Source organism: Pseudarthrobacter sp. L19, from assembly GCF_050859435.1.
Classification (GTDB): domain Bacteria; phylum Actinomycetota; class Actinomycetes; order Actinomycetales; family Micrococcaceae; genus Arthrobacter.
This window is the reverse complement of record NZ_CP193935.1, coordinates 346,029-403,699: the sequence shown is the minus strand read 5'-3', so window position 1 is coordinate 403,699 and position 57,671 is coordinate 346,029. Positions and strand designations below refer to the sequence as shown.

Here is a 57,671-nt window from a genome sequence, read left to right as displayed (position 1 = left end):
AGCGCAGCATGCCCACCCCGTTGTCCGCCAGCGCCTTGCACATCCGGGAGGCGGCCGGGCTGTCCTTGCCCAGGGTGAAGCCGTGCGAGAACACGCCCCATCCCTTCACCGGCCCTTCGGGCAGGTCGATGACCCCGGAGAGCAGTTCGCCGGTGGAACCTTCGAAGGTGACTTTTTCGGAGCGGGACACGGGGGCCTTTCGACGGAGACGGTTGAGGTGGGGGAGGGGGAGGGGGCGGGAAAACGACGACGGCGCCCCCACCCAAAGGTGGAAGGCGCCGTCGTTGTGGTGCTGCTGTGCCCGCGAGGGCTCAGCGGTGCTTAGACCTTGCGGGACAGGATGGCCTGCTTGACCTCAGCGATGGCCTGCGTGACCTGGATGCCGCGGGGGCATGCCTCGGTGCAGTTGAAGGTGGTGCGGCAGCGCCACACGCCTTCCTTGTCGTTGAGGATCTCCAGGCGCATGTCGCCGGCATCGTCGCGGGAGTCGAAGATGAAGCGGTGCGCGTTGACGATCGCGGCCGGGCCGAAGTACTGGCCGTCGGTCCAGAACACCGGGCAGGACGAGGTGCACGCGGCGCACAGGATGCACTTGGTGGTGTCGTCGAACCGCTCACGGTCCTCGGCGGACTGCAGGCGTTCCTTGGTGGGCTCATGGCCGCGGTTGATCAGGAACGGCATGACCTCGCGGAAGGACTGGAAGAACGGCTCCATGTCCACGATCAGGTCCTTTTCGACCGGCAGGCCCTTGATCGGCTCGACCGTGATGGGCTTGGAGGTGTCCAGGTCCTTGAGCAGGGTCTTGCAGGCCAGGCGGTTGCGGCCGTTGATGCGCATGGCATCGGAGCCGCAGACGCCGTGCGCGCAGGACCGGCGGAAGGAGACGCTGCCGTCCTGCTCCCACTTGATCTTGTGCAGGGCGTCCAGCACGCGGTCGGTGCCGTACATGGTGACCTGGAAGTCATCCCAGGTGGCCTCCTCGGAGACCTCGGGGTTGTAGCGGCGCACGCGCAGCGTCACGTCGAAGGACGGGATGTCCCCGCCGCCGCCGACGCCGGCGGGCAGTTCGATCTTGGAGGCTGGCTCAGCGAGTTCAGCGGTCATCTTAGTACTTCCTCACCATCGGCTCGTAGCGCGTGAAGACCACCGGTTTGGTAGCCAGCCGGATGCCGGCGATCGCCTCGGCGGAACCGTCCGCCGGGGCGTGCTCATCCTTGTACGCCATGGAGTGCTTCATGAATTTTTCGTCGTCGCGCTCGGGGAAGTCCTCGCGGAAGTGTCCGCCGCGGGATTCCTCGCGGTGCAGGGCCGCCACGGTCATGACCTTGGCCAGCTCCAGCAGGAAGCCCAGCTCCACGGCCTCGAGCAGGTCGAGGTTGAAGCGCTTGCCCTTGTCCTGGACGTTGATCCGCTGGTAGCGCTCCTCGAAGGACGCGATGTCCTTCAGGACCTGGTTCAGCGTGTCGGCGGTGCGGAACACCTGCATGTTGGCGTCCATGGTGTCCTGCAGTTCCTTGCGGATCTGGGCCACCTTTTCGGTGCCATTGGCGGTGCGGACGTGCTCCAGGAGGTTCAGCGTGTAGGCCTCCGGATCCGCGGGCAGTTCCACGAAGTCGGCGGTCTTGGCGTACTCGGCGGCGGCGACGCCAGCGCGCTTGCCGAAGACGTTGATGTCCAGCAGCGAGTTGGTGCCCAGGCGGTTGGAGCCGTGGACGGAGACGCAGGCGACCTCACCGGCGGCGTAGAGGCCCGGGATGATCGTGTCGTTGTCCTGCAGGACCTCGGCGCTGATGTTCGTGGGGATGCCGCCCATGGCGTAGTGCGCGGTCGGGAAGACCGGGACCGGCTCGGTGTACGGCTCGACGCCCAGGTAGGTGCGGGCGAACTCGGTGATGTCCGGGAGCTTGGCGTCGATGTGCGCCGGTTCCAGGTGCGTCAGGTCCAGGAGGACGTAGTCCTTGTTCGGGCCGCAGCCGCGGCCCTCGCGGACCTCGTTCGCCATCGACCGGGCCACGATGTCACGCGGTGCCAGGTCCTTGATGGTGGGGGCGTAGCGCTCCATGAAGCGCTCACCTTCGGAGTTGCGCAGAATCGCGCCCTCGCCGCGGGCGGCCTCGGAGAGCAGGATGCCCAGGCCGGCCAGGCCTGTCGGGTGGAACTGGAAGAACTCCATGTCCTCCAGGGGGATGCCGCGGCGGAACGCGATGCCCATGCCGTCACCGGTAAGGGTGTGGGCGTTGGAGGTGGTCTTGAAGACCTTGCCGGCGCCGCCGGAGGCGAACACGACCGACTTGGCCTGGAAGACGTGCAGTTCGCCGGAGGCCAGGTCGTAGGACACGACGCCGGCAACGCGCTTCTGCTTGTACGGGGTGCCGTCCTCGCGGACCGCATCTTCCTCGACCGTCAGCAGGTCCAGCACGTAGTACTCGTTGTAGAACTCAACGTTGTGCTTGACGCAGTTTTGGTAGAGGGTCTGGAGGATCATGTGGCCGGTGCGGTCGGCGGCGTAGCAGGCGCGGCGGACCGGGGCCTTGCCGTGGTCGCGGGTGTGGCCGCCGAAGCGGCGCTGGTCGATCCGGCCCTCGGGCGTGCGGTTGAACGGCAGGCCCATCTTCTCGAGGTCCAGGACGGCGTCAATAGCTTCCTTCGCCATGACCTCGGCGGCGTCCTGGTCAACCAGGTAGTCGCCACCCTTGATGGTGTCGAAGGTGTGCCATTCCCAGTTGTCTTCCTCGACGTTGGCCAGGGCGGCGCACATGCCGCCCTGTGCCGCGCCGGTGTGGGAGCGCGTGGGGTAAAGCTTGGTCAGTACCGCTGTTCGGGCGCGCTGACCGGATTCGATCGCTGCGCGCATGCCCGCGCCACCGGCGCCGACGATGACGACGTCGTACTTATGGACCTGCATACCAGATGCTCTTTCTCTCAAAATTCGCTGTGAACACCGCCGGCGAGACCAGGACGGTGGGGCGCACTGTTCCTGCCCGACGGGCAGGCAGGACTCAGCGGCCGGGGACCGGGGCGGCTACGGGGTGGGGCAGAACCCGCCGGGCAGCTGCACGCCGTCGACCACGGGGCAGGGGTTGAAGGTGAAGATCACCAGGGTGCCGAGGATGACGATCGCCGCGGCGGCCGCGTACAGCACGATCTTCAGCCACAGGCGCGTGGCGTCCTTCTCGGCGTAGTCGTTGATGATGGTGCGGACACCGTTGCTGCCGTGCAGCATAGCCAGCCACAGCATCGCCAGGTCCCAGACCTGCCAGAACGGGTCAGCCCACTTGCCGGCGACGAAGCCGAAGTCAATCGCGTGGATGCCTTCGCCGACCATCAGGTTCACGAACAGGTGGCCGAAGATGAGGACCACCAGGACGACGCCGGAGAGCCGCATGAACAGCCATGCCAGCATCTCGAAGTTGCCCTTCGAGGAACCGTTGCGGTTGTACTTCGGGGCGACGCGGCCCGCGCCGACCTTGCCGGAGCGCGGGCTCTGGATCTGCGTTGCACTCATGGCTAGTGACCTCCGAGGGCGAGGGACAGGTGGCGGATGGAGAAGCCGACCATGACGATGACCCAGAGGGCCAGAACCGTCCACAGCATCTGGCGCTGGTACTTGGCGCCCTTCTTCCAGAAGTCGACGGCGATGATCCGCAGGCCGTTGAAGGCGTGGAACACGATCGCCGCGACGAGGCCCGTTTCACCCAGGGCCATGAGGGGGTTCTTGTAAGCGCCGATCACGGCGGTGTACGCCTCCGGGGACACACGCACCAACGACGTGTCCAGCACGTGGACCAACAAGAAGAAAAAGATCACTACACCGGTAACGCGGTGTCCAACCCAGGACCACATGCCTTCACGGCCGCGGTACAAGGTGCCAGCTGGTTTTGTCGGCACTGAATAAACCTCCCTGCAACACAGCGGCGCTGGCATGGGATCCACGCGGGGGAACGCCTGCTGCGAGAGCACTCGTAAGCTCAAGCCTAAATCTAGGCTTCGCTGTCAGCTTATTCAATTCAGGGCGGCGGCACCGAGGGGACCTTCCGCTGTTTTTGCCCGGTTTTGAGACGAACGCCACATTCGCTGGCGTTGCGGGCCAATTTGAGGTCAGTGATCCGGGGCTGTGGAGCGGGTGTCGGTTAGAGTGGCCGTGATGAATACTGATAATGTGACCGGCCTCGAGCCGCATGATGCTGCCGCGGATTCGCCCCTGGACCGTTTCATCGCGGTGATCCCGGCCGGGGGTGTCGGGACGCGCCTCTGGCCGCTGTCCCGCGCCGCGGCCCCGAAGTTCCTGCACGACCTCACCGGGTCCGGCAGCACCTTGTTGCGCGCCACCTACGACCGCCTGGAGCCTCTGGCCGGCAGCCGGATGCTGGTCGTCACCGGCAACGCCCACCGCGAGGCCGTGTGCCGCCAGCTGCCCGAGATCCATGACGCCGACCTGGTGCTCGAGAGCGAGCCGAAGGACTCCGGCGCCGCGATCGGCCTGGCCGCCGCCATCCTTTACGAGCGCGACCCGGACACCATCATGGGCTCCTTCGCCGCGGACCAGGTCATCAGCCCCGACGAGCTGTTCCAGGACGCCGTCCGCGAGGCCATTTACACCGCCGCCTACGGCAAGATCGTCACCATCGGCATCAAGCCGACGCACCCCTCCACCGGCTTCGGCTACATCCGCGCCGGCGAGCAGCTGAGCGTCCCGAACGCCCCCAGCGCCCACACGGTGGTGGAGTTCGTCGAGAAGCCCAGCGAGGACGTCGCCCAGCAGTACGTGGACAGCGGCGAGTACGTCTGGAACGCCGGCATGTTCGTCGCCCCTGTGTCCCTGATGCTCAAGCACCTCGAGGCCAACCAGCCGGAGCTGTTCGCCGGCCTGCAGGAGATCGCCAAGGCCTGGGACACCCCGCTGCGTGACGAGGTCACCGCCCGCGTCTGGCCCACGCTGCCCAAGATCGCCATCGACTATGCCGTGGCCGAGCCCGCCGCCGAGGCCGGGGACGTCGCCGTCGTGCCCGGCACCTTCCGTTGGGACGACGTCGGGGACTTCGCCTCTGTGGGCCGGCTCAACAGTGCCAAGGAGGTCGACGAGGTCACCGTGATCGGCGCCGGCGCCCGGGTCTTCACCGAAAACGCCAGCGGCGTGGTGGTCACCGACACCAAGCGCGTCATCGCCCTGATCGGCATCAAGGACGTCGTGATCGTGGACACCCCGGACGCCCTGCTGGTCACCACCAAGGCCCACTCGCAGCGGGTCAAGGCCGCCGTCGACGCCCTCAAGGCCAGCGGCGACACGGACGTCCTCTAGCCAAGCCGCGCATTAGCGCCGCTGACCTGCGCATTCACTGCCGCCCGGGACCCGATGGGTACCCGGGCGGCGGTGCGTAATGCGCCGTCCGGGATGCCGCTATTTTTTGGACTGTGGCTACAGTGATTGAGTGCGCAATTACACTACCGAGGCCGAGCCCACCACCCGCGTGGAACCCTGGCTGGAGCCCCTCCTGCCGGAACTGATCGACTTCCGCCGTGACCTGCACGCGCACCCCGAGCTGTCCTTCAAGGAATTCCGCACCACGGACAAACTCGCCAGCCGGCTGGAGGCCGCCGGGCTGAAGCCGCGGCGCCTGGAAGGCACTGGCCTGACCGTGGACGTGGGGGAGGGACCCATCGCCACCGCCCTGCGCGGCGACATCGACGCGCTGCCGATCATCGAAGAAACCGGCCTGGAGTTCGCCTCCAAGAACCACGGGGTCACCCATGCCTGCGGCCACGACGTGCACACCACCACCATGCTCGGCATCGCCCTGGTCCTGCAGCGCATGCACGAAGCCTCCCGCTGGGCGGGACGGTCCGGATCATCTTCCAGCCGGCCGAGGAAACCATGCCCGGCGGCGCCCACGCCTGCATTGAACAGGGCGTCCTGGAGGGTGTGCCCCGGATCCTGGCGCTGCACTGTGACCCGCGGATCGAGGTGGGCAAGATCGGCACCCGCATCGGCGCCATCACCTCCGCCTCGGACACCATCAAGATCGAACTCTCCGGCCGCGGCGGCCACACCTCCCGCCCGCACCTGACCGAGGAGTTGGTCTTCGCCCTCGCCCAGATCGCCATCAACGTCCCCGCCGTCCTGTCCCGCCGAGTGGACGTCCGCAGCGGCGTCTCCGTCGTGTGGGGCCACATCTCCGCCGGCGCCGCCCCGAACGCCATCCCGGCCAGCGGCTACATGGCCGGCACCATGCGCTGCCTGGACCGGGACGCCTGGCACAGCGCCGGCCGGATCCTCGACGAGGTGGTCCAGCAGATCGCCGCACCCTACGGCGTAGACGTCCACCTCGAGCACACCCGCGGCGTCCCGCCGGTGGTCAACTCCGAGCACGAGACGGCCCTGATCGAGGCCTCCGCCCGCGCCGAGATCGGCGAGAGCTCCGTGGTGCTCACCCCGCAGTCCATGGGCGGGGAGGACTTCGCCTGGTTCCTGGCCGACCTGCCCGGGGCCATGATGCGGCTGGGCACCAAGGCGCCCGGCGGCGAGGAGTACGACCTGCATCGCGGCGACTACATCCTGGACGAGCGCGCCCTGGGCCTGGGCATCCGGGTCCTCACCGCAGCGGCCCTGCGCACCCTCCGGGACCTCGAGCAGCAGTAGCGCCTCCGCCTCACCGTCTGGCTTCCGCGCCGGAATTCCCCACCTTCGCCTCCCCGGCGCCGCGACGCGCCGTCGGATCCCAAGGACAGGCCGCAGGACGACGTCGAACCCGGGGAAATTTCGCGGGCGGCCCCGGTCGCGGCATTAGGTTGTGCACAACTGAGTTGCGCACAATTGAAAAGATGCGTACGGTGGAACCATGCCCGCTTCCGCAGAGACTTCCGACGCCGTGAACCGGCCCGAGGCGCCCCGCCTCGATGTGCCCCGCCTCGACAGGCAGGTGTGCTTCGCCATGTACTCGGCCTCCCGCGCCGCGACGGCGGCCTACCGGCCGATGCTGGAGGAGCTGGGCCTGACCTACCCGCAGTACCTGGCCATGATGGTGCTCTGGGAAGACCAGCCACGCAGCGTTCGTGACCTCGGCGAGGAGCTCGGCTTGGATTCGGGCACGCTGTCCCCGCTGCTGAAGCGGCTCGAGGCGCTGGGCTTCGTGGAACGGCGCCGGTCCGCCGAGGATGAGCGGCGGGTCGAGGTCTTCCTGACCGACGCCGGCGCAGCCTTGAGCGCCCGCGCCGCCGGTATTCCGCAGCGACTGGCCGACGCCGCCGGACTGTCCGCCGCGGAGCTGGACCAGCTCCGCGAAACCCTGACCCGGCTGGCCGCGGCCCTGCACCCCGGCCACTGACGGCATCCGGCCCGTTGCCAGGTCCACACCAAAGACTTTCCCCACCCCGACAGATTGGATCCCCATGAAAACCCTGTACACGGCGGAGGCCCTCGCCTCCGGTGAAGGACGCGACGGCAACGCCCAGACCAACGACGGCAAGCTCAACGTCACGCTCGCCAGCCCGGTGGAGCTGGGTGGCAGCGGCGAGGGCACCAACCCGGAGCAGCTCTTCGCCGCCGGCTACGCTGCCTGCTTCCACTCGGCCCTGCGCCTGGTGGGCCGCCAGCAGAAGGCGGACCTGACCGATTCCGCGGTCGCCGCGAAGATCCACCTCGGTGCCCTGGACGGCGGCGCCGGCTACGGCATCGCCGCCGAACTCGAGATCGCTCTGCCCGCCGTCGACCGCGAGACCGCCGAGGCGCTCGTGGCCAAGGCCCACGAGGTCTGCCCCTACTCCAACGCCACCCGTGGCAACATCACCGTAGACATCACCATCATGGAGGTCGCCGCATGAGCACCGAGAACACCACCATTCCCACCAGCACCCGCGAGATCCAGCTGGCCTCCCGCCCGCACGGCCGCCCCGTGCCGGAGAACTTCCGCCTGGCCGAGTCGGCCTTGCCGGAGCTGCAGGACGGCCAGGTCCTGGTCCGCAACCTCTTCATCTCCGTCGACCCGTACATGCGCGGCCGGATGAACGACGTGAAGTCCTATTCCGCGCCGTTCGCCCTGGACGCGGCCATGGAGGGCGGCGCCGTCGGCGAGATCATCGCCTCCCGCTCCGAGGACCGCAAGGTCGGCGACACCGTCGTGCACAGCCTCGGCTGGCGTGAATACGCCGTCCTGGATGCCGACGCCACCTCGCCGGCCCGCACGGACCTCGCCCCGGCGTCGGTCTTCCTCGGCGCTCTCGGCATGACCGGCCTGACCGCCTACGCCGGCCTGCTGAAGGTCGCCGACTTCAAGCCCGGCGACGCCGTGTTCGTCTCCGGTGCCGCCGGCGCCGTCGGCTCCCTGGTGGGCCAGCTCGCCAAGGCCATGGGCGCCTCCCGGGTCATCGGCAGCGCCGGCACCCCGGAGAAGGTTGCCCGCCTGCTCGAGCTCGGCTTCGACGCCGCGTTCAACTACCACGACGGCCCGGTCCGCGACCTGCTCAAGGACGCCGCGGGGGAGAAGGGCATCGACGTCTACTTCGACAACGTCGGCGGCGAGCACCTCGAGGCCGCGCTCTCGGTGATGAACGTCGGCGGCCGCGTCGCCATGTGCGGTGCCATCGCGCAGTACAACTCCACCGAGCCGACCCCGGCCCCGCGGAACCTGATGCTGGCCATCGGCAAGCAGCTGACCCTCAAGGGCTTCCTGGTGGGCGGCTACTGGCAGTACATGGGCGAGTTCGTCGAGAAGGTCTCCGGCTGGATTGCCGACGGCACCATCCGCTACGACGAGACGATCGTGGATGGCCTGGAGAACGCCCCGCAGGCCTTCATGGACCTGCTCGACGGTGCCAACACCGGCAAGATGCTCGTCCGCATCTAAGCGAACATCCTGCCCGCGCACCGCGTGCGGCTCCGAAAGGGCCCCGGACTCACTGTCTGGGGCCCTTTGCGCGCCCGGGGGCAAGGCAGGCAGGGGAGGAGCGGGGTAGGGAAGTGCGTTGGTAACAACTTCTCAACAATCTGGGAAACCGCTGTGAACTGTGTTACCCGACGTGGTGCAGGCCACTAAAGTAACTGGAATCAGTGCGCCTCGGCGCAGTGCTGCGAACGCCTCAGTGACAACAGTGTTTCGGGAGCAACACCGTAAGCGGACACTCATTGAACCCCCGTCGTAGCGCCCACCCCTTCCTGGAGGAACTTTGAAGAACTCACTGCGCGCAACTCTCAAGCGCGGTTCCATGGCCGGCGTCGCCACCGCGGGTGCGGCCGCCCTGCTGCTGACCGGCTGCGGTGCCGCCCCGTCCTCGTCCAACGCCTCGGGCTCCGCGACCAAGTCCGACTACACCGCCTGCATGGTGTCCGACTCCGGCGGGTTCGACGACAAGTCGTTCAACCAGTCCGGTTACGAGGGCCTGCAGAACGCCGCCAAGGACCTGGGCATCAACGAGAAGCACGTCCAGTCCAAGGCCGACACGGACTACGATCCGAACCTCCGCTCCATGGTCCAGCAGGGCTGCAAGCTCACCGTGACCGTCGGCTTCCTCCTCGGCGACGCCACCAAGTCCATCGCGACCGCCAACCCGAACAACCACTTCGCGATCATCGACTACAACGACCCGACCTTCCCGAAGAACGTCAAGCCGATCGTCTACGACACGGCCCAGGCCGCGTTCCTGGCCGGCTATTTGGCCGCCGGTACCTCCAAGACCGGCAAGGTCGCCACCTTCGGCGGCATCAACATCCCCACCGTCACCATCTTCATGGACGGCTTCGCCGACGGCGTGAAGTACTACAACCAGAAGAAAAGCAAGAACGTCCAGCTCCTCGGCTGGGACAAGGACAAGCAGGACGGCACCTTCGTCGGCGACTTCAAGCAGGTCGACAAGGGCAAGGTCCTGACCCAGGGCTTCCTGGACCAGGGCGCGGACATCGTCCTGCCCGTCGCCGGCCCGGTCGGCGGCGGCGCCGGCAGCGCCATCCTGGACGCCAAGTCCAAGGGCAAGGACGCCAAGCTCATCTGGGTTGACTCCGACGAGTTACCTGACCGCCGCCGAGTACAAGTCCGTGATCCTGTCCTCCGTGCAGAAGACCATGTCCACCGCCGTCGAATCCGTCATCAAGGACGACAAGGACGGCAAGTTCGACGCCGCCCCGTACATCGGCACCCTGGAAAACGGCGGCGTGGCCCTGGCCCCGTTCCACGACCTGGATTCCGCCGTTCCGGCCGACCTCAAGAGCGAGCTGGACCAGCTGAAGAAGGACATCATCTCCGGCACCGTCAAGGTCGAGTCGAAGTCCAGCCCGACCAAGTAAGCACCACACCGCGGGGCGCGCTGCCCTTCCGCCGTCACCCGGCCGAAGGGCAGCGCGTTCTGTTTTGCCGGGACCTCCCGGCACCCCGCCGGACCGCCTTTGGGGAAGCCCCGCCCGGCCACCACCCTGCCCAGTAACCACCCGTGACACTAGGCTGGGATCACCCGCTGCGCTGCCGCCCACCACGGCGCCGGAGCAGTCCATTTACACAGACAGATTGGTTGGGGTTTTGAAACTCGAACTGAAGGGGATCACGAAGCGCTTCGGATCCCTGGTAGCCAATGACCACATTGACCTGGTCGTCGAACCCGGGCAGGTGCACTGCCTGCTGGGAGAAAACGGCGCCGGCAAGTCCACCCTGATGAACGTCCTCTACGGTCTCTACGACCCGACCGAGGGCGAGATCCTGGTCGACGACAAGCCCGTGGTCTTCAAGGATCCGGGCGAGGCGATGGCCGCCGGCATCGGCATGGTCCACCAGCACTTCATGCTCATCCCGGTCTTCACCGTGGCCGAGAACGTGGCCCTCGGCAACGAGACCACCAAGGGCGCCGGGCTGCTGAACCTGGACGCCACGCGCGAGAAGATCCGGCAGATCTCGGACCAGTACGGCTTCGACGTCGACCCCGACGCGATGGTCGAGGACCTCCCCGTCGGTGTCCAGCAGCGCGTCGAGATCATCAAGGCCCTGGTCCGCGACGCCGAGGTCCTGATCCTGGACGAGCCCACCGCCGTGCTCACCCCGCAGGAAACGGACGAACTCCTGGACATCATTCGGCAGCTGAAGCGGGACGGGAAGTCGATCGTCTTCATCTCGCACAAGCTCCGCGAGGTCAAGGCAATCTCGGACACCATCACCGTCATCCGCCGCGGCAAGGTCGTCGGCCAGGCCGATCCCTCCGCCTCACCCACCGAACTGGCCTCCGCCATGGTGGGACGCGCCGTCAGCCTGAACCTGGACAAGGCTCCCGCCAGGACCGGCGACGTGACCTTCACGGTCCGGAACCTCACCGTGACCGACCACAACGGCCAGCACGTCGTCGACGGGCTGTCCTTCGATATCGCCAAGGGCGAGGTCCTCGCCATCGCCGGCGTGCAGGGCAACGGCCAGACCGAACTGACCGAGGCGATCCTCGGCGTCCAGCCGCACGTCACCGGATCGATCACGCTCGACGGCGAGGAACTGCTGGGCAAGAGCGTCAAGCACGTCCTCGGCGCCGGCGTCGGCTTCGTCCCCGAGGACCGCACCCTCGACGGCCTGGTCGGCACCTTCACCATCGCCGAGAACATGATCCTGGACCTCTACGACAAGGCCCCGTTCGCCCGCGGCGTCGGGATGAAACCCTCCGTGATCGCCGAGAACGCGGCCAAGAAGGTCGAGGAATTCGACGTCCGCACCCCCTCGGTCGCCGCCGCCGTCGGCACCCTCTCGGGCGGCAACCAGCAGAAGGTGGTGCTGGCCCGCGAGCTCTCCCGCCCGCTGCGGCTCTTCATCGCCTCCCAGCCCACCCGCGGCCTGGACGTCGGCTCGATCGAATTCGTGCACAAGCGCGTCATCGCCGAGCGCGACCACGGCACCCCGGTCATGATCGTCTCCACCGAACTCGACGAGGTCATGCAGCTGGCGGACCGAATCGCCGTGCTCTACCGCGGCAAGCTGGTCGGCATCGTGCCCGCCACCACCTCCCGCGACGTGCTGGGCCTGATGATGGCCGGCGTCCCGGCCGCCGAAGCCGAAGCCAGCGCCTCCGCCCACGCCCCCAGCGGCACGACGACGACGGCGCTCCCGGAGCCTGCCGGCCACGAAGGAGAAACCCATGTCTGAGAAGACAACCCCCGAGCCCCAGGCGCCGGGCGGCGCAAACCCCGAGCCCCAGGTGCCCGGCGGGACCACCCCCGAGGCCGTCGCCTCCGACGTCGCCCTCGACACCGCCGGCGGCCAGATGCAGCCCTCGGCCGTGCCGGCGGCCACCCAGCTGCACGGCGGTGACCGCGAGGGCACCGTGATGCACCGGATCTTCACCGGCAACGCCATGGTCTCCGTGCTCTCGGTCCTGCTCGCGATCGTGCTCGGCGGCATCCTGATGGCCGTCACCAACCCGAAGGTCGCCGCCGCGGCCGGGTATTTCTTCGCCCAGCCCGGCGACCTGCTCACCGAGGTCATCCGGCCCTACACCGCGCTGGTGCAGGGATCGATCTTCAATTGGGCCGGGGCGGACCTGTCCGCCCAGCTGTACCCGATCACGGAGACCTTCACGGTTGCCACGCCGCTGATCTGCGCCGGCCTCGGCGTCGCCCTCGCCTTCCGCGCCGGCCTGTTCAACATCGGCGCCCAGGGGCAGATCATCTTCGGTGCCCTGTTCGGCGCCTACGCCGGCTTCGCCTGGCACCTGCCCATCGGGCTGCACCTGCTCGTCGTCATCGTCGCCGGCCTGGTCGGCGGCGCGGTCTGGGGCGGCGTCGTCGGCCTGCTGAAGGCCCGCACCGGCGCCCACGAGGTGATCGTCACGATCATGCTCAACTACATCGCCAACTTCCTGCTGCTGTTCCTGCTGACCACACCGGCGTTCCAGCGCAAGGGCTCCACCAACCCGATCTCGCCGTTCCTGGACCCCAGCGCCCTGTTCCCGGAGCTGCTCGGACCGCAGTTCCGCCTGCACGCCGGATTCCTGGCCGCGATCCTGGCCACCGTGTTCGTCTGGTGGCTGCTGAACCGCTCCACCATCGGCTTTGAGTTCCGGGCCGTCGGCGCGAACCCGAGCGCCGCACGCACCGCCGGCATCAACGTCGCCCGCAGCACCATCCTGGTGATGGCGATCGCCGGCGCCTTGGCCGGCCTCGCCGGCATCGCCCAGGTCTCCGGCACCGAGAAGTACCTCTCCGGTGGCGTCGCCGCCTCGATCGGCTTCGACGCCATCACCGTCGCCCTGCTGGGCCGTTCGACGCCGTGGGGAACGTTATTCGCCGGCCTGCTCTTCGGCGCCTTCCGCGCCGGCGGCGTGGCCATGCAGGCCCAGACCCAGACCCCGATCGACATCGTCCTGGTCATCCAGTCCCTGATCGTGCTGTTCATCGCGGCGCCCCCGCTGGTGCGGGCGATCTTCGGACTGAACCCCCGTAAGAAAAAGACCACCACGAGTGGGACCGCCGGCACGCACGCCGGCGGCGTGAAGAGCGGAGCGGCAGCATGAGCGCCACCACACACTCCCCGGCCAGCACGCCGGGCACCGGGAAGGGCGGCGACACCGCCCCCGGCGGCAAGGCCGGAACCCCGGCCGCGGCCGAGCTGGTGAGCTGGAAGGCCGGCATCGGCCTGGGCCTGCTGGCCGTCCTCGGCACCGTCCTGTTCGGCTTCCTGGCCAACACCAAGTCCGCGGGCTTCCGGATCGCCGAGGCCCGCGACCCGAACGCCTCCTCCGCCGCGGCCTGGATCACCCTGGCCGTCGCCCTCGCCGCCGCGGCCTACGTCGGCTACCGCTGGATCAGCCAGCGGCGCGACGGCGGACCCGTGGACCGCTGGATCCCCGCCACCACCATCGCCGCCGTCGTCGTCCTGGGCCTGGCCGCCCTCGGCGTCGCGCAGGTGGAAAAGATCACCGTGCCCTCGATGGTGTTCGGCTGGATCTGCTCCGTGCTGCTGCTGGCCCTGGCCGGCTACACCATCTGGCTGACCCTGCAGCGCCGCCGCACCCCGCCTGGGTGGGCGGGCTCTTCGCCGTCGTCTTCCTGGTCGGCTTCATGATCTGGATCGTCGCCGGCGGACGCGACCCCGAACCCTCCATCTCCCTCGGCGGCCTGATGGCCGGCGCCGTCACCCTGGCCGTGCCGCTGGTCTTCGGCTCCCTCTCCGGCGTGCTCTGCGAGCGGGCCGGCGTGGTCAACATCGCCATCGAGGGCCAGCTGCTGCTGGGCGCCTTCTCCGCCGCCGTCGTCGCCACCATCACCGGCAACGTCTACATCGGCCTGGTGTCCGCCGCGATCGCCGGTGCGCTGGTCTCCCTGGTCCTGGCCGTCGTCAGCATCAAGTACCTGGTCAACCAGATCATCGTCGGCGTCGTGCTCAACGTCCTGATCAGCGGCCTCACCAGCTTCCTGTTCTCTACCCTGCTCACCGCGGACCCGGAGCACCTGAACAAGCCCGGCCGGCTGCAAGCGGTGGACATCCCGTTCCTGGCCGATATCCCGATCATCGGACCCATCCTGTTCCACCAGTCCCTGGTGGGCTACCTGATGTACATCGCCGTGATCGTGGTCTACGTCGGGCTGTTCCACACCAAGTGGGGCCTGCGCGTGCGCGCCGTCGGCGAACACCCGCAGGCGGCCGACACGGTGGGCATCAACGTCAACCGCACCCGGTTCATCAATGTCCTGATGGGCGGGGCGATCGCCGGCATCGGCGGCTCCTTCTTCACCCTTGTCTCCGTGGACGCGTTCAGCAAGGACATGTCCGGCGGCCGCGGCTACATCGCCCTCGCCGCCATGATCTTCGGCCGCTGGAACCCCATCGGGGCGTTCCTGGCCGCGCTGCTGTTCGGCTTCGCGGACAACCTGCAGAGCATCATCACCATCATCGGCTCGCCGGTGCCCAGCCAGTTCATGGCGATGCTGCCCTACGCCTTGACGGTGATCGCCGTCGCCGGGCTGGTCGGACGGTCCAGGCCGCCCGCGGCCGGCGGCATACCGTACGTGAAGGGGTGACGGGCGTGACCGGAAACCCCGCCGTCGAGCCCGTGGACCTCAGCGCTGCGGTGGACTGGCCGGCCCTCGAGGCCGCCGCCATCGCGGCGATGCGGAACGCCTACGCCCCCTATTCGTCCTTCCCGGTGGGGGCTGCCGCCCTTACCGCGGACGGGCGGATCGTCAGCGGCTGCAACGTCGAAAACGCCAGCTACGGCCTCACCCTCTGTGCCGAGTGCACCCTGGTGGGCAACCTGCAGATGACCGGCGGCGGGCAGTTGCGCGCCTTCTACTGCGTCGACGCGCACGGCACCGTCCTGATGCCGTGCGGCCGCTGCCGCCAGCTGCTCTACGAATTCCGCGCCCCGGACATGGAACTCATGACCACCCAGGGCATCAAGACGATGGACCAGGTGCTGCCCGACGCCTTTGGCCCCCAACATCTGGAGGAAACCCGATGACTCAGTCCAGCAACACAGCCAACAACACCGAATCCTTCGACGCCGTCGACATCATCCGCACCAAGCGGGACAAGGGCACGCTCAGCGCCGCCCAGATCGACTGGACGATCGACGCGTACACCCGCGGCGCCATCGCCGACGAGCAGATGGCCGCCCTGAACATGGCCATCCTGCTTAACGGCATGGACCGCGCGGAGATCTCCCGCTGGACCGCGGCGATGATCGCCTCCGGCGAGCGGATGGACTTCTCCAGCCTGCGCCGGCCCGACGGCGGCGTGAAGGCCACCTCGGACAAGCACTCCACCGGCGGAGTGGGGGACAAGATCACCCTCCCGCTGGCGCCCCTGGTGGCCGTCTTCGGCGTCGCCGTCCCGCAGCTCTCCGGCCGCGGCCTGGGACACACCGGCGGCACCCTGGACAAGCTCGAGGCGATCCCCGGCTGGCGCGCGGACCTCAGCAACGAGGAAATGCTCGCCCAGCTGCAGGACGTTGGCGCTGTCATCTGCGCCGCCGGCGCCGGCCTGGCCCCGGCGGACAAGAAGCTCTACGCCCTGCGCGATGTCACCGGAACGGTCGAGGCGATCCCGCTGATCGCGTCCTCGATCATGAGCAAGAAGATCGCCGAGGGCACCGGCTCCCTGGTGCTGGACGTCAAGGTGGGCAGCGGCGCGTTCATGAAGGACGAGGCGCGCGCCCGGGAGCTGGCCGAGACCATGGTGGCCCTGGGCAAGGACGCGGGCGTCAACACCGTGGCCCTGCTGACCAACATGAACACCCCGCTGGGCCTCACCGCGGGCAACGCGATCGAGGTCGAGGAATCCGTGGAGGTGCTCGCCGGGGGCGGCCCCGAGGACGTCGTCGAACTCACCGTCCGGCTGGCGGAGGAGATGCTGGCCTGCGCCGGCGTCCACGACGCCGACCCGCGGGCTGCGCTCAAGGACGGCCGCGCCATGGACGTCTGGAACCGGATGATCGAGGCCCAGGGCGGCGACCCGCGCGCGGCCCTGCCGGTGGCCAAGGAATCCGAAACCATCTACGCCCAGGCCGACGGTGTGCTGGTGGAACTCGACGCGATGGCCGTCGGCGTCGCGGCCTGGCGCCTGGGTGCAGGCCGGGCCCGCAAGGAGGACCAGGTCCAGGCCGGCGCCGGCGTGCGGATGCACGCCAAGCCCGGCGCCACCGTCCGCGCCGGCGAACCGCTGATGACGCTGCTGACCGACACCCCGGAAAAGTTCGAGCGGGCCAAGGAAGCGCTTGAGCACGCCGCCGTGATCGCCCCCGAAGGATCCCGTCCGGCCCAGCAGTTGATCATCGACCGCATCGCCTAAGACCACCGCGGGGACCCGGCAGTACACTGGCTGCACAGCAGTCCGGGAGAAACCGGGTCCCGCCGTGCGTTAGGAAATCGTGCAGGCAATCAACGACTTCATCCTGGCAGCCGCAGGCCAGCCGTGGGTTCTCATCCTGGTCTTCGCCTGCTGCCTCATCGACGGCTTCTTCCCACCGGTGCCGAGCGAGTCTGTGGTGGTGGGCCTGGCCGCCGTCACCGCCACCGCCGGCGTCCCCAACCCGGTTCTGCTGCTCGCCGTGGCCGCCGCCGGGGCCTTCGCCGGGGACAACATTGCGTACGCGATCGGCCGTTCCGCCGGGACCGACCGCTGGCGCTGGATGCGCGGCTACCGGACCCAGCGGGCGCTGGCCTGGGCCGGCCGGGAACTGCGGAAGCGGCCCGCGTCGCTGATCATGGTGGCCCGCTTCATCCCCATTGGCCGCGTTGCCGTCAACCTCACCGCCGGGGCGACCGGATACTCCCGGCCCCAATTCGTCGGCCTCACCGCGCTCTCCGCAGTCCTCTGGGGCGCGTACTCCGTGGGCATCGGATTGTTTTTCGGCCAGTGGTTCGATCACAACCACCTGCTCGCCGCCACTATCGCCATCATCTGTGCGGTCCTGCTCGGCATTGCCGTGGACCTGGTCCTGAACCGGCTCCGCCGGGGAACCCCGATGAAGGCGCCGTGACGATCCCGCGTAGCGCCGGGGGAGCCGGTCGTGGGACACTGGGATGCGATGCACATCACCCAGTCGACGACGGCGTGAGACGTCTCCCGTTCCGCACCCTTTCCGTTGTCCGCACCCGTTCAGTTTCCGAGGAGCACAGCCCGCGTGGAGTTCATTAATGAGGCCGTGCTCCATGCCGCCGGCCAATGGTGGATTTATCCCCTCCTGCTGGTCTTCTTCTTTGTCGACGGCTTCGCGATGGTGGTGCCCAGCGAGACCCTGATCGTGGCCCTGGCCGCGTACTCACGGCACAGCGGCGAGCCCAACCTCTGGATCCTCGGCCTGACGGCCCTGGTCGGAGCGATCGCCGGCGACAACATGGCCTACCTGCTGGGCAGCCGGATCGGGCTGGAACGCTTCCGCTGGATGCGGAAGCCCAAGGTGCAGCGGGTCTTCGCCTGGGCCCGGTACGAGCTCGAAAAGCGCGGCGCCGTGCTGATCTTCACCGCCCGTTACATCCCCTGGGGACGCGTCGCGGTCAACTACGTCGCCGGCACCACGGGCTTCCCGCACCGCCGCTTCTTCCTGCTCGACGCCTTCGCCTGCCTGACCTGGGTGGTGTACTCGCTGGGCATCGGCCTCCTGGCCAGCTCCTTCCCGTGGCTGCACCACAACCCGCTGCTCAGCGCCGGGATCGCCGTCGTCTTCGCGATCGTGCTCGGCGTCGGTGTGGACCACGCGCTGCGCTGGTGGCACAAGCGCCTGGGCCGTCGCGACGAGGCCGCCGGCGAGTCGGCACCGGAGGCCGCACACGATGGCGCACCGGAGGCCACCCACGAGGCCGCGGCCCCCGCCCGGCACGCGCCAAGCGACGCCTCGCGGAAGTAGCGCCGCGGCGCCGTCCGACCCTATGGTGGGAGCGTGACTGAGACTATTGCTGACGATGCCCCTGACCTCGAGTTCGACCTGAAGGTCCTGCCGAAGGTTTCCCTCCACGACCACCTGGACGGCGGACTGCGTCCGGCCACCATCATCGACCTGGCCGCCGAGGTCGGGCACACCCTGCCCTCCACCGATCCCGTGGCGCTGGGGGAGTGGTTCCGGGAATCCGCCGACTCCGGCTCGCTGGTCCGCTACCTCGAGACCTTCGACCACACCATCGCCGTGATGCAGACCAAGGAAGGCCTCTTTCGGGTCGCCAAGGAATTCGTTGAGGACCTCGCCGACGACGGCGTCGTCTACGGCGAAGTGCGCTGGGCACCCGAGCAGCACCTGCAGCGGGGCCTGACCCTGGACGAGGTCGTCGAGGCGGTCCAGGCCGGGCTCGACGCCGGCGTCGAGGCCGTCTCCGAGACCGGCCGCGAGATCCAGGTGGGCCAGCTGATCACCGCTATGCGTCACGCCGACCGCAGCCAGGAAATCGCCGAACTCGCCGTCCGCCACCGCCACCAGGGCGCCGTCGGCTTCGACATCGCCGGTGCCGAGGACGGCTTCCTGCCCTCCCGGTTCAAGGACGCCTTCACCTACCTGGCCCAGCACAACTTCCCGGCCACCGTGCACGCCGGCGAGGCGGCCGGCCTGGAAAGCATCCAGTCGGCCCTGGTGGACGGCCGCGCCCTGCGCCTGGGCCACGGCGTCCGGATCGCCGAGGACGTCACCATCGAATTCGAAGAAGCAGAGAGCGACGGGACCGAGGGCGACGAGGTTCCCGACACCATCGGCATGGTCACCCTCGGCGACCTCGCCGGCTGGGTACGGGACCGGGGCATCGCCCTGGAAATCTGCCCGTCCTCCAACCTGCAGACCGGCGCAATCTCCGGCTTCGGCGAGGGCATCGAGAGCCACCCCGTGGACATGCTCTACCAGCTGGGCTTCAACGTCACCATCAACACCGACAACCGGCTGATGAGCGGCGTGACCCTTACCGACGAGTTCGAACTGCTGGTGGAAACCTTCGACTACGACCTCGACGACCTGCTGGAACTCACCCTCAACGCCGCCGAGGCCGCCTTCCTCCCGCTGGAGGAGAAGGAAGCCCTGGTCGAATACATCAACGAGGCCTACGCCGACCTTGGCTAGCAACCCCGAGGCCGACCCTTCCGGGGCGGTGGTCGCGCTGGTAGGGGTAATTGCCAGCCTGCGCGACCACTGCCCCTGGATGGGCGCCCTTACCCACGACTCCCTGGTGGAGTACCTCCTCGAGGAGGCCTTCGAGACGGCGGAAACCATCGAGGGCGGGCACGGTGACGCCGAACTCCGCGCCGAGCTGGGCGACGTGCTGCTCCAAGTGGTGCTGCACGCCCGGCTGGCCGAGGAACGCGGGGCCTTCGACTTCGACGACGTCGCCCGCGGGCTGCGGGAGAAGATGATCCGCCGCAACCCGCACGTCTTCCGTCCCGACGGCACCCTGCAGGACACCTTCCCCGCGACGGTGGAGGAGATCGTGCAGACCTGGGATGCGGTGAAGCGGGCGGAGAGGTCCGGGATCGGCCACGCCTTCGACGGCGTCCCGGCCGGGCTGCCCGCCCTGGCCCGGACACAGAAGCTGCTCGACCGCGCGGACCGGGCCGGCCTGCCTGCCCGGCCGCCCGCCGTCGTGCCCGCACCAGGCGGAACCGCCACCGAACCCGCCACCGAGCCCGGTCCCCACACCGAGGAGGAACTGGGCGAGGCCCTGTTCGCCATGGTGGCCGCCGCCCGGGCCCGAGGGCTTGACGCCGAACGGGCGCTCCGGGCGGCCAACCGCCGCTTCCAGGCCGCCGCTACGGGCGGGACCGCACGGCCGGAACCCGCCGCCGGCGAGCCCCTGCCCGGGACGTAGCCGGGACTTAATAACTTTCCGTAACCCCGGCCCCTCTGGACTAGGCTAGGGGGTGACGAGGACGTCCACGACGGCTTGACCACCCCCTGAGATTCCAGCAGTCAGATACCCAACACACCGCTTCACCCAAAGGAGCATTCCATGGCGCTTATCGATGCCATCCACGCCCGCGAGATCCTCGATTCCCGCGGCAACCCGACCGTAGAAGTTGAAGTCCTGCTCTCCGACGGCCAGATCGGCCGCGCGGCGGTTCCCTCCGGCGCCTCCACCGGCGAGCACGAGGCGGTGGAACTGCGCGACGGCGACAAGGGCCGCTACCTCGGCAAGGGTGTCCAGAAGGCAGTCGACGCCGTCATCGACCAGATCGCCCCGGCCCTGATCGGCTTCGACGCCACGGACCAGCGCAGCATCGACCAGGCCATGATCGACCTCGACGGCACCGCCAACAAGGGCAAGCTCGGCGCCAACGCCATCCTGGGCGTCTCCCTGGCCGTGGCCAACGCCGCCGCCGCCTCCGCCGACCTGCCGCTGTACAAGTACCTGGGCGGCCCGAACGCCCACGTCCTGCCCGTGCCGCTGATGAACATCCTCAACGGCGGCTCGCACGCCGACTCCGACGTCGACATCCAGGAATTCATGGTTGTCCCGCTGGGCGCCGAGACCTTCTCCGAGGGCCTCCGCTGGGGCGTTGAGGTCTACCACGCGCTCAAGGCCGTGCTGCAGTCCAAGGGTCTGGCCACCGGCCTGGGCGACGAGGGCGGCTTCGCCCCGAACCTGCCCTCCAACCGCGCCGCCCTGGACCTGATCCAGGAAGCCATCAAGAACGCCGGCTACACCCCCGGCAAGGACGTGGCCCTGGCCCTGGACGTCGCCTCCTCCGAGTTCTTCAAGAACGGCTCCTACGAGTTCGAGGGCAAGACCCTGAGCTCCGCCGAGATGAGCGCCTACTACGCCGAACTGGTCGCCGACTACCCGCTGGTTTCCATCGAGGACCCGCTGGACGAGAACGACTGGGAGGGCTGGAAGACCCTCACCGACAGCATCGGCGACAAGGTCCAGATCGTCGGCGACGACCTCTTCGTCACCAACCCGGAGCGCCTGCAGACCGGCATCGACGCCAAGACCGCCAACTCCCTGCTGGTCAAGGTCAACCAGATCGGTTCGCTGACCGAGACCCTGGACGCCGTCTCCCTGGCCCAGCGCAACGGGTACACCACCATCACCTCGCACCGCTCCGGCGAGACCGAGGACACCACCATCGCGGACATCGCCGTGGCCACCAACGCCGGCCAGATCAAGACCGGCGCCCCGGCCCGCTCCGAGCGCGTTGCCAAGTACAACCAGCTCCTGCGCATCGAGGAGGAGCTCGACGACGCCGCACGCTACGCCGGCCGCAGCGCCTTCCCGCGTTTCAAGGGCTAGTACCCGCAAAAACCAGTGACCGGTGGCTATGGTGGAAAGAACCATGGCCACCGGTTCTGTTTTGGCCGGCCGTAACTGGCCCCCGGTCCGGCCAATGTGCCGGCCAGTTGTGAAGGAGTGACATGGCAACCCGCCGTCCCAAAGTTCCCAGGGCAGCCGCGCCGGCCGCCACTGTACCGGCCGCCGGCCGGGGAGCCCGACGGCGGCGACGTGATCCGGGCCGACTTCGGCGGATCCCGCCAGGCCCACGCCCCCGCGCAGGTCCCCGGACCGGGTGCAGGCCGCACCGCACACGCCGCCGCGGGCCGCGCTGCATCCGGCGCCACCGGCGCAACCGCCGCCGCGAAAGCGGGCGCAGCTTCGTCGGGCACCGCTCCCGGCAACCCCAAAGGCCCGGCCGCCAAGGGCACCGCTTCCGGTGCCTCCAAAGGCTCGTCCGCCACGACGCCGGGCAGCAGGCCCGTCGTCGAGCGCGCCGTGGACTCCACCGACCCCGTCCCCGCCAAGGCCTTCTCCGGCCGGATGCTGGCGCTGGCCCTGGTCATGGTGGCCATCACCATCCTGCTGGCCCCCACGGTCAAGATCTTCCTCGAGAAGCGGTCCGAAATCGCCGGCCTCCAGGCGGACATCACCGCCAGCCAGGCCAAGCAGGCGGACCTGAAGCGGCAGATTTCACGCTGGCAGGACCCCAACTTCGTCAAACAGCAGGCCCGCGACCGGATTAACATGGTTATGCCCGGCGAAACCGGGTACTGGGTGTTCGGCAGCGACATTCCTGCCGACACCCCGGCCACCGGCGCCGCCGCGACCAGCGGCGACAGCCAGGAAACCCTGCCGTGGGTGGATTCCCTCTGGGAATCCATCCGCCGATCAGCAACAGACTAAAAGCGGCGCCCGCCGCCGGAGCACCGGACCCGGTCCTCCCAACAGGGCAGGAAGGTGCCGCACCCGTGGACCAGAACCGAGTGGACGCCCCCCAGTCCGGAACCGACGGCCCCGCCGCGGACCACCGCACCCCGACGGCCCGGGACCTCGACGTCCTCAGCCGCCAGCTGGGCCGGCCGGTGCGCGACGTCGTCGAGATCCCCGCCCGCTGCGTCTGCGGCAACCCGCTGGTCGCCGCTACCTCCCCGCGGCTGAGCAACGGCACCCCGTTTCCCACCACCTTCTACTTGACGCACCCGGTCATCACCTCGGCCGTGTCCCGGCTCGAAGCGGCCGGCCTGATGAACGAGATGAACGACCGGCTCGTCGGCGACGGGGAGCTCGCGGACCGGTACCGCTCCGCCCACGAGGCCTACCTGCAGTCCCGCGCCGAGATCGGCGAACGCTCGGGCACCGGCCCGGTCCCCGAGATCGATGGCGTCTCCGCCGGCGGGATGCCCACCCGGGTAAAATGCCTGCACGTCCTGGTGGGCCACTCCCTGGCCGCCGGCCCCGGCGTCAACCCTCTCGGCGACGAGGCCATCGACGCGATCGCCGAATGGTGGACGCGGGACCGTTGCTACTGCGACGGCGCCTGGGACACCGACGGCGAGGCCCCCAGCCGGGACCTCAGCCGCCACGGCCCGCAGGGCCTGCCCGACATCGTCGGCCGGCCGGCACCCGTGCGCAAGAACCGGGCCGAGAGCTCCGACACCCCCGATGCCTCTGTAGCCGGCGCGACCGACGGGGCAGCCCAGTGAGCCGCGTCGCCGCCATCGACTGCGGCACCAACTCCATCCGCCTGCTGATCGCCGACGTCGACACCAGCGATCCGGACGCGCCCAAGCTCACCGACATCGTCCGTGAGATGCGCGTGGTCCGCCTGGGTCAGGGCGTCGATGCCACGGGGGAGTTCGCCCCCGAGGCCCTCGAGCGCACCCTCGCCGCCACCGCCGACTACGCTGAGCTGATCCGCCGGCACGACGCCACGAGCGTGCGCTTCGTCGCCACCTCGGCCACCCGAGACGCCAAGAACCGCCAGGTCTTCATCGACGGCGTGCGCGACTTGCTCGGCGTCGAGCCCGAGGTCATCTCCGGCGACGAGGAGGCCGCACTATCCTTCGCCGGCGCCAGCAGCGTACTGCCCTTCCGCGGGACCGACCCCGTCCTCGTCGTCGACCTCGGCGGTGGCAGCACCGAATTCGTCCTCGGCAACGCCGACGGCGTCATCGCCGCCCGCTCGGTCGACGTCGGCTGCGTCCGCATGACCGAGCGGCACCTCAAGGCCGACCCGCCCACCGCGGACCAGGTCGCCGCCGCCACCGCCGACGTCGACGCCGCCATCGACGAGGCCGCCCGGACCGTGCCGCTGGAACGGGCCACCGCCCTAATCGGCGTCGCGGGCTCCGTCACCACCATCACCGCCCACGCCCTGAAGCTGCCGGAATACTCCGCGGACGCCATCCACGGCACCGAGCTGGGACTGGACGCCGTGCGCGCCGCCTGTACCTCGCTGCTGGACATGCCGCGGGACAACCGGGCCGCGCTGCCCTACATGCACCCGGGCCGCGTGGACGTGATCGGCGCCGGCGGGCTCGTGTGGCGCCGGATCGCCGAACGGATGGCGGAGGCCACCGGCGGTGTCATCACCACGGCCGTGACCAGCGAACACGATATTCTTGACGGAATTGCCCTGAGCATCAGCTAGCGCCGCGCGCCTCGCTGCGGCTCCGGCAGTCGAAGCGCCGATTGGACCCGAATGACCAGAGCACCAGCCCGGCTGAGCCGGACCGTCTCAGCCCTGATTGCCGTGGCCCTCGCCGGCGCCAGTGCCGCAGCCACCCTGACGGTGGCCCCGGCCGCCGTCGCCGACAGCACGCGGGACAAGGAATACTGGCTCGCCGAATCCGGCATCACCAAGGCCTGGGAGGTCTCCAAGGGTGCCGGCGTGAAGGTGGCCGTGATCGACAGCGGCGTGGACGGCAAGCACGCCGACCTCGCCGGGGCGCTGGCCGGCGGAACGGACATCTCCGGTGCCGGGGCGCCCGACGGTCAGAAGAGCATCGGGGCCAAGCCCGAACACGGCACCCTCGTGGCCACCATGCTCGCCGGCCGCGGCCACCAGCCGGCCCCTGCCACCGACGCGCCCTCACCCAGCCCGAGCCCCACCGCCTCCGGGCCGGGACCGGACGGGATCGTCGGCGTCGCCCCCGAGGCCCAGATCCTCTCCGTCTCTACCTGGCTGGGCTCGGCCAATCCCGGCGGCAAGAGCGACCAGGACCAGATCCCGGCCGCCGTCCGCTGGGCCGTGGACAACGGTGCCCGGGTCATCAACATCTCCCTCGGCAGCACCTCCCCGGAATGGCCGCAGAGCTGGGACGCGGCGTTCCTCTATGCCGAACAGAAGGACGTCGTCATCGTCGCGGCGGCCGGCAACCGCGTGGGCGGCAACGTCCAGGTCGGCGCCCCGGCCACCATTCCCGGTGTGCTGACCGTGGCTGGCCTGGACCGGAAGGGCGCCGCCAGCATCGACTCCTCTTCCCAGGGCATCAGCATCGGCGTCGCCGCCCCGGCCGAGAACCTCATCGGCGGCCTGCCCGGCGGCGGCTACGCCGAGTGGGCCGGCACGTCCGGCGCCACCCCGATCGTCGCCGGCGTCGCCGCCCTGATCCGCTCCAAGTGGCCGGACATGACCGCCAGCCAGGTGATCAACCGGATCGTCAGCACCGCCAAGGACGCCGGCGCCCCGGGCAAGGACCCGCTCTACGGCTACGGCGTGCTCAACGCCGAGGCGGCGCTGAAGGCCGACGTCCCCGAAACCACGGTCAACCCGCTCGGCACCATCTCCGACTGGATCCGCGTGCACCGGCGGGGCATCCCGGCGACCTCGGCGCCGGCCGCGGCGCCACCGCCCTCCAGCGCCGCCGCGGCCCTGCCGGAGCCCTCGGTTCCGGTGGCCCAGGCCCCGTCCCCGGCGGACACCGCCGTGCCCGCGATGGTGGTCCTGGGCTTCGGCGGATTGATCGTCTGCATCATCGCGGGGGCGGCCATCCAGCTCCGCCGGGCGGTCCGGGGGAGCGCCCCGGAGACCGCCGCAACGGTCCCGGAGCCGGACGACGTCACAGCCCCGAATAGTTAGTGAAGGTTTTCACAAAGTGCGGTATTCTGGACCCATGGCAACCACTCCTCAGCTCCAGGACCGTCCCAGGGTACTCGTCGTCGGCGGCGGGTACGTCGGCCTGTACGTAGCCCTCAAACTGCAGAAGAAGATCGCAAACGCCGGTGGCATCGTCACCGTCGTCGACCCGCTGCCCTACATGACCTACCAGCCGTTCCTGCCTGAGGTTGCCGGCGGCAACATCGAGGCACGCCACGCGGTCGTTTCGCACCGCCGGCACCTGACCCAGACCGAGCTCATCGAGGGCCGCGTCCTCTCGATCGATCACGCCAACCGCACCGCCGTGGTCGCCCCGGCCGACGGCGGTGAGAACTTCGAGATCCCGTACTTCGACGTCGTCCTGGCCGCCGGTGCCATCACCCGCACCTTCCCGATCAAGGGCCTCGCGGACAAGGGCATCGGCCTCAAGACCATCGAGGAAGCCGTCGCTCTGCGCAACGGTGTCCTCGAGCGGATCGAGACCGGCTCCCTGATGACCGACCCGGCGGAGCGCGCCCGCGCCCTGACCTTCGTCGTCGTCGGCGGCGGCTTCGCCGGCATCGAGTGCATCACCGAGATGGAAGACCTGGCCCGCGCCGCGGTCAAGAAGAACCCGCGCGTCAAGCAGGAAGAAATCCGCTTCGTGCTGGTCGAGGCCATGGGCCGCATCATGCCCGAGGTCACCGCCCAGCAGGCCGAGTGGGTCGTCGAGCACCTGCGCAGCCGCGGTATCGAGGTGCTGCTGAACACCTCGCTGGACAACGCCGAGGGCGCCATCAAGCTGATCAACCTGCCGGACAAGACCCCCGCGCAGGAGTTCGAGTCGGACACCCTCGTCTGGACCGCCGGCGTGCAGGCCAACCCGATGGTCCGCTCCACCGACTTCCCGCTCGAGCCCCGCGGTCGCGTGCGCGTCCTCCCGGACCTGCGCATCGCCGGCGACGAAGGCATCATCGAGAACGCCTGGGCCGCCGGTGACGTTGCGGCCGTGCCCGACCTCACGGGCAAGGGCCTCCCGGACGGCACCTGCGTCCCCAACGCCCAGCACGCGCTGCGCCAGGCCAAGCGCCTCGCCAAGAACCTGTGGGCCTCCCGCTGGGGCAAGGAGCTCAAGGACTACAAGCACAAGAACCTGGGCGCCGTCGCCGGCTTCGGTGAATGGAAGGGCGTGGCCAACATCAACCTGATCGGCCGCATCGGCCTCAAGGGCCCGCTGGCCTGGCTTGCCCACCGTGGCTACCACGGCCTGGCGATGCCCACGGTCGAGCGCAAGATCCGCGTGATCTCCGGCTGGTTCTGGCAGCTCTTCCTGGGCCGCGACACCACCCAGCTGATGGACCTGGACAACCCGCGCGGCGCATTCGTCGCCGCAGCCACCCCGGCCCCCAAGCCGGCGGACGCCAAGTAGTCCACCCGCAGTAACCACGACGGCGGCCGTTCCCCACGCAGGGGAGCGGCCGCCGTCGTCGTTGTCCCGCTGGTGGCGGACGCACTCCTGGCCCCGGGCTATGGTCGCGTGCCTAGACTGGGGCCATGACCCCAGCCGAGAAAGACCTGCATGCCCTGCTCGCCTCGATGCACCCGGCGGTCCGCGAAGGCGAGTACGTCTACGTCCGCTGGCCCGAGGGCAGGCCGCTGGGCGGCCACATCGCCGCCGCCGTCCGCGAAGCCGACGGGCTGACCGTGGTGCTGCCCCGCGCCGACGCCGACGCCCAGGACCTGACGTATGACCATGCGGCGGCCTGGATCACCGCCCAGGTCCCTTCCGCGGACGGGGCCGCCGGGCTGACCGCCGCCATCAGCGCCGCCCTGGCCGAGGCGAAGATCGGCGTCAAGGTCCTGGCCGGATTCCACCACGACCACCTGCTTGTCCCCGTTCCCGACGCCGAACGTGCCCTCGAGGTGCTCCACGAACTGTCCGCCGCCAGCCGGTCCGCCAGCGGCGGTACCCCGGCCCCGGAGCCGCGGCTGGTGCTGCGCGACGAACAGCCGGGGGACCGCCCCGCCCTGCTGGAGCTGACCCGCGCGGCGTTTGCGATCTCGCCGGTCACCGGGGAGCCGGTCGAGGGTGAACCCGAGGAGGTGGGGCTGCTGGCGGCCCTGTTCGAGTGCGGGGAGTACCTGCCGGCGTTCAGCGTCGTCGCCGAGCTCGACGGCGAGATCGTGGGCCACGTGATCAGCACCCGCGGCCGGGTGGGGGAGCTGGAGCTGCTGGGGCTCGGCCCGCTGGGCGTGACGCCGCGGCTGCAGCGCCACGGCATCGGCTCGGCCCTGATGAAGGAGACCATCAGCCGGGCCAACGCCGCGGGGGAGCGGGGCATCGCCCTCCTCGGCAGCCCTGAGTACTACGCCCGGTTCGGCTTCGTTCCCTCCACCTCCCTCGGCGTGCAGCCGCCGGACCCGGCGTGGGGCGAGTACTTCCAGCTGCTGCCGCTGGCGCTTTGGCCCGGGGGAGTGAACGGCACCTTCCGGTACGCGGCGCCCTTCGACGCCGCCGGCGGCCACGGTTAGGGCGTGCCGGCACGATACGATTGTCCGGCGCCCCAGTAGCCCAATTGGCAGAGGCATCGGACTTAAAATCCGCGTGTTGTGGGTTCGAGTCCCACCTGGGGTACCCCGTCGCCGCCCCGGCCCTTCCTATGTGAAGGGCCGGGGCGGCTTTGTGTCATCCCAAGGGCTGCCGTTCGGCGGTCTGTCGCGGCTCCGGGAGGGGTTTGGGGGCGGTTTGGGGTCCTGATTCCCCCTAGGCAACGAGTGTTATAAGGATGTGACCGTAGTCACTTATTTTCGGGCTGAAATTGCACTAGCTTGAAGCTAAATCAGGAACACCTGATCTTTCGCGTCAAAGGCCGTTCGCACCTTTCGATCGAGGAGACCTCTCTATGACTTCACTCCCCCAGGCGGCGCCGCGCATTGCTAAGCTCACCGCGCTTAGCATCGGCGTCGCCCTTCTGGCTACGGCTTGTGGCGGTTCGTCCACGCCCTCGTCCAGCGGCTCCGGCTCGGCTTCGGCTTCCAGCCAGGCCGGCGGCATTTCCTGCCCGGCTCCCAGCTCCTCCGCGGCTGCCAGCAGCTCGGCCAGCGCCGCAGGCTCCGTGCCCGCTTCCTCGACCACCACGGATACCCCGTTGAAGATCGGTTCGCTGCTGCCGACCACCGGTTCGCTCGCGTTCCTCGGCCCGCCGGAAATCGCCGGCGTGAACCTCGGCATCAAGGAAATCAACGACGCCGGCGGCGTCCTGGGCAAGCCGGTCGAGGTCATCCACCGCGACTCCGGCGACACCAAGACCGACATCGCCACGCAGTCCACCACCGCCCTCCTCGGCCAGGGTGTCAGCGCCATCATCGGCGCCGCCTCCTCCGGTGTCTCCAAGACCGTGATCAACCAGATCACCGGCGCGGGCGTCATCCAGTTCTCCCCGGCCAACACCTCGCCGGACTTCACCACCTGGGACGACAAGGGCCTCTACTGGCGCACCGCTCCCTCCGACGTCCTGCAGGGCAAGGTCCTGGGTAACTACATGACCACCTGTGGCGCCCAGACCGTCGGCATGATCGTCCTCAACGACGCCTACGGCACGGGTCTGGCCAAGAACATCCAGTCCGCGGTTGAGGCCGCCGGCGGCAAGGTTGTGGCGCAGGAACTCTTCAACGAGGGTGACTCGCAGTTCAGCAGCCAGGTGGACAAGGTCCTCGCCGCCAAGCCGGACGCGATCGCACTGATCACCTTCGACCAGGCCAAGAGCATCGTTCCGCTGATCACCGGCAAGGGCGTCAAGCCCACGCAGATCTTCATGGTGGACGGCAACATGTCCGACTACAGCAAGGACTTCAAGGCTGGCACCCTGAAGGGCGCCCAGGGCACCATCCCCGGTACCTTCGCCAAGGACGACTTCAAGAAGAAGCTGCTCGGCATCGACCCGGCGCTGAAGGATTACAGCTACGCAGGCGAGTCCTACGACGCCGTGAACCTGGTCGCCCTGGCCGCCGAGGAAGCCAAGAGCACCAAGGGCACGGAGATTGCCAAGCACCTCAAGGACGTCTCCGAAGGCGGCGAGAAGTGCAACAGCTTCGCCACCTGCGTCACCCTGCTCCGCAACGGCAAGGACATCGACTACGACGGCCAGTCCGGCCCCGTAACGTTCTCCGACGCCGGTGACCCGACGGAAGCCTACATCGGCATCTACGAGTACCAGGATGACAACAGCTACAAGCCCGTCAAGGAAGAGTTCGGCAAGCTCTAAGGCCCGCCTCTGACTGACACGCAGGAAACCCCCGTCCATTTGGGCGGGGGTTTCCTGCGTTTGCGGGGCGGGGTGCTGCCGCGACGGTTTTGGATTTGCGCTGGGGTTTCGGACAGGCGCATGCCGGGTCCGGGGTGCGTCGGTCCGATTCCGGCGCGGAACCTCGACGCCGGGCGGACGAAGGTGCGCGGAGGGATGTCGGCGGCGACACGGGGGCAGTCCGCTTGCGAAAGCGCCGTTGTTGCGTTGGGCCCACGGCGGCAGGGTTCCCTGCCCGAGCTTGCGAGGGGCGGGGCCGTCCGGGAGGGAGGAGCGCAGGCGCCGAGCAAGTGCCTGCGTCCGGAGTCGGAGCCGGGAGAGGAGACCCCAGGGAAACGGCGAAGGGCCGCCACCGATGCGGTGACGACCCTTCGGAGGGGTGAGCCCGGAACTACTCGACGGTGTCGGCCAGGGTGCCCAGATAGAGCTGGATGACCTTGGGATCCTTCATCAGTTCCCGGCCGGTACCGGTGTACGCGTCCTTGCCCTGGTCCAGGACGTAGCCGCGGTCGCAGATCTGCAGGCAGCGGCGGGCGTTCTGTTCGACCATGATCACGGAGACGCCGGCCCGGTTGATCTCGTGGACCCGCAGGAAGGTCTCGTCCTGCTTGACGGGGAGAGTCCGGCCGAGGGCTCATCGAGCAGCAGCACCGCCGGGTCCATCATCAGGGCCCGGCCCATGGCGACCATCTGGCGTTCGCCACCGGAGAGGGAGCCGGCGCGCTGGGCCCGCCGCTTCGCCAGCTCCGGGAAGAGGTCCGCCACGAACTCGAACCGCTTGGCGAAGTCCTTGGGCCGCTGGAACATGCCCATCTGCAGGTTCTCTTCGATGGTCAGGGCCGCGAAGACGTTGTTGGTCTGCGGGACGAAACCGACGCCCTTGGTGACCAGCTTGTTCGCCTTCAGCCCGGTGATGTCCTGGCCTCGGACCACCACGGAGCCGGAGTGGACCTTGACCAGGCCGAACATGGCCTTGAGCAGGGTCGACTTGCCGGCGCCGTTCGGCCCGATGATGCCGATCAGTTCACCCTTGCGGGCCTCGATGCTGCACCCGTTGAGGATGTTGACGCCCGGGATGTAACCGGCCACCAGGTTGGTGACCTTGACGACCGAGTCGCCGTCGAATCCGCTCTGCGCGGCGGGGGCGGGGCTCGTGGCGCTCATTCTGCGTCCTTCACTGTGCTGGGCGGCTGTTCGCCATGGTTCGGCTCCTCGGCGCTCCGCCGCCCGTGCGCCGCACCCGCAGCGGGTGCGGTGCCGGCGTCGGCGGTTTCCGTCGCGATCACATCGGAGGAGATGATGCCGGCGTTCTCGGTGCCGACGATCGATTCGTCGTCGGCCTCGAGCTCGGCGGCGAGCTCCTTGATGCCCTCGGAGTCGCCGAGGTCGACGTCGTGGTGGGCGCCCAGGTAGGCGTCGATCACGGCCGGGTTCTTCATCACCTCGGCGGGCGGGCCCTCGGCGACGATCTTGCCCTCGGCCATGACCACCACCCAGTCGGCGATGTGGCGGACCATGTGCATGTCGTGCTCGACGAACAACACGGTCATGCCCTCGGCCTTGAGGTTCTTGATGTGGTCCAGCAGCGACTGCGTCAGCGCCGGGTTCACGCCTGCCATCGGCTCGTCCAGCATGACCAGCTTGGGCCGGACCATGAGGGAACGGGCCATCTCCAGGAGCTTGCGCTGGCCGCCGGAGAGGGACGCCGCGTAGTCGTCCTTCTTGGCGTCCAGCTTGAACTTCTGCAGCAGCACCTCGGCCTGCTCGGTGATGCGCTTCTCCTCGCCGCCCCAGATGCCCTTGAACAGCGCCTTGTAGAGCTTCTCGCCGGACTGGTTGGAGGCGCCGAGGCGCATGTTCTCCATGACGGTGAGCTTGCCCATGACCTTGGTCAGCTGGAAGGTGCGGACCATGCCCATCCGCGCCACCTTGTAGGAGGAGACGCCGGCCAGGCTGTTGCCCTCGAACTGCCACTTGCCGGTGTTCGGTGTATCGAAACCGGTCAGCAGGTTGAAGAGGGTGGTCTTGCCGGCGCCGTTAGGGCCGATCAGGGCGGTGATCTTGTGCCTTGGGATTTCCAGGTATTCGACGTCGACGGCGTTGATGCCGCCGAAGCTGCGGGTGACGTTCTCCGCCACCACGATCGGGTCCCGCTTCTTGCAGCCGGGCGCGATCTCCCCGGCCGCGATCGGACGGGAGTCCGTCATGTAGTCGATGGTCTCGGCGTCGGCCGCTGGTGCCGGCGCCGGCCTTGGGTTCTTCGCTGTGCATGCTCATGCGAACGCCAGCTCCTTCTTATTGCCAAAGACGCCCTGCGGCCTGAAGATCATCAGCAGCATCAGGGCGATGCCTACCAGGATGTAGCGCAGCTGACCGGCCTGGACCGTGTTCAGCCAGGTGACGGCGCCGGACTCGATCAGTCCGTAGAGCACGCCCTGGGTCAGGGACAGCACCACCCAGAAGATCATGGCGCCGACGACCGGTCCCAGCACGGTGCCGAGGCCGCCGAGCAGCAGGCAGGTGTAGAGGAAGAACGTCAGCTCGGTGCCGTAGTTGGCCGGCTGCACCGCACCGCGGGGGAGCGTGAAGACCATGCCGGCGAGGGCGCCGAGGACGCCGCCGATGACCAATGCCTGCATCTTGTAGGCGTAGACGTTCTTGCCGAGGGAGCGGACGGCGTTCTCGTCCTCACGGATTCCCTTGAGGACGCGGCCCCACGGGCTGCGCATCAGCAGCCAGACGAGGACGCAGCACACGATCACGAGGGCCCAGCCGGCGACCCGGATGAAGAAGTCGCGGTTGTTCATGCCGAAGTAGGAGCCCTCGGGGAACGGGTTCATGGCGTAGAAGTCGCCCTCGAAGGCGGCCAGGCCGTTCGCCGAACCGGTGACCGAGGTCAGCTGGTTGGTGGTGACGATGTAGCGGACGATTTCCGCGGCCGCGATCGTGACGATGGCCAGGTAGTCGGCCCGCAGCCGCAGAGTGGGAATGCCGAGCAGCAAGGCGAAGATCGCCGAGCAGACGACGGCGATCAGCAGGCCCACGAAGAACGGCACGTGGAAGCTCAGGGTGGAGATGGCGAAGCCGTAGGCCCCCACCGCCATGAAGCCGGCCTGGCCGAAGTTCAGCAGGCCCGAGTAGCCGAAGTGCACCGCCAGGCCGAGCGCGGCGAGTGCGTACGCCGCCGTCGTCGGGCTGAAGATTTCTCCGGCAGCGCTGGAAAGAATGAATCCGAAGTCCATGTTTGTCTCCTAACCCACGCGCTCGCGGCGGCCCAGGATGCCCTGGGGCCGGAACAAGAGGACAACGATCATGATGAAGAGGGCTCCCACGTACTTGAGGTCGGCGGCGAGGCCGAACACGGTGGTGAGCTCCACGAAGATACCGACGATGATGGAGCCGAAGAGTGCGCCCCACACGGTGCCGAGGCCGCCCAGGGTGACGCCGGCGAAGATGAGCAGCAGGATCTGGGATCCCATGTCGAACGTGACGCCCGGCCGGTAGTAGGCCCAGAGGATGCCGCCGAGGGAGGCCAGCATGCCGCCGGTGACCCAGACGATGCGGATCACGGAGTCGACGTCGATGCCGGAGGCCGCGGCGAGGGCGGGGTTGTCGGCCACCGCACGGGTGGCCTTGCCCAGGCGGGTCTTCAGCAGCACGACGCCGAGGACGGCGATCACGATCACGCTGATCAGCAGGGACCACAGGTTGTTCGGCGAGATGGAGATCGGGCCGATCTGGATCTCGGCGCTCTGCGCGAACGGCAGCTGCTGGGTGGCGCCGCCGAAGTAGAACTGGATGACGTACCGGACCGCCAGGGCCAGGCCGATGCTGACGATCATCATCGGAACCAGGCCGGTCCCGCGGCGACGCAGCGGCTTCCAGAGCCCTGCGTCCTGGACGTAGCCGAAGAGGCCGCCGCCCAGGAGGGCCAGGATGATCGCGAGCCAGAACGGCAGGTTCATGGCGTTGAAGGCGAAGACCAGGACGGCCCCGAGGGTGACCATCTCGCCGTGGGCGAAGTTGGTCAGGCCGGTGGTGCCGAAGATCAGTGACAGGCCAACGGACGCCAGGGCCAGCAGCAGGCCGAAGCTCAGGCCGGCGACGAGGCGGTTGATCAGGTTCTGGCCGAAGTCCTGCTGCTGGACCACGATGCCCTTACCGAAGGCGAAGACCACGGAGAGGTTGGAAGTCTGACTGAACGTGACCTTGCGGGGGTTTTCCTGGCCCTCGGCGAGCTTGACGCCCTCCGGCAGGGTCTTGGTGTCCAGCTCGACTTCGTAGGTGCCCTGGGTGGGGACGCCGATGTTCCAGGATCCGTTGGCGGCCGACTTGGTGGTGCCGGTGAAGTTCTCGCCCTTGGCGGTGATGGTGACGCCGGCCAGCGGCGCCCTGTCGTCACCGCGGAGGAAGCCGCTGATGCTGTTCTGGAAGTTGGTGCTCGACGGGGATGGTGTCGGCGATGGGGTCGTGGCCTGCGATGCCGGCGCGACGATGAGCAGAAGGGCTGCGACGGCGGCGAAGACCCCGCCTACAGCTGTCATGATTCTGCCGCGGCGCCGCGGGGGCAGGCCTCGTGTTGTGCTTCTCAAAGGTGAAAACCTCCACGTGGGGATGGTCTGGGTTGCGCCGTTGCAACCGCTGCGAACGTTCGGGGGACGGGTGGAGCCGGTGGTGCGATGCGATGGAGCTGATGGTGAAGCTGGTTGTGATGTCCGTCACCCCGTTGGGCTCATGTTACCGCCCCCGGGGGGCGCTAATTGCCGCTCCGAGCAGGTATTACGTCGCGATCACATAACAACCGTGAAGCTGGACGCAGGTATCCAATTAGTTCAGCTAATGAAAACTTTTGTTGATCTCCATGCGTCCTAAACAATCCCCGTATGGGACGTGCGGGGGAGGTCACGGTTGGGTTGCGACGCCCGACGGCGGGAACTAACCCTGCCTGCGGGCCGTGGGAATTGGTAGCGTGGAAACTACCGAGCTCCACCGCAGTTCATCACTCAACCCCCTTATTTGGAGGACACCAGCAATGGCACTTGGCGGAAATCCGATCTTCAACGGAAAGAACTTCCGTGGAGCCACCCAGGCACCGCCGGCCCCGCAGGCGTACGGCCAGGGTTATGGCCAGAACTACGGTCAGGCACCCTATGGCCAGAACTACGGTCAGCCCCAGTACGGCCAGCAGGCCGGCTGGAACGCGGGCCAGCAGGCCATGAGCAGCGAGCAGCTGCAGGACCTGTACAACCGTCCGGCCGCCGGGCCTGCCGACGCGGGCCGGATGACGTTCGACGACGTCATCATGAAGACCGCCGCCTGCCTCGCCGCCGTGATCGCCGGCGCCGCCGTGACACTCGTCGTCGCGCAGGGCCTGGCCTCGATGCTGATGCTGGTCGGCGCGCTGGGCGGATTCGTCCTGGCGCTGGTCAACACCTTCAAGAAGCAGCCCTCCCCGGCGCTGATCCTGGCGTACGCCGCCCTCGAGGGCCTGTTCCTCGGCGGCCTGACCCGGATCCTCGACGGCATGTTCCCCGGCGTCGGCCTGCAGGCCGTCATCGGCACCCTCTCCGTCTTCGCCGTGACCTTGGTGCTGTTCAAGAGCGGCAAGGTCCGCGCCACGCCCAGGGCCATGCGCTTCTTCATGATCGCCCTGATCGGCTACGCCGTCTTCGCGCTGATCAACATGGTGATGATGTGGACCGGTGCCGTGCAGTCCCCGTTCGGTCTCCGTACCTCCGTCGAAATCTTCGGCATCCCGCTGGGTGTCTTCATCGGCCTGCTGGCCATCGGCCTGGCCGCGTTCTCGCTGATCATGGACTTCACCAGCATCGAGGCCGGCGTCCGCGCCGGTGCCCCGCAGCGCTTCTCCTGGACCGCAGCCTTCGGCCTGACCGTCACCCTGGTGTGGCTGTATGTGGAGATCATCCGCCTGCTGGCCATCCTGCGCGGCGACGACTGACACGACGCCCGATTCGGGCGACATGGTCGCCAGCCGTCGAAGTAGTTGGAAACGGGTCCCGCCTCACGGCGGGGCCCGTTTCGTCTATCAGGGCTTTATCGCAGCACCTGAAAGGCGCGCTAGGAGGGGAGCCCGCGGGTTGGGTACGGTGGTGCCATGGAACCGACCGCCTCTGCCCCCGCCGACACCTCCTCAGCCGCTGGCTCCGCCGAAACCGGCCCCGCAGCCGCCGACTCCGAGGCCCGCCGCTATGCCACCGGCCGGCAGTATGAACTGCGGCGCGGCGACGCGCTCGCCGTCATCACCGAACTCGCCGGCGGCGTCCGGCTCTACAGCCGCGCGGGCGTGGCACTGACCGAGACCTACGCCGACGACGAGATCGCCCCGGGCGCCGCCGGCATCATGCTCGCCCCGTGGGCCAACCGGATCGAGGACGGGATCTGGTACCTCGACGGGAAGAAACTCCAGCTGGATATCACCGAGGTCAGCTACAACAACGCCAGCCACGGCCTGCTCCGCAACGCCGGCTACGCCCTGGTGGATGAGGATGAATTCTCCGTCACGCTCGAGGCCGCGGTCTTCCCGCAGCACGGCTACCCGTTCCTGCTCCGGCACCGGGTCCGGTACTCCCTCGGCGAGGACCTGGGACTGACCGTGCGTCAGGCCCTCATCAACGACGGCCGGGACTCGGCCCCTTCGTGCTGGGCGCGCACCCCTACCTGCGGATCGGCGACGTTCCCACCGAGGACCTCACGGTCACCGTCTCCGGCGGCACCCGCCTGGTCACCGACGAACGCCAGATCCCGCGCGGCACCGAGCCCGTGGCCGGAGACTACGATCTTCGCGCCGGGCGCATCGCCGGAGACCTGGACCTGGACAGCGCCTACACGGACCTGGAGTTCGACGGCGGCGAGGCCGGCAGCACGCTGCACGCCCCCGACGGGCGCAGCGTCACGCTCTGGCAGGACGAGCACTGCCGCTACGTCCACGTCTTCGTCACCGACCGGCTGCCCGGGCTGGACCGCGCCGTGGCCCTGGAACCGATGACCGGCCCGGCAAACGCGTTCAACACCGGCGACGGGCTGCGCTGGCTCGCCGCCGGCGAGGAGTTCTCCATGACCTGGGGGATCCGCGCCACGCTGGGCGGCTAGCGTTTCCTTTCCTAGGCAAGCTAGGGAATTATGGGGTAATGACGCCAGCTGATGACGCCCGCCCCACCCTTCCGACCGGCACCACCGGTCCCGACGACCGCCCCGGAAGCGCCCTCCCGGGCTACGCAGATCCCGCACTGTCCGCCGCGCCGGCGGGAGTGCCGGTAACGACGGGAACTCCGGGGGAGGGGACCGCCCCAGCCGGAACCGGGCCGCGGGCCCGCACCGACCGCGAACTGGACGAAGACATCCCCTACGGCGTCCGGATCGCCGCGTCCTGGGCGTGGCGGATCGGCCTGATCCTGCTGGTCTCCGGCGCGCTGATCTGGCTGCTGAGCAAGATCAGCTTCCTCATCATCCCGATCATGGTCGCCGCCCTCCTCGCCGGGCTGCTCAGCCCGGTCACCCGCTGGCTCCGGCGGCGCAAGGTCCCCAACGGCCTCGCCGTCGCCATCACCCTGCTGGGTTTCATCGGCGTGATCGCCGGCGCCCTGGCCTTGGTGGGCCGCCAGCTGACGTCGGGCTTCGGCGAACTCTGGGGCCAGGCGCTCACCGGCGTCCAGCAGGTCCAGACCTGGCTCTCCGAGGGTCCGCTGCACCTGACCGCTGCGCAGATCGACACCTATATCGAGGAAGCCACCGCCGCGCTGCAGAAGAACAGCAGCAGCATCGTCAGCGGGGCCCTGACCTTCGGCAGCACCGCCGGCCACTTCGCCGCAGGTCTGCTCATCGCCCTCTTCGTTACCATCTTCTTCCTGCTCGAAGGCGAGCGGATCTGGCGCTTCCTGGTCCGGCTGATGCCACGGAAGGCCCGCCCGGCGGTCAACGGCGCCGGCCGGCGCGGCTGGACCTCGATGGTCAGCTACACCCGGATCCAGATGTTCGTCGCCTTCGTCGACGCCCTCGGCATCGGCGTCGGCGCCGCGATCATCGGGGTGCCGCTCGCGCTGCCGCTGGGCGTCCTGGTCTTCATCGGCTCCTTCATCCCGGTGGTCGGCGCGCTGGTCACCGGTGCCATCGCCGTGCTGCTGGCCCTGGTGGCCAACGGCCTGGTCAACGCGCTGATCATGATCGGCATCGTGCTCCTGGTCCAGCAGCTCGAAGGCCACATCCTGCAGCCGCTGGTGATGGGCAAGGCCGTCTCCCTGCACCCCGTGGCCGTCATCCTCTCCGTCGCCGCCGGCTCCTACCTGGCCGGCATCCCCGGCGCGCTGTTCTCCGTCCCGATCCTCGCCGTAGCAAACTCGGCCGTTCGGTACATCGCGGCCAGAACGTGGGAACATGATGGAGAGCTGGCAGCCGCCAACCATCCGGGCCTTTCCGCCCCGGCCGGCGCCGGCAACACCCCGGGCGACGGGCAGGAAAGCCACCCTCGCGCCGACGCAGGAACCCTAAAAGGAGACTAGTTCGTGAATACCCTCGAGACCCTTCCCGTCACATTGGACGATGTCCTGGAGGCGCAGAAGCTGCTCGACGGGATTATTACCCGGACCCCGGTGGAGTCCTCCCGGGCCCTCGGCGGCCTGGTGGGCGGCGAGGTCTACTTCAAGTGCGAGAACCTCCAGCGCGCCGGCTCGTTCAAGGTCCGCGGCGCCTACGTCCGGATGGCCAAACTCTCCGCGGCCGAGAAGCAGCGAGGCGTCGTGGCGGCCTCGGCCGGCAACCACGCCCAGGGCGTCGCCGTCGCCGCGAAGGCCCTCGGCATCAAGGCCAGGATCTACATGCCGCTGGGCGTCGCGCTGCCCAAGCTCGCCGCCACGCGCAGCCACGGCGCCGAGGTGGTGCTCCACGGCCACAACGTCGACGAGGCACTCGCCGAAGCCAAGCGCTACGCCGACGAGTCGGGCGCCGTGTTCGTCCACCCGTTCGACGACGTCGACGTCGTGGCCGGGCAGGGCACCGTGGGATTGGAAATCCTCGAACAGATCCCGCACGTGGACACCATCCTGATGGGCGTCGGCGGCGGGGGCTGCTCGCCGGCGTGGCCGTCGCCGTCAAGGCCCGCGCCAAGGAACTGGGCCGCACCATCCGCATCATCGGCGTGCAGGCCGAGAACGCGGCCGCCTACCCGCCCTCCCTCGCCGCGGACGCCCTGGTCCCGCTGAAGCGGGTCTCCACCATGGCGGACGGCATCGCCGTCGGCCGCCCCGGCCAGCTGCCCTTCAGCATCATCCGGGAACTCGTGGACGACGTCGTCACCGTCAGCGAGGACGCCCTCGCCCGGGCCCTGATCTTCCTGCTGGAACGGGCCAAGATGGTCGTCGAACCGGCCGGCGCCGTGGGCGTCGCCGCGCTGATGGAAGGCAAGATCGAGAACCCCGGCACCACCGCCGTCGTGCTCTCCGGCGGCAACATCGACCCGATGCTCATGCTCAAGGTCATCCAGCGCGGCCTCTCCGCCGCCGGCCGGTACATGACCGTGCGGATGATGCTGGACGACCGGCCCGGTTCGCTGGCCACCATCGCCCGGATCATCGCCGAGAACGACGCGAACGTCACCGGCCTGGACCACACCCGGGTGGGCGGATCGATCAGCATGGGCGACGTCTCCATCACGGTCAACCTGGAAACCAAGGGCCACGAGCACGGCGAGCAGGTCCTGGCCGCGCTCCGGGCCGAGGGGTTCCAGCCGATCGTGGTGCACTAGGCAGCCGCCGTGCTGGAAGCGCCCGAAGGGGAGCGGCGCCGGGACACCACCGCGGCCCGCGCCCGGCAGGGACTGGCGGTGGTGGGGTCCTTCGTGGCGTTCCTCTACGCTGTGGAGTTCGTCAATACCCTCATGCTGCATTCACTGAACCGGGTGTTCGGGCTCCGGCCGCGCACGCCCGAGGGCCTGGTGGACATCCTCACCTTCCCGCTGCTGCACGCCAGCCTGGCCCACCTGTTCTCCAACACCCTGCCGCTGATCATCTTCGGCTTCCTGGTATTCCTGTCCGGGCTGCGGGTCTTCCTCACCGCGATGGCCGCCAGTTGGCTCGGCTCCGGGCTGACGGTGTGGCTGATCGGCGGCTACAACATCACGGTGGGCGCGTCCGGGCTGGTGTTTGGGCTGTTCGCCTTCCTGCTGGTGCGAGGCTTCTTGAACCGGCACTGGGGACAGATCCTGCTCTCCGTGGTGCTGTTCCTGGCCTACGGCGGCATCCTCTTCGGGGTGCTTCCCACGGTGGCCGGCTACGTCTCCTGGCAGGCGCACCTGGGCGGTGCCGCCGGCGGGCTGGTGGCGGCGCTGCTGCTGCGCCGGCGTACCCCTTCAGCGCCGGCGCCTTGAACACCGACGCGTTAGAACGCCGACGCCGGCCCGTCCCCGGGAGGGGAGGGCCGGCGTCGTCCGTTGCTGGCTAGCCGACGTAGGGCTTCGCGGAGATGATCTCCACGGTGATGTCCTTGCCGTTCGGGGCGGTGTAGCTGAGCTTGTCGCCCTCCTTGTGGCCGACGATGGCCGAGCCCAGTGGGGACTTCTCGCTGAAGACGTCCAGGTCCGAGTCGCCGGCGATCTCGCGGGAGCCCAGCAGGAAGGTTTCCTCGTCGCCGGCGATCCTCGCGACGACGATCATGCCCGGTTCGACGATTCCGTCGTCGGCGGGAGCCTCGCCCACGTGGGCGTCGCGGAGCAGGACGGTCAGCTGGCGGATGCGGGCCTCAATCTTGCCCTGCTCCTCCTTGGCGGCGTGGTATCCACCGTTCTCCTTGAGGTCGCCCTCCTGGCGGGCGGCTTCGATCTTCTGAACGATTTCCGCCCGGCCGGCGCCGGAGAGGTGGTCCAGCTCTGCCTTCAGGCGGTCAAAAGCTTCCTGGGTAAGCCAAGCTGCAGTTGCGCTGTTGGTGGTCGACACGGACTTCTCCTTTGGTGGATAAACAAGCTGGTCAAACAAAACGGGTCAAACGAACTGGTCAAACAAGCAAAGACCCCGCCACGGTGGCCACTTATGGAACTCAGCAACCAGCTCAGCGGGGTTAAGGTATTGATCCATTGTAGTCAATGCTGTGGATAAACCAAAGAACCTGAGCGGCGCAGGTCACACCGTGTTACGCGTTGCGTCACACGCGTTGGCGGGCGTTACTTGCTGGCGGAGGGCAGCCAGCAGTTGTCGACGACGGCGGAGACCGCCTGAGATTCGGTCCGCAGCGTCACCCGCTGGGCGGTGGTGTGGCCGCCGTCGGTCCCGGCCGAGGCATCGTTCGGGCCGATGGTGACGACCTTCCAGCCGACCACCGCGAACTTCGAATCAAGGGCCTTCACGGCGCAGGCGGCGGTGCTGTCCGGGTTCTTCGTGACCTGGAAGTCCAACTGCGCGAGGGTGGCATCCGGGGTGCTGTAGCCGATGTCCTTGAAGCTGACGGACCCGGTGGCGGCGGAAGTTGCCACCCAGGCGAGGAAGGCCACCGCGACGGCCAGTGCCGCGATCAGGAGGTTGCGCCTGCGCTTGCGTCCGTCGGTGGTACCGGCGGTGCTCCCGGCCCTGCCGAAGCTGCCGCCAAGGGCGCGCTTTTGACCGCCGTAGCGATTGGCTAGGCTGGTGGGTGCCGGCGCGGGTGCTGCAGGCTGCTCCTCGGAAGTCACCAGTCCAGTTTAGTGTGGATCGGTCAGCCCGAAATCACCCGGCTCGAACCACCCAGAGAAGAAAGAGGAGCCGTCCGACGATGACAGCGTCCCCCAGCCCGTCCGCCCCGCTTCGGCTCCTCGCCGTCCACGCCCACCCCGACGACGAATCCAGCAAGGGCGCCGCGACCATGGCCATGTACGCCGCCGCCGGCGTCGACGTCCTGGTGGCCACCTGCACCGACGGCTCCCGCGGCGACATCCAGAACCCCCAGATGGAGTCCGCGCCGCACCCCAAGCGGGACATGGCCGGCGCCCGCCGGCTGGAGATGGCCAACGCGGCCAAGGTGCTGGGCATCCGGCAGCGCTGGCTGGGCTTCGTGGACTCCGGCCTGCCCGAGGGCGACCCGTTGCCGCCGCTGCCCGACGGGTCCTTCGCTACGCTTCCGCTGGAACGCGCCGCCGCGCCGCTGGTCCGCCTGGTCCGATCCTTCAAGCCGCACGTGATCCTCAGCTACGACGAGAACGGCGGAGCTACCCGCACCCGGACCACATCATGGCCCACCGCGTCGCCGTCGAGGCCTTCGAAGCCGCAGGCGACCCGGACCGCTACCCGGGTACCGGGGAGGCGTGGACCCCCAGCAAGCTCTACTACGACCGCGCCTTCAGCCCGGAACGGTTCAAAGCCCTGCACTACGCCCTGGAGGAGGCCGGCCTGCAGTCGCCCTACGCCGAGCGGATCGCCGCCTGGCTCGAGGCCGACGCCGAGGGCCACACCCCGCCGGCGCCCACCCACGAAACCACCACCCAGATCAACTGCGGGGACTACTTCGAAGCCCGCGACAACGCCCTGCGCGCGCACCGGACGCAGATCGACCCGGAAGGCTTCTTCTTCGCCGTCTCCCCGGCGATGCAGCGGCAGACCTGGCCGTGGGAGGACTACTCGCTGATCACCTCCCGCGTGCCCGCGGAACTGCCGGAAACGGACTTCTTCGCCGGGCTAAGATAGACCCAGCAGAGACTTCTATGCCGCGTAGAAAAGCGGCGGCGGAGACCTGACCCCCAGTTCCTCACAGAAGGTTTACCCGTGCACTCCTTGTTCATTGCCCTGGCCACCGCCCCGGCGCCTTCCCCGACGCCGTCATTGCGCCCCGGGCTCGACCAGGACCAGGTCAGCCCGGGCCTGCTGGGATTCGTGCTCACCGCCTTCATCGTCATCCTCAGCGCCCTGCTGATCGTGGACATGGTGCGCCGGATCCGCCGGGTCCGCTACCGAGCCCAGGTGGAGGAAGAGCGCGCCGCAGCCGAGGGCGGAGCCGACGCGGAAGCTGGCACCGAGCCCGGCTTCGAGCCCGGAACCGGCTCCGCAGCCGGAAGTCACGACGACGGCAGGGACGGGGCCGGACCGGCCCGCCCGGAGGCCAACGGTGACGCGGGACCCGGAAGCCGCTGACACCCCGTCGGCGGGGGAGCCACCGGTAATGGGCAACGCCCTGGCCGGCGAGCCCTCCGCCTACCTGCGCCAGCACGCAGGCAACCCGGTGCACTGGCAGCCCTTCGGCGACGCGGCCTTCGCCGCCGCCGCGGACCGGGACGTCCCGGTCTTCCTCTCCATCGGCTACGCGGCCTGCCACTGGTGCCACGTCATGGCCGGGGAGTCCTTTGAGGACCCGGAGACCGCCCGGTACCTGAACGAGAACTTCGTCTCCGTCAAGGTGGACCGGGAGGAACGCCCCGACGTCGACGCCGCCTACATGGCCGCCACCCAGGCGCTCACCGGTGAGGGCGGCTGGCCGATGTCCGTGTTCCTGCTCCCCGACGGCCGGGCCTTCCACGCCGGAACCTACTTCCCGCCCCGGCCCATGCCGGGCCGGCCCTCCTTCCGGCAGGTGCTGGAAGCGGTCCACGAGGCCTGGGCGGAGCGCCGGGAGGCCGTGGAAGCCAACGCCTCGGCACTGGCCCGCGGGTTAGCCGGCCTGCATGCCCGCTCGGCCGTGCGCCTGCAGCCCTCCGGCGCCGCCGGCAGTGACGCGACCGGCGTCGGGCCGGGCACCCCGGACCCAGCGGTGCTTGCCGACGCCGTCCGCGCGCTGGCGGCGGCCGAGGACGCCGGGGCGGCTTCGGCGCCGCCCCCAAATTCCCGCCGTCGGCCGTCCTGGAATTCCTCATCAGGCACGCCGCGGTCTCGTCCGCGACCGCAGGCACCGCCCGCGGGATCGCCGGGCGCACCCTGGCCGCGATGGCCCGCTCCGCGCTTTATGACCAGCTCGAGGGCGGCTTCGCCCGGTATTCGGTCACCCGCGACTGGTCCCTTCCGCACTTCGAGAAGATGCTCTACGACAACGCCCTGCTGCTGCGCGCCTGCGCGCACTGGGTCCGGCTGGGCGGCTCGGCGGAGTACCCGGCCGCGGAGGCCGCCGAGACCGCGGCCGGGACCGCGGACTGGATGCTGGCGGCCCTGGGTCTGACCGGCCACGACGGCGGAGTGGCGGCCCTCGCCTCATCCCTGGATGCCGACACGGTAGTGGACGGCGTCCATCACGAGGGCGGAACCTACCTGTGGACCGCGGCGGAACTCACCACTGTCCTGGGCCGGGAGGACGGCGCCGCCGTCGCCCGGCTCATGCACGTCGGCCCGGCCGAGGCTCCGCTGCACCCCGGAGGCGCCGCCGGTACCGGCCTCACCGGGGAGGACCGCCGGCTCTGGCAGCGGGTGCGCCCGGCGCTGCGTGCGGCACGTTCGGCGCGGCCGCAACCGGCCCGGGACGAGAAGGTGGTGGCCGGCTGGAACGGCCTGGCCCTCGGCGCCCTGGCCGACGCCGCCGACGTGCTGGACGGAACCGAACTGAACCGGGCAGAGCTCCTGGCGGCCGCCGAGCGGATCGCGGAGTACCTGGAACGGGTGCACTGGACGCCGGGGACGGACGGGGAGCCGGGGCTGCTGGTCCGGGTCTCGCACGCCGGGCGGGCCCGCGGCATCGGCGGGCTGCTGGAGGACTACGCCTTCTGCAGCGAGGGCCTCTTCGCACTCTATGCCGCCACCGGACGGACCCGCTGGTACACCCTGGCCGAGGGGATCCTCCTGGCCGCCTGCGCCCGCTTCGCCGCCGGGGGCACCCTGCGTGACGCCGCCGGGGAATCCGCCCAGGTGGGCAACGCCCAGGGCGGCGGCGCCGGGGCGGACCCGTTCGACGACGCCACCCCCAGCGGCGCGGCGGCCTTCGCCGGTGCGCTGCTCAGCTATGCCGCCCTTACCGGTTCCACCGGGCACCGCAGCCTCGCCGAACAAATCCTGGCCCTCCTGCCCCCGCTGGCCCGGCAGGCGCCGCGGGCCGCCGGCGGGCTGCTCGCCGCCGCCCAGGCCGCCGTCGCCGGGCCCGTGGAAGCCGCGGTGGCCGGTCCGCCGTCGGCCGCCCGCTCCGCACTGCACCGCGAACTGCTCCGCTCACCCAGCCCGGGACTGGTCATCGCCGTCCAGGACGCCGAGCCGGGCCCTGACACCCCGCCGGGCCCGGTCCCGCTGCTGCACGGCCGGGCGACCGCAGGGGACCCGGTCGTCTACCTCTGCCGCTCCATGGTCTGCCACGCCCCGGCGGTGTCCGTCGCCCAGCTGCGGGACCAACTGGCTAGCATGGCGGAATGACACCAGCCCCCGCTCAGCCAGGTCCGTTCGATCTCGTCGTGTTCGACTGCGACGGCGTCCTGGTGGACTCCGAGGAAATCTCCGTCCACGTCGACCAGCGGGTCCTGGCGGACCTCGGCTGGGAACTGGAGCGGGAGGAAATCGTCGCCCGCTTCGTCGGCAAGAGCGAGGCAAACTTCGTCTCCACCGTCGAGAACCACCTCGGCATCGAACTGGCCGAGGGCTGGGACAGCGCCTACCAGCACTGGTACCGCGAGGCCTTCGAACGGGACCTCTCCGCGGTGGACGGTATCGAGGAGGCGCTCGACCGGCTGGAGCTGCCGCACTGCGTGGCCTCCAGCGGCAGCCACGAGAAGATGCAACGCACCCTCGGCCAGACCGGGCTGCTGCCGCGCTTCGCCGGGCGCATCTTCAGCGCCACCGAGGTCCGCAACGGCAAGCCGGCCCCGGATCTGTTCCTTCACGCGGCGAGGACCCTTGGGGTCGACCCGGCCCGTTGCGCGGTGGTCGAGGACAGCGCCTACGGGGTGCAGGCAGCCCGGGCCGCCGGCATGCACGCCTTCGCCTACGCCGGGGGAGTGACCCCCGGGGAACGGCTGGCCGGCCCCGGAACCACCCTGTTCGAGGACATGCGCCTGCTGCCGGACCTGATCGCCGCCGGCCGCCCCTGACCGGGGTTTGTCCCCGGGGCCTCGCTGCAGGTCCGGACGCGGGGCTTTTGGTTTCCGCGCGGAATTTCCCAGCTACGACGGCGGTGCCCGGCGCGCCCGGGCCGCGAACCCGCCGTCGTGCTCCGAAGGAGGGGAGAACCGGCGGCACGCCAGGGGGAACCGACTCAGCCCAGGACGGCCATCGCGATGGCGATGTAGTGGGCCGCGAAGGCGAAGACCGTAAAGGCGTGGAACAGCTCGTGGAAGCCGAAGTGGCTGTAGCTGAAGTTGGGCTTCTTTAGGGCGTAGAACACCGCGCCGGCGATGTAGAGGGCCCCGCCCACGCAGATCAGGACGGCGGCGGGGGTGCTGGCGGCGAAGAAGTCGGGCAGGTAGAACAGGGCCGCGCAGCCCAGGGCAATGTAGATCGGCACGTAAAGCCAGCGCGGTGCGTGCGTCCAGAGCAGCCGGAACAGCACGCCCAGCACCGCCCCGGTCCAGATCAGCCAGAGCAGGAACACCGCTTTGGGCCGGTCCAGGAGGGCCCAGGCCAGCGGGGTGTAGCTGCCGGCAATGACGAGCATGATGTTGGTGTGGTCGAGACGCTTCAGGACGATCTTCACGCCTGGGGACCAGTTGCCGCGGTGGTAGACAGCGCTCACGCCGAACAGCAGCACCCCGGTGAAGGCGTAGACAGCGGAGGCGATCTTCAGCTCGGCCGTGGGGGCCAGCAGCACCAGGACCAGCCCGGCGGCAAAGGCCAGCGGGGCGGTGACCGTGTGGATCCAGCCGCGCCACTTGGGCTTGATCATCAGCAGCTCGGCGATCCGGACCGCTGCCTCGTCAACGGCGCCGCCCTTGCCCCGCGGGGCGCCTGCTTCGGGTGCCGGCCCCGCGGCACGGTCGCCGTCCGGGGACAGGCTCGGTCCGGGTTCCGCTGAGTTGCGTTCCATAGGGCAATAATATTCGACGCGCGGATAAGTTACCGACGGGTAGCAAGTGGGCTGCGTAAATCGCCCGGCCCGGGTGCGCGGCCCGGCCCGCGCGGCGGGTAGCCTAGGAATGCACTCCCGTCAGACCCAAGGAAGCCAGGTGAATCCCCGGATGGAACTGCCCGGATTCCTCTATGGCTTCTACGAGCGCAGCCTGCAGCGCTCGCTGGACCCGGAACGGATCCCCCGGCACATCGGCGTGATGGTCGACGGAAACCGCCGCTGGGCCCGGCAGTTCAACGCCCCCACCAGCCAGGGCCACCAGGCCGGCGCGGACAAGATCCACGAATTCCTCGGCTGGTGCCAGGAGCTCGGGGTCAAGGTGGTCACGCTCTACATGCTCTCCACGGACAACATGAACCGCTCCGGGGAGGAGCTTGAGCTGCTGATGGGCATCATCGCCAACACCCTGGACCGGCTGGACGAGGACGAGGACGTCTCGGTCCACGCCATGGGTGCCCCCGAACTGCTGCCCGACTACCTGGCCGAGCGGCTGAACAAACTCACCGCCCGCACCCCGGCGCACGAGAAGATTCACGTCAACGTCGCCGTCGGCTACGGCGGCCGGCGCGAGATTGTGGACGCCGTCCGCGAACTGCTGCACGACGCCGTCGCCCGCGGGGCAGACATCGGCACACTCGCCGACGAGCTCACCGTCGACGATATCTCCCGCTTCCTCTACACCCGGGGCCAGCCCGACCCTGACCTGGTGATCCGCACCTCCGGGGAACAGCGGCTCTCCGGATTCCTGATGTGGCAGAGCGCCTATAGCGAGTTCTACTTCTGTGAGGCCCTCTGGCCCGCCTTCCGCAAGGTCGACTTCCTGCGCGCCCTGCGCGATTATGCCGGCCGGCAGCGCCGCTTCGGGGCCTGACCGCGGTTCAGCCAGGGTTCACCCGATGGCCACCAGGAATCGCCGAAGAATGGGCGGCGAAAGCCCCGGTCCCGGACGTAGGTTAGTCCCATCAGCGGGCAAACAGCCGGCTGATCGGGGAGGCCAGTACATGGAGCGGACGTCCGCACCGGGTGTATGGGAGGCCGCGTCCGGCCTCAGGGCCGAACCGCCTCACCACTAACCTTTCCGGGCCTGGGGGCCCGGGGCTGGAGTCGATGTGGCTATTTCCGAAGCACTGCCCGCCGTCAGTTCCACCGAGGGCACGCAAGCTACCTCTCGCACCACGCGAGCCAAATCCACCGCCGGCGCGGCCGCCCCGCAGGGCGCGACCACCCGAAGCTACGTCATCGACACCTCCGTCCTGCTCTCGGATCCGCGGGCGCTGCTGCGCTTCGCCGAACACGAGGTGATCGTGCCGATCGTGGTGATCACGGAACTGGAAAGCAAACGGCACGACCCGGAACTGGGCTACTTCGCCCGCAAGGCCCTTCGCCTCCTCGACGACCTGCGGGTGGAGCACGGCGGACTGGACCGCCCGATTCCGCTGGGGGCCGACGGCGGCACCCTGATGGTGGAAATGAACCACATCTCCGCCGAGGTGCTTCCCGCCGGCTTCCGCGGCGGCGACAACGACAGCCGGATCCTGGCCGTCGCCAAGAACCTCTCCAACGAGGGCCGGGACGTCACCGTGGTGTCCAAGGACCTGCCGATGCGCGTCAAGGCCTCCGCCATGGGCCTGCTGGCCGACGAATACCGCAACGAGCTCGTCAAGGACTCCGGCTGGACCGGCCTCGCCGAGATCGACGCCGCCGAGGAGGACGTCGCCACCCTCTACGGCCACGAACCGGTCTTCATCCCCGCCGCCGGCGAACTGCCCGTCAACACCGGCCTGGTGCTGCTCTCCAGCCGCGGCTCGGCGCTGGGCCGGGTGGGCTCCGACAAGCAGGTCCGGCTGGTCAAGGGCGACCGGGACGTCTTCGGCCTGCACGGCCGCTCCGCCGAGCAGCGCCTCGCGATCGACCTGCTTTTGGACCCCTCCGTCGGGATCGTCTCCCTCGGCGGCCGTGCCGGCACCGGCAAGTCCGCCCTCGCGCTCTGCGCCGGCCTCGAAGCCGTCCTGGAGCGGCGGGAACACCGCAAGGTCATCGTCTTCCGCCCGCTCTACGCCGTCGGCGGCCAGGAACTGGGCTACCTGCCCGGCTCCGAGGCGGAGAAAATGAACCCGTGGGCCCAGGCGGTCTTCGACACCCTCGGTGCCCTGGTCAGCCAGGAAGTGGTCGAAGAGGTGATGGACCGCGGCATGCTCGAGGTCATGCCGCTCACCCACATCCGGGGCCGCTCCCTGCACGACGCGTTCGTGATCGTCGACGAGGCACAGTCGCTGGAGAAGAACGTCCTGCTCACGGTCATGAGCCGGATCGGCCAGAACTCCAAGATCGTCCTCACCCACGACGTCGCCCAACGCGACAACCTCCGCGTCGGCCGGCACGACGGCGTCGCCGCCGTCGTCGAGACCCTCAAGGGCCACCCGCTCTTCGGCCACATCACCCTCACCCGCTCCGAGCGCTCGCCCATCGCAGCCCTCGTAACGGACCTGCTCGAGGGGCTGAAATCTAGGTTCCGTCTGCGGGGGCCCGTGGCCCGGTTCGCCGGGCCACGGGCCCTTCGCCGTCGCTTAGACACGTCCCATTGGCCCCCGCCGGTCGCTGGGCGACCTCTGGGGGCCAATGTGCCGCGATGCGCGACTACGCGAAGAGCCCGCGGCGCGGCTCGTGCGTGCGTCGCCCAAGCGTCAGTGGGACGCCCGGATGCGTGGGTCGCTCACGCATCGCTGCGTTACCCCTGCGATCTCGTGCGTCCACCTCCCGCGCGGGGCTGCGGGGGCCCGCTAAGGAGCGCATCGCCGACCAGAACGGAGCGAAGGTCGCCCAGCGACCGCAGCGCAGCGACGGGAGGTGTCTAAGCGACGGCGGGGCGCCGCCGCCCCGCACCCGGACGGACCTCCAAAAGCCCGGGGAGCCCAGAGCCTAGGAGATGCCGAGGAACCGGGCGGTGGGTTCGTGGCCGTGGACCGTGAGGGTCCAGTCGGGGCGCTTGAAGGTTGCGGGGATGAGGCGGACGCGCTGGGAGTCCTGGAAGTCTCCTCCCCAGTTGACCCGGACGGTGCCGTTGAGTTCGTAGCCGAGCGAGCGGGAGACGCCCAGGGACTGCTGGTTCCAGGCGGCGGCCTCGGACTCGGCCACCTCGGCGCCCAGCCAGTCGAAGGCGTAGAGCGCGACCGCGGCGCGCATCTCCTTGCCGAAGCCCTGGCCGTGGACGCTGCGCTTCAGCCAGGAGCCGGTGCCGACGGTTTTCAGCGTGGCGAAGTCCTTGGCCGCGACGTCCTGGCAACCGATGAATTCGCCGTCGTGCCAGATGCCGAGCAGCATCGTCCATTCCTCCGGGGTCATGCCGGCCCGGCAGCGCCAGTACCACTTCGCCATGTTCGGGCCCAGTTCCTTGGCGGGCTTCTCGGCCCACGGCGAGCTGAACGGGTTCCGGCCCGGTTCGTGGACGCCGGAGAGGGCCGCGTCGACGGCGGCCGGGATGTCGGCGTCCTGGATGGGGCGCAGGGTCAGGCGCGGAGTGTGGAGGCTCAGGGCGAAGGGCGGCCAGAAGGCGGCGGAATCGGTCATCGGGGAAGCCTACCCACGCCCGCGGAGTCACACCAGTCACACCGATGCGCCGCGCCCGCCGCGTCCGCCGGGCAGCATCGAGTAGCATCCGAGGGTGATCCAACGACTGGGCGAGCTGGGAGCGACGGCGCCGGCCTTCTGGCTGGCGGCCCTGGCATGCCTCTATTTCCTGGTCCTGGCGGTGCGGCTGACCGTGATCGACGTCCGCCACCACCTGCTGCCCAACCGCATCGTCTTCCCCGCCTACCCGGTGGCCGGGGTGCTGCTGCTGGGCGCGGCGCTGCTGGCGGCAATGACCGGGCACGACGGCGGAACCGCCGCCGCCCTGTTCGGCGTTCCGGGCCTGCGGGTCCTGGCCGGCGCGGCCGCGCTGTGGCTCTTCTACTTCCTGTTGCGCGCCGTATACCCGGCCGGGATGGGCTTCGGGGACGTGAAGCTGGCCGGGGTCCTCGGCCTGTATTTAGGCTTCCTCGGCTGGGGACACCTGTTCGCCGCCACCTTCGCGGCCTTCCTCTTCGGCGGGCTCTGGGGCGTGGCCCTGCTGGCCTCCCGGCGCGGGACCCTGAAGTCGGACATCCCCTTCGGACCCTTCATGCTGGCCGGCGCCGCGGCCGCCATGCTGCTCCTGCCCGCAGGATAGGCTGGCAGGCATGGCCACCCCCGACTTCATCCTGACCCTGCGCGAAAAAGTCGGCCACGACATGCTGTGGATTCCCGGCGCCCGCGCGGTGGTGTTCGACGACGCCGGCCGGGTGCTGCTGGGCCAGCGCGCGGACAACGGCCGCTGGGGCCTGATCACTGGCATCCTGGAACCCGGCGAGGAACCGGCGCCCGGGATGCTCCGCGAGGTGTTGGAGGAAACCGGCGTCGTGGCCGAGGCCGAGCGGCTGGTCTCGGTGGACACCGTGGGTCCGACGGTCTACCCGAACGGGGACAGCTGCCACTTCCTGACCCTGGTCTTCCGCTGCCGCTACGTCTCCGGGGAGGCCCGGGTCAACGACGACGAGTCCCTCGCCGTGGGCTGGTTCCATGCGGGGGACTTCCCGGAGCTGCTGCCGGGACACCTGGAAGACATCGAGCGGGCCCGCGAGGCCGACGGCGCCGCGCATTTCCGCCGGTAGATCCCTTTCGCCGCTCGATCCGAGCGCTGCAGACAACGAAAAACGACGGCGGCCGGCACCTTCGCGAAAAGGTGCCGGCCGCCGTCGTCGTTCTGCCCCTGCGGGGCCCTGTTGCTGGCCCTGGGCCCTAAGCCTTGTGCGGCGGACGGGTCATGGACATGACGTCCAGGGCGGTGTCCAGCTGCTCCTCAGTCAGTTCGCCGCGCTCCAGGAAGCCCATGGCCACGACGGTCTCGCGGATGGTCAGGCCCTCGGCGACGGCCTTCTTGGCGATCTTGGCGGCGTTCTCGTAGCCGATGAACTTGTTCAGCGGGGTCACGATCGAGGGGGAGGCCTCGGCCAGGAAGCGGGCACGCTCGACGTTGGCGGTGATGCCGTCGATCATCTTGTCGGCCATGACGCGGCTGGTGTTGGCCAGCAGGCGGACGGACTCGAGCAGGTTGGCGGCCATGACGGGGATGCCCACGTTGAGCTCGAAGGCGCCGTTGGTGCCGGACCAGGCGATGGCGGTGTCGTTGCCGATGACCTGAGCGGCGACCATGATGGAGGCCTCACAGATGACCGGGTTGACCTTGCCCGGCATGATCGAGGAGCCCGGCTGCAGGTCCGGGATGGCGATTTCGCCGAGGCCGGTGTTGGGGCCGGAACCCATCCAGCGCAGGTCGTTGTTGATCTTCATGAAGGAGATCGCGATGTTGCGCAGCTGGCTAGAGGCCTCGATCAGGCCGTCACGGTTGGCCTGGGCCTCGAAGTGGTCGCGGGCCTCGGTCAGCGGCAGGCCGGTGTCCGCGGCGAGCAGCTCGATCACGCGCTCCGGGAAGCCTGCCGGGGTGTTGATGCCGGTGCCGACGGCGGTGCCGCCCAGGGGGACCTCGGCGACGCGGGGAGGGAGGCGTTGATCCGCTCGATGCCGTAACGGACCTGCGCGGCGTAACCGCCGAACTCCTGGCCCAGGGTGACGGGGGTGGCGTCCATCAGGTGGGTGCGGCCGGACTTCACGACGTCCTTGAACTCGACCGACTTCCGCTCCAGCGACTCGGCCAGGTAGCCCAGGGCCGGGATCAGGTCGTTGATCAGCGCGGAGGTTGCGGCGACGTGGACCGAGGTGGGGAACACGTCGTTGGAGGACTGCGAGGCGTTGACGTGGTCATTCGGGTGAACCACCTTGTCGCTGCCGCCGGCCTTCAGCGCGCGGGAGGCGAGCTCGGCGATGACCTCGTTGGTGTTCATGTTCGAGGAGGTACCGGACCCGGTCTGGAACACGTCGATCGGGAAGTGGCCGTCGTACTTGCCCGCGGCGACCTCATCGGCGGCGTCGGCGATCGCCTGGGCCAGCTCGCCGTCGAGCACCCCCAGCTCCGCGTTGGCCTGCGCCGCTGCCTTCTTGACCCGGGCGAGGGCCTCGATGTGGGCGCGCTCCAAGGTCTTGCCGGAGATCGGGAAGTTTTCGACTGCACGCTGCGTCTGCGCACGGTACAGGGCGTTGGCCGGGACGCGGACCTCGCCCATCGTGTCGTGCTCGATGCGGAATTCTTCGTTGGTCAAATCTGCTGTGGAAGTCATGGGGCTAGCTTATTGGGCCGGGGCGCCGCTTCGAAAACCGTGAACCGGCGCCACCGGACCCCATGACATGCAGGCGGAGGACCCTAGAGCTCGCCGATCCCGGAGACGCGGTCGGCCCGGCCCTCGGCGAGGCGGTAGGTCACGCCCAGCACCGCGGTGCTGCCGTTGGCGACGGCGTCGGAAATGGTGCGCGAGCTGTCGACCAGCCGCTGGGCGATCTGCTTGACGTTTTCCTCGACCATGTCGTTGACCTCGGTGCGGTCGTTGCGCAACGAGGTCAGGACGGCCGGGGTGATGCGCTCGACCAGGCTGCGGACGAAGCCGCCGGGCATTTCGCCCGACTCGACGGCGTCCTTGGTGGCGATGACGGCGCCGCAGCTGTCGTGGCCCAGGACCACGATCAGCGGCACGCCGAGCACGCCGATGCTGTACTCGAGCGAGCCGAGGACGGCGTCGTCGATCACCTGGCCGGCGGTGCGGACGACAAAAGCGTCCCCGAGGCCCAGGTCGAAGATGATCTCGGCGGCGAGCCGGGAGTCGGCGCAGCCGAAGATGACGGCGAACGGGTTCTGGTTCTCCACCAGGGAGGACCGGCGCGAGGCGTCCTGGTTCGGGTGCGAGGATTCACCGGCAACGAAGCGCTGGTTGCCTTCCTGCAGGCGGCGCCAGGCGAGGGCGGGAGTCAGTTGAGTAGTCACCCTGCTTACTTTACGTCGAGGGTGCCGCCGTCGCAGAAACTGTTGCGGCGGGGTTGCTGTCCAGCGCCGCGACCACGGCCGCGCCCAGGGTGGAGAACTCGGCCAGGGAGGCCGGGCCGCTGAGCACCACGGTGGTGCCGCCGTAGTTCAGGACCATGCTCTTCTCGCCCTTGCCGGTGTCACGCAGTTCCCAGTCCTTGCCGCCGGCGTTCCGGGTGCCGGTCACCGGGGCGCTCTTCGTCTGGTCCCGCAGCCAGGTGGGATTGGACTGCTTGGTCTGGACCAGGCCGATGAAGGAGTCCTTGGGCGTCAGGTAGCCGACCTCCCAGGTGGCGACGCCGGTGGCGATGCCGGACTCCCAGCGGGCGTAATTGGCCCGGTACCCGTCGCCGGCCTGCGGGGCGACCGGTGTGAATCCTGCCACTCCCGCGGCGTTGGCGGCGATGCCGGCAACGTCGATGCTGGGACGGTAGCCGTCGCTCTTGGGCGCCGGGTTCATCAGCACCACCGGAAGGAACGCCGCGATGCTCAGCACCAGGGCGATGATCATGCCGATCACCGACGCGTTGGCCCGTTTCGCCGCGGCGGCGCGGATGACGGGTTTGACGGGCTGGTCCGCCGGGGCCGGCGTTCGGGGCGCCTCGGACGGCGTTTCCTGCAATTCGTTCACCCTTCTATAGTCGCCCATGGCGCACCGATCTCCCATTCCGCGGCGGCCCTCCGGCGGCCCCGGGGCGGGACCCTGCCGGGACCGTCCCGGGCCGCGGGAACAGGAAAGGGTCCGTCATCCACTGACCGATGGACGCGCCGGTGACTATGATCGGTAAGAGACGAACGACCGTTGCGGCCGCCACCCGGCCGGGCGGGTTCGATGATTGCCACTCGAAGAAGAGGTTCACGTGTCACCTGCGTCCATCACCCAGCAGTACTCCACGCTTTCCCCGTCGCTTGCCGTCGGCATCGACGAGCCTGACCGCAACCTTGCCCTGGAACTGGTCCGCGTCACCGAAGCCGCGGCCATCGCCGGCGGCCACTGGGTGGGCTTCGGCGACAAGAACAAGGCCGACGGCGCCGCCGTCGACGCCATGCGCTCCTTCCTCCAGACCGTCCACTTCAACGGCGTCGTGGTCATCGGTGAGGGCGAAAAGGACGAGGCCCCGATGCTGTTCAACGGCGAACGCGTCGGCGACGGCACCGGCCCCGAGGTCGACGTCGCCGTCGACCCGATCGACGGCACCCGGTTGACCGCCCTCGGCATCAACAACGCCCTGGCCGTCCTGGCCGTCGCCGAGCGCGGCTCCATGTTCGACCCGTCCGCCGTCTTCTACATGGAGAAGCTCGTGACCGGCCCCGAGGCCGCCGACATGGTGGACCTGCGCCTGCCGGTCAAGCAGAACCTGCACCTGATCGCCAAGGCCAAGGGCGTCAAGGTCAACCAGCTCAACGTCATGATCCTGGACCGCGACCGGCACCGCCCGCTGGTGGACGAGATCCGCGAGGCCGGCGCGCGTACGAAGTTCATCATGGACGGCGACGTCGCCGGCGCCATCGCCGCGGCCCGCTCCGGCACCGGCGTCGACGCCCTGATGGGCATCGGCGGCACCCCCGAAGGCATCGTCGCGGCCTGCGCGATCAAGTCCCTTGGCGGCGTCATTCAGGGCCGCCTCTGGCCCACCAGCGACGAGGAAAAGCAGAAGGCAATCGACGCCGGCCACGACCTGGACCGGGTGCTCTCCACCAACGACCTCGTCTCCAGCGACAACTGCTACTTCGCCGCCACCGGCATCACCGACGGCGACCTGCTCAAGGGCGTGCGCTACTCCAAGGACAAGGTCCTCACCCAGTCCATCGTGATGCGCTCCAAGTCCGGCACCATCCGCTTCGTCGACGGCGAGCACCAGGCCAGCAAGTGGGAGGGCTACGCCCGCAAGCACTAGCGGCCACCCGCCCCGTCAATTCCTGATCCCGGTACGCGCCCGCGTGCCGGGATCAGCTTACCCCGATAGGGTGGTGCCATGACTTGGCTTGTAACCGGCGGTGCAGGATATATCGGCTCCCACGTGGTCGCGGCGTTGCGCGCGGCCTCGATCCCTTCCCTGGTGGTGGACTCGCTCTCCAGCGGCCACCGCGAATTCGTCCCGGAGGACGTGCCGTTCCTGCACGCCAGCATCCTGGACACCGAGGTGGTGGCCCGCAGCATGGTGGACCACGGCGTCACCGGCGTCATCCACCTGGCCGGCTTCAAGTACGCCGGCGTCTCGGTGCAGGAACCCCTGCTCACCTACGAACAGAACGTCACCGGCACGGCCAACCTGCTCAAGGCGATGGAACTGGCCGACGTCGACAAGCTGGTGTTCTCCTCCTCCGCCGCCACCTACGGCACGCCGCGGGTGGACATCGTCACGGAGGACACGGCCACCTCACCCGAGTCCCCGTACGGCGAGAGCAAGCTGATCGGCGAGTGGCTGATCCGGGATCAGGGCGTGGCCCGGGGCCTGAAGCACACCTCGCTGCGCTACTTCAACGTGGTGGGCTCCGGCTCGCCCGAGCTCTACGACACGAGCCCCCACAATCTGTTCCCGATCGTTCTCCGGGCGCTGACCTCGGGCAAGACGCCGAAGATCAACGGCACCGACTACAACACCGAGGACGGCACCTGCGTCCGCGACTACGTGCACGTCGCCGACCTCGCCGCCTCCCACGTCGCCGCCGCCCAGGCCCTGGCCGCCGGCAAGCCGCTGGAGCGGGTCTACAACCTGGGCTCCGGCGACGGCCTGTCCGTGAAGCAGATCATGACCGCCATGGCCACCGTGACGGGCATCGACTTCGACCCGGAGATCGGCCCGCGCCGCCCCGGTGACCCGGACCGGATCGTGGCGGACGGCACCCGCGCCGCCCGGGACCTGGACTGGAAGATGCGGCACACCGTGGAGGACATGGTGGCCAGCGCCTACGAGGCGCAGAAGCGCGCGGGGGCTAAGTAACGGCGCCCTACGGCCTGGCGACACGCAAAAACGCCCGCGCCCCGGACATTCCGGGGGCGCGGGCGTTTTTGCGTGTCGGAGGGCAAACCCGCCGCCGGGGCTACTTCCGCAGCCGGTGGAGCAGCCCCTTCAGAACCTGGGCGCCCTTCCGGGCCAGCTGGTAGCCGCCGTAGCGCAGCTTGTTCACCGGCAGGTCCCAGGTGCCCGGGTAGGCAACCTCACGGCCGCCGAAGGACTTCTTGAAGGCCGTAAACCCGGCCCATTTATGACCGGGCTGGTCCGCCGGCGCGACGCCCCAGAGGTCCACGTGCCGCAGGCCCTTGTCCTTGGCGTCCGCCATCAGCGTCACCACCAGCGGGATGCCGGCGCTGAGCTTGCGGTGCGTGTCATCCAGCGCCGCGTGGGCGTAGGTGCGGGTGTCGGCCGAGTCATACGTCAGGGCCGCCGCGATCGGTGATCCCTCCAGCTCGGCGATAAACAGGGTCGCGGCGCCCGCGGGCATCAGCGTCCGTGCCACCTGCGTCAGGTACTCATCGCTCTGCGGCTTGAAGCCGTTGCGGGCGGCCGTCTGGTGCAGGAATCCGAGCAGGACGGAGATCTCGGCGGGGTCCTGGCTGGCCCGGAAGGTCACGCCCTTCTTGTGGATGTTGCGGTAGAGGTTCCGGTTGACCGGCTTCATCCCGGCCAGGACCTCCTTGAAGTCCGGCTCAAGATCAACGATCCAGCTCAGCTCCGGCTGCAGGTTCGCCGGGGCCGGGCGCAGGCCGCGCGCGCGCAGGAGCGC

Annotated in this window: 46 protein-coding genes, 1 tRNA gene and 10 pseudogenes (2 of these 57 cut by a window edge); 39 read left to right on the top strand and 18 right to left on the bottom strand. The window is 69.1% G+C overall.

Features of this window, described 5'->3' with window-relative positions; translation table 11 throughout:
• From ACRQ5B_RS01810 to sdhC, 5 genes are all read right to left on the bottom strand, one after another.
• A protein-coding gene (locus ACRQ5B_RS01810; RefSeq protein ID WP_412882389.1) for an alpha/beta hydrolase family protein crosses the window boundary here: on the bottom strand, window positions 1-190 show its 5' portion. The gene continues 581 nt to the left of window position 1, outside the view; 190 of the gene's 771 nt are visible here — the first part of the coding sequence; the start codon lies at window positions 188-190; the stop codon falls past the left edge of the window.
• Window positions 191-321: 131 nt separating this feature from the next.
• Entirely contained in the window at window positions 322-1,104 is a 783-nt protein-coding gene (locus ACRQ5B_RS01805; RefSeq protein WP_432396342.1) for a succinate dehydrogenase iron-sulfur subunit, read from the bottom strand.
• 1 nt (window position 1,105) lies between these two features.
• Window positions 1,106-2,905 (bottom strand): succinate dehydrogenase flavoprotein subunit, encoded by a 1,800-nt coding sequence (sdhA, locus tag ACRQ5B_RS01800; RefSeq protein ID WP_412882390.1) that lies wholly within the window; start codon window positions 2,903-2,905, stop codon window positions 1,106-1,108.
• Window positions 2,906-3,022: 117 nt separating this feature from the next.
• Complete coding sequence (locus ACRQ5B_RS01795) at window positions 3,023-3,505, bottom strand: succinate dehydrogenase hydrophobic membrane anchor subunit (protein WP_412882391.1); 483 nt, start codon at window positions 3,503-3,505, stop codon at window positions 3,023-3,025.
• A 2-nt stretch (window positions 3,506-3,507) separates the two neighbouring features.
• The gene (sdhC, locus tag ACRQ5B_RS01790) at window positions 3,508-3,888 is read right to left on the bottom strand and encodes a succinate dehydrogenase, cytochrome b556 subunit (protein ID WP_412882392.1); all 381 of its coding nucleotides are present in this window, start codon (window positions 3,886-3,888) and stop codon (window positions 3,508-3,510) included.
• 256 nt (window positions 3,889-4,144) lie between these two features.
• Between sdhC and ACRQ5B_RS01785 the strand changes: the two genes are divergently transcribed.
• The 24 genes and pseudogenes from ACRQ5B_RS01785 (at window position 4,145) to ACRQ5B_RS01670 (ending at window position 29,977) form a co-directional block, all read left to right on the top strand.
• The gene (locus ACRQ5B_RS01785) at window positions 4,145-5,299 is read left to right on the top strand and encodes a mannose-1-phosphate guanylyltransferase (protein ID WP_290258850.1); all 1,155 of its coding nucleotides are present in this window, start codon (window positions 4,145-4,147) and stop codon (window positions 5,297-5,299) included.
• A 130-nt stretch (window positions 5,300-5,429) separates the two neighbouring features.
• Window positions 5,430-6,637, top strand: a pseudogene (locus ACRQ5B_RS01780) (amidohydrolase).
• A 199-nt stretch (window positions 6,638-6,836) separates the two neighbouring features.
• Window positions 6,837-7,322 carry a MarR family winged helix-turn-helix transcriptional regulator gene (locus tag ACRQ5B_RS01775; protein ID WP_432396336.1) on the top strand — a complete coding sequence of 162 codons (486 nt, stop codon included), beginning with the start codon at window positions 6,837-6,839 and terminating at the stop codon, window positions 7,320-7,322.
• A gap of 64 nt (window positions 7,323-7,386) precedes the next feature.
• A complete protein-coding gene (locus ACRQ5B_RS01770; protein WP_290258853.1) occupies window positions 7,387-7,818 on the top strand; it encodes an organic hydroperoxide resistance protein in 432 nt (143 codons plus the stop codon).
• Complete coding sequence (locus tag ACRQ5B_RS01765) at window positions 7,815-8,840, top strand: NADP-dependent oxidoreductase (protein WP_432396332.1); 1,026 nt, start codon at window positions 7,815-7,817, stop codon at window positions 8,838-8,840. The genes ACRQ5B_RS01770 and ACRQ5B_RS01765 overlap by 4 nt, the downstream gene beginning before the upstream one ends.
• A 319-nt stretch (window positions 8,841-9,159) precedes the next feature.
• Window positions 9,160-10,273, top strand: a pseudogene (locus tag ACRQ5B_RS01760) (BMP family lipoprotein).
• A gap of 229 nt (window positions 10,274-10,502) precedes the next feature.
• Entirely contained in the window at window positions 10,503-12,098 is a 1,596-nt protein-coding gene (locus ACRQ5B_RS01755; RefSeq protein ID WP_432396330.1) for an ABC transporter ATP-binding protein, read from the top strand.
• Complete coding sequence (locus ACRQ5B_RS01750; RefSeq protein ID WP_432396327.1) at window positions 12,091-13,464, top strand: ABC transporter permease; 1,374 nt, start codon at window positions 12,091-12,093, stop codon at window positions 13,462-13,464. Before ACRQ5B_RS01755 ends, ACRQ5B_RS01750 begins: the two co-directional genes overlap by 8 nt.
• Window positions 13,461-14,971, top strand: a pseudogene (locus ACRQ5B_RS01745) (ABC transporter permease). Before ACRQ5B_RS01750 ends, ACRQ5B_RS01745 begins: the two are co-directional and overlap by 4 nt.
• Window positions 14,968-15,411 (top strand): cytidine deaminase, encoded by a 444-nt coding sequence (locus ACRQ5B_RS01740; protein WP_412882400.1) that lies wholly within the window; start codon window positions 14,968-14,970, stop codon window positions 15,409-15,411. Before ACRQ5B_RS01745 ends, ACRQ5B_RS01740 begins: the two are co-directional and overlap by 4 nt.
• Window positions 15,408-16,739 carry a thymidine phosphorylase gene (locus ACRQ5B_RS01735; protein WP_432396324.1) on the top strand — a complete coding sequence of 444 codons (1,332 nt, stop codon included), beginning with the start codon at window positions 15,408-15,410 and terminating at the stop codon, window positions 16,737-16,739. The genes ACRQ5B_RS01740 and ACRQ5B_RS01735 overlap by 4 nt, the downstream gene beginning before the upstream one ends.
• A gap of 79 nt (window positions 16,740-16,818) precedes the next feature.
• A complete protein-coding gene (locus ACRQ5B_RS01730) occupies window positions 16,819-17,430 on the top strand; it encodes a DedA family protein (RefSeq protein ID WP_432396321.1) in 612 nt (203 codons plus the stop codon).
• 144 nt (window positions 17,431-17,574) lie between these two features.
• The gene (locus ACRQ5B_RS01725; RefSeq protein ID WP_432396318.1) at window positions 17,575-18,297 is read left to right on the top strand and encodes a DedA family protein; all 723 of its coding nucleotides are present in this window, start codon (window positions 17,575-17,577) and stop codon (window positions 18,295-18,297) included.
• Window positions 18,298-18,330: 33 nt separating this feature from the next.
• Window positions 18,331-19,488: an adenosine deaminase gene (locus ACRQ5B_RS01720; RefSeq protein WP_412882404.1), complete on the top strand. Its 1,158-nt coding sequence runs from the start codon at window positions 18,331-18,333 to the stop codon at window positions 19,486-19,488.
• Complete coding sequence (locus ACRQ5B_RS01715) at window positions 19,481-20,230, top strand: MazG nucleotide pyrophosphohydrolase domain-containing protein (RefSeq protein ID WP_432396315.1); 750 nt, start codon at window positions 19,481-19,483, stop codon at window positions 20,228-20,230. Before ACRQ5B_RS01720 ends, ACRQ5B_RS01715 begins: the two co-directional genes overlap by 8 nt.
• A 141-nt stretch (window positions 20,231-20,371) precedes the next feature.
• Window positions 20,372-21,652 (top strand): phosphopyruvate hydratase, encoded by a 1,281-nt coding sequence (gene eno / locus ACRQ5B_RS01710; protein ID WP_364136802.1) that lies wholly within the window; start codon window positions 20,372-20,374, stop codon window positions 21,650-21,652.
• A 210-nt stretch (window positions 21,653-21,862) separates the two neighbouring features.
• Window positions 21,863-22,537: an FtsB family cell division protein gene (locus ACRQ5B_RS01705; RefSeq protein WP_432396311.1), complete on the top strand. Its 675-nt coding sequence runs from the start codon at window positions 21,863-21,865 to the stop codon at window positions 22,535-22,537.
• A gap of 65 nt (window positions 22,538-22,602) precedes the next feature.
• Window positions 22,603-23,337, top strand: coding sequence for a DUF501 domain-containing protein (locus tag ACRQ5B_RS01700; RefSeq protein WP_432396308.1), 735 nt, complete (start codon window positions 22,603-22,605; stop codon window positions 23,335-23,337).
• On the top strand, window positions 23,334-24,284 hold the full coding sequence (locus ACRQ5B_RS01695; protein WP_432396305.1) for an exopolyphosphatase: 951 nt from the start codon (window positions 23,334-23,336) through the stop codon (window positions 24,282-24,284). The genes ACRQ5B_RS01700 and ACRQ5B_RS01695 overlap by 4 nt, the downstream gene beginning before the upstream one ends.
• Window positions 24,285-24,335: 51 nt before the next feature.
• Entirely contained in the window at window positions 24,336-25,715 is a 1,380-nt protein-coding gene (locus ACRQ5B_RS01690) for a S8 family serine peptidase (RefSeq protein WP_432396303.1), read from the top strand.
• A gap of 34 nt (window positions 25,716-25,749) precedes the next feature.
• Complete coding sequence (locus tag ACRQ5B_RS01685; protein WP_432396300.1) at window positions 25,750-27,141, top strand: NAD(P)/FAD-dependent oxidoreductase; 1,392 nt, start codon at window positions 25,750-25,752, stop codon at window positions 27,139-27,141.
• Window positions 27,142-27,266: 125 nt separating this feature from the next.
• Complete coding sequence (locus ACRQ5B_RS01680; protein WP_432396297.1) at window positions 27,267-28,244, top strand: ACT domain-containing protein; 978 nt, start codon at window positions 27,267-27,269, stop codon at window positions 28,242-28,244.
• A 29-nt stretch (window positions 28,245-28,273) separates the two neighbouring features.
• Window positions 28,274-28,347, top strand: a tRNA-Leu gene (locus ACRQ5B_RS01675).
• A 268-nt stretch (window positions 28,348-28,615) separates the two neighbouring features.
• Window positions 28,616-29,977, top strand: coding sequence for an ABC transporter substrate-binding protein (locus ACRQ5B_RS01670; protein ID WP_412882411.1), 1,362 nt, complete (start codon window positions 28,616-28,618; stop codon window positions 29,975-29,977).
• Between the two features lie 430 nt (window positions 29,978-30,407).
• Here the strand turns inward: ACRQ5B_RS01670 and ACRQ5B_RS01665 are convergent.
• From ACRQ5B_RS01665 to ACRQ5B_RS01650, 4 genes and pseudogenes are all read right to left on the bottom strand, one after another.
• Window positions 30,408-31,180 (bottom strand): annotated as a pseudogene (locus ACRQ5B_RS01665) (ABC transporter ATP-binding protein).
• The gene (locus ACRQ5B_RS01660; RefSeq protein ID WP_432396293.1) at window positions 31,177-32,223 is read right to left on the bottom strand and encodes an ABC transporter ATP-binding protein; all 1,047 of its coding nucleotides are present in this window, start codon (window positions 32,221-32,223) and stop codon (window positions 31,177-31,179) included. Before ACRQ5B_RS01660 ends, ACRQ5B_RS01665 begins: the two are co-directional and overlap by 4 nt.
• A 66-nt stretch (window positions 32,224-32,289) precedes the next feature.
• The gene (locus tag ACRQ5B_RS01655) at window positions 32,290-33,258 is read right to left on the bottom strand and encodes a branched-chain amino acid ABC transporter permease (protein ID WP_290258564.1); all 969 of its coding nucleotides are present in this window, start codon (window positions 33,256-33,258) and stop codon (window positions 32,290-32,292) included.
• A 9-nt stretch (window positions 33,259-33,267) separates the two neighbouring features.
• Entirely contained in the window at window positions 33,268-34,560 is a 1,293-nt protein-coding gene (locus ACRQ5B_RS01650; protein WP_432396289.1) for a branched-chain amino acid ABC transporter permease, read from the bottom strand.
• A gap of 488 nt (window positions 34,561-35,048) precedes the next feature.
• Between ACRQ5B_RS01650 and ACRQ5B_RS01645 the strand changes: the two genes are divergently transcribed.
• The 5 genes and pseudogenes from ACRQ5B_RS01645 to ACRQ5B_RS01625 all read left to right on the top strand — a co-directional run bounded on the left by ACRQ5B_RS01645 (window position 35,049) and on the right by ACRQ5B_RS01625 (window position 40,394).
• Complete coding sequence (locus ACRQ5B_RS01645; RefSeq protein WP_432396286.1) at window positions 35,049-35,975, top strand: Bax inhibitor-1/YccA family protein; 927 nt, start codon at window positions 35,049-35,051, stop codon at window positions 35,973-35,975.
• 156 nt (window positions 35,976-36,131) lie between these two features.
• A pseudogene (locus tag ACRQ5B_RS01640) lies at window positions 36,132-37,126 on the top strand (aldose 1-epimerase family protein).
• A 38-nt stretch (window positions 37,127-37,164) separates the two neighbouring features.
• Window positions 37,165-38,532 (top strand): AI-2E family transporter, encoded by a 1,368-nt coding sequence (locus ACRQ5B_RS01635; protein ID WP_432396283.1) that lies wholly within the window; start codon window positions 37,165-37,167, stop codon window positions 38,530-38,532.
• A 3-nt stretch (window positions 38,533-38,535) separates the two neighbouring features.
• Window positions 38,536-39,773 (top strand): annotated as a pseudogene (gene ilvA / locus ACRQ5B_RS01630) (threonine ammonia-lyase).
• A gap of 9 nt (window positions 39,774-39,782) precedes the next feature.
• The gene (locus tag ACRQ5B_RS01625) at window positions 39,783-40,394 is read left to right on the top strand and encodes a rhomboid family intramembrane serine protease (protein WP_432396280.1); all 612 of its coding nucleotides are present in this window, start codon (window positions 39,783-39,785) and stop codon (window positions 40,392-40,394) included.
• A gap of 70 nt (window positions 40,395-40,464) precedes the next feature.
• Here ACRQ5B_RS01625 and greA read toward each other — a convergent pair whose 3' ends face one another.
• Both greA and ACRQ5B_RS01615 read right to left on the bottom strand, forming a co-directional pair.
• The gene (greA, locus tag ACRQ5B_RS01620; RefSeq protein ID WP_432396277.1) at window positions 40,465-40,959 is read right to left on the bottom strand and encodes a transcription elongation factor GreA; all 495 of its coding nucleotides are present in this window, start codon (window positions 40,957-40,959) and stop codon (window positions 40,465-40,467) included.
• 224 nt (window positions 40,960-41,183) lie between these two features.
• Window positions 41,184-41,687, bottom strand: a complete 504-nt coding sequence (locus ACRQ5B_RS01615; RefSeq protein WP_412882419.1) for a DUF4307 domain-containing protein — start codon at window positions 41,685-41,687, stop codon at window positions 41,184-41,186.
• Window positions 41,688-41,767: 80 nt separating this feature from the next.
• On the opposite strand from ACRQ5B_RS01615, the pseudogene mca reads away from it, so the two are divergent.
• The 4 genes and pseudogenes from mca (at window position 41,768) to ACRQ5B_RS01595 (ending at window position 45,980) form a co-directional block, all read left to right on the top strand.
• Window positions 41,768-42,675: pseudogene (gene mca, locus ACRQ5B_RS01610) on the top strand (mycothiol conjugate amidase Mca).
• Window positions 42,676-42,753: 78 nt separating this feature from the next.
• Window positions 42,754-43,119 carry a hypothetical protein gene (locus ACRQ5B_RS01605; protein WP_432396274.1) on the top strand — a complete coding sequence of 122 codons (366 nt, stop codon included), beginning with the start codon at window positions 42,754-42,756 and terminating at the stop codon, window positions 43,117-43,119.
• 28 nt (window positions 43,120-43,147) lie between these two features.
• Window positions 43,148-45,309, top strand: a pseudogene (locus ACRQ5B_RS01600) (thioredoxin domain-containing protein).
• Window positions 45,306-45,980, top strand: a complete 675-nt coding sequence (locus ACRQ5B_RS01595) for an HAD family hydrolase (protein ID WP_432396271.1) — start codon at window positions 45,306-45,308, stop codon at window positions 45,978-45,980. Before ACRQ5B_RS01600 ends, ACRQ5B_RS01595 begins: the two are co-directional and overlap by 4 nt.
• Before the next feature lie 164 nt (window positions 45,981-46,144).
• On the opposite strand, the gene trhA is transcribed toward ACRQ5B_RS01595, so the two are convergent.
• The gene (trhA, locus tag ACRQ5B_RS01590) at window positions 46,145-46,786 is read right to left on the bottom strand and encodes a PAQR family membrane homeostasis protein TrhA (protein WP_412883229.1); all 642 of its coding nucleotides are present in this window, start codon (window positions 46,784-46,786) and stop codon (window positions 46,145-46,147) included.
• 277 nt (window positions 46,787-47,063) lie between these two features.
• Here trhA and ACRQ5B_RS01585 point away from each other — a divergent pair, with 277 nt between their 5' ends.
• Together ACRQ5B_RS01585 and ACRQ5B_RS01580 are read left to right on the top strand one after the other, a co-directional pair.
• Window positions 47,064-47,825 (top strand): isoprenyl transferase, encoded by a 762-nt coding sequence (locus ACRQ5B_RS01585; RefSeq protein ID WP_432396268.1) that lies wholly within the window; start codon window positions 47,064-47,066, stop codon window positions 47,823-47,825.
• Window positions 47,826-48,063: 238 nt separating this feature from the next.
• Window positions 48,064-49,452: pseudogene (locus tag ACRQ5B_RS01580) on the top strand (PhoH family protein); the annotation flags it as partial.
• Between the two features lie 421 nt (window positions 49,453-49,873).
• Here the strand turns inward: ACRQ5B_RS01580 and ACRQ5B_RS01575 are convergent.
• Entirely contained in the window at window positions 49,874-50,521 is a 648-nt protein-coding gene (locus tag ACRQ5B_RS01575) for a GNAT family N-acetyltransferase (RefSeq protein WP_432396265.1), read from the bottom strand.
• A 94-nt stretch (window positions 50,522-50,615) separates the two neighbouring features.
• Between ACRQ5B_RS01575 and ACRQ5B_RS01570 the strand changes: the two genes are divergently transcribed.
• Together ACRQ5B_RS01570 and ACRQ5B_RS01565 are read left to right on the top strand one after the other, a co-directional pair.
• On the top strand, window positions 50,616-51,161 hold the full coding sequence (locus ACRQ5B_RS01570) for a prepilin peptidase (RefSeq protein WP_432396262.1): 546 nt from the start codon (window positions 50,616-50,618) through the stop codon (window positions 51,159-51,161).
• 10 nt (window positions 51,162-51,171) lie between these two features.
• A complete protein-coding gene (locus tag ACRQ5B_RS01565; RefSeq protein WP_432396259.1) occupies window positions 51,172-51,642 on the top strand; it encodes an NUDIX hydrolase in 471 nt (156 codons plus the stop codon).
• A gap of 127 nt (window positions 51,643-51,769) precedes the next feature.
• Here ACRQ5B_RS01565 and ACRQ5B_RS01560 read toward each other — a convergent pair whose 3' ends face one another.
• The 4 genes and pseudogenes from ACRQ5B_RS01560 to ACRQ5B_RS01545 form a co-directional block, all read right to left on the bottom strand.
• Window positions 51,770-52,027, bottom strand: a complete 258-nt coding sequence (locus ACRQ5B_RS01560) for a hypothetical protein (RefSeq protein ID WP_432398663.1) — start codon at window positions 52,025-52,027, stop codon at window positions 51,770-51,772.
• Window positions 52,028-52,219: 192 nt separating this feature from the next.
• Window positions 52,220-53,151 (bottom strand): annotated as a pseudogene (locus tag ACRQ5B_RS01555) (class II fumarate hydratase); the annotation flags it as partial.
• Window positions 53,152-53,288: 137 nt separating this feature from the next.
• Complete coding sequence (locus ACRQ5B_RS01550; RefSeq protein ID WP_412882428.1) at window positions 53,289-53,903, bottom strand: carbonic anhydrase; 615 nt, start codon at window positions 53,901-53,903, stop codon at window positions 53,289-53,291.
• A 10-nt stretch (window positions 53,904-53,913) separates the two neighbouring features.
• The gene (locus ACRQ5B_RS01545) at window positions 53,914-54,573 is read right to left on the bottom strand and encodes a DUF4245 domain-containing protein (RefSeq protein ID WP_432396255.1); all 660 of its coding nucleotides are present in this window, start codon (window positions 54,571-54,573) and stop codon (window positions 53,914-53,916) included.
• Window positions 54,574-54,802: 229 nt separating this feature from the next.
• On the opposite strand from ACRQ5B_RS01545, the gene glpX reads away from it, so the two are divergent.
• Together glpX and galE are read left to right on the top strand one after the other, a co-directional pair.
• Window positions 54,803-55,840, top strand: a complete 1,038-nt coding sequence (glpX, locus tag ACRQ5B_RS01540; protein WP_290258543.1) for a class II fructose-bisphosphatase — start codon at window positions 54,803-54,805, stop codon at window positions 55,838-55,840.
• Between the two features lie 78 nt (window positions 55,841-55,918).
• Window positions 55,919-56,887, top strand: a complete 969-nt coding sequence (galE, locus tag ACRQ5B_RS01535) for a UDP-glucose 4-epimerase GalE (RefSeq protein WP_432396251.1) — start codon at window positions 55,919-55,921, stop codon at window positions 56,885-56,887.
• Window positions 56,888-56,987: 100 nt separating this feature from the next.
• Here galE and ACRQ5B_RS01530 read toward each other — a convergent pair whose 3' ends face one another.
• A protein-coding gene (locus ACRQ5B_RS01530) for a lipid II:glycine glycyltransferase FemX (RefSeq protein WP_432396248.1) crosses the window boundary here: on the bottom strand, window positions 56,988-57,671 show its 3' portion. Its footprint extends 276 nt past the window's final position; 684 of the gene's 960 nt are visible here — the last part of the coding sequence; its start codon lies beyond the right edge, outside the window; the stop codon is at window positions 56,988-56,990.

Coding starts and splice junctions, on each gene's coding strand:
- ACRQ5B_RS01805 (WP_432396342.1), bottom strand. CDS start 1,104: ATGACCGCTGAACTCGCTGAGCCAGCCTCCAAGATCGAACTGCCCGCC.
- sdhA (WP_412882390.1), bottom strand. CDS start 2,905: ATGCAGGTCCATAAGTACGACGTCGTCATCGTCGGCGCCGGTGGCGCG.
- ACRQ5B_RS01795 (WP_412882391.1), bottom strand. CDS start 3,505: ATGAGTGCAACGCAGATCCAGAGCCCGCGCTCCGGCAAGGTCGGCGCG.
- ACRQ5B_RS01785 (WP_290258850.1), top strand. CDS start 4,145: ATGAATACTGATAATGTGACCGGCCTCGAGCCGCATGATGCTGCCGCG.
- ACRQ5B_RS01775 (WP_432396336.1), top strand. CDS start 6,837: ATGCCCGCTTCCGCAGAGACTTCCGACGCCGTGAACCGGCCCGAGGCG.
- ACRQ5B_RS01770 (WP_290258853.1), top strand. CDS start 7,387: ATGAAAACCCTGTACACGGCGGAGGCCCTCGCCTCCGGTGAAGGACGC.
- ACRQ5B_RS01765 (WP_432396332.1), top strand. CDS start 7,815: ATGAGCACCGAGAACACCACCATTCCCACCAGCACCCGCGAGATCCAG.
- ACRQ5B_RS01750 (WP_432396327.1), top strand. CDS start 12,091: ATGTCTGAGAAGACAACCCCCGAGCCCCAGGCGCCGGGCGGCGCAAAC.
- ACRQ5B_RS01735 (WP_432396324.1), top strand. CDS start 15,408: ATGACTCAGTCCAGCAACACAGCCAACAACACCGAATCCTTCGACGCC.
- eno (WP_364136802.1), top strand. CDS start 20,372: ATGGCGCTTATCGATGCCATCCACGCCCGCGAGATCCTCGATTCCCGC.
- ACRQ5B_RS01690 (WP_432396303.1), top strand. CDS start 24,336: ATGACCAGAGCACCAGCCCGGCTGAGCCGGACCGTCTCAGCCCTGATT.
- ACRQ5B_RS01685 (WP_432396300.1), top strand. CDS start 25,750: ATGGCAACCACTCCTCAGCTCCAGGACCGTCCCAGGGTACTCGTCGTC.
- ACRQ5B_RS01680 (WP_432396297.1), top strand. CDS start 27,267: ATGACCCCAGCCGAGAAAGACCTGCATGCCCTGCTCGCCTCGATGCAC.
- ACRQ5B_RS01670 (WP_412882411.1), top strand. CDS start 28,616: ATGACTTCACTCCCCCAGGCGGCGCCGCGCATTGCTAAGCTCACCGCG.
- ACRQ5B_RS01660 (WP_432396293.1), bottom strand. CDS start 32,223: ATGACGGACTCCCGTCCGATCGCGGCCGGGGAGATCGCGCCCGGCTGC.
- ACRQ5B_RS01655 (WP_290258564.1), bottom strand. CDS start 33,258: ATGGACTTCGGATTCATTCTTTCCAGCGCTGCCGGAGAAATCTTCAGC.
- ACRQ5B_RS01650 (WP_432396289.1), bottom strand. CDS start 34,560: ATGACAGCTGTAGGCGGGGTCTTCGCCGCCGTCGCAGCCCTTCTGCTC.
- ACRQ5B_RS01645 (WP_432396286.1), top strand. CDS start 35,049: ATGGCACTTGGCGGAAATCCGATCTTCAACGGAAAGAACTTCCGTGGA.
- ACRQ5B_RS01635 (WP_432396283.1), top strand. CDS start 37,165: ATGACGCCAGCTGATGACGCCCGCCCCACCCTTCCGACCGGCACCACC.
- ACRQ5B_RS01595 (WP_432396271.1), top strand. CDS start 45,306: ATGACACCAGCCCCCGCTCAGCCAGGTCCGTTCGATCTCGTCGTGTTC.
- ACRQ5B_RS01585 (WP_432396268.1), top strand. CDS start 47,064: ATGGAACTGCCCGGATTCCTCTATGGCTTCTACGAGCGCAGCCTGCAG.
- ACRQ5B_RS01575 (WP_432396265.1), bottom strand. CDS start 50,521: ATGACCGATTCCGCCGCCTTCTGGCCGCCCTTCGCCCTGAGCCTCCAC.
- ACRQ5B_RS01565 (WP_432396259.1), top strand. CDS start 51,172: ATGGCCACCCCCGACTTCATCCTGACCCTGCGCGAAAAAGTCGGCCAC.
- ACRQ5B_RS01560 (WP_432398663.1), bottom strand. CDS start 52,027: ATGATCGACGGCATCACCGCCAACGTCGAGCGTGCCCGCTTCCTGGCC.
- galE (WP_432396251.1), top strand. CDS start 55,919: ATGACTTGGCTTGTAACCGGCGGTGCAGGATATATCGGCTCCCACGTG.